Source organism: Niveispirillum irakense DSM 11586 (assembly GCF_000429645.1).
Lineage (GTDB): Bacteria > Pseudomonadota > Alphaproteobacteria > Azospirillales > Azospirillaceae > Niveispirillum > Niveispirillum irakense.
Genome location: NZ_AUCG01000016.1, coordinates 1 through 55,488, shown reverse-complemented (window position 1 = coordinate 55,488; position 55,488 = coordinate 1). Strand labels below are relative to the sequence as shown.

Annotated in this window: 57 protein-coding genes and 2 tRNA genes (1 of these 59 only partly in view); 20 read left to right on the top strand and 39 right to left on the bottom strand. The window is 63.3% G+C overall.

Annotated features, from left to right (window positions below):
• On the top strand, window positions 1–4,524 hold the 3' portion of the coding sequence (gene gltB, locus G473_RS0103700) for a glutamate synthase large subunit (RefSeq protein WP_029011991.1). It extends 18 nt beyond the left edge of the window; the window shows 4,524 of its 4,542 coding nt (coding positions 19–4,542); the start codon falls outside the window, past its left edge; its stop codon occupies window positions 4,522–4,524.
• A 102-nt stretch (window positions 4,525–4,626) separates the two neighbouring features.
• Here the strand turns inward: gltB and G473_RS30190 are convergent, their stop codons facing one another.
• Both G473_RS30190 and G473_RS30185 read right to left on the bottom strand, forming a co-directional pair.
• Entirely contained in the window at window positions 4,627–5,313 is a 687-nt protein-coding gene (locus tag G473_RS30190) for a hypothetical protein (protein ID WP_154667244.1), read from the bottom strand.
• A 4-nt stretch (window positions 5,314–5,317) separates the two neighbouring features.
• On the bottom strand, window positions 5,318–5,761 hold the full coding sequence (locus G473_RS30185; protein ID WP_154667243.1) for a hypothetical protein: 444 nt from the start codon (window positions 5,759–5,761) through the stop codon (window positions 5,318–5,320).
• A gap of 253 nt (window positions 5,762–6,014) precedes the next feature.
• On the opposite strand from G473_RS30185, the gene G473_RS0103690 reads away from it, so the two are divergent.
• Complete coding sequence (locus G473_RS0103690) at window positions 6,015–6,326, top strand: hypothetical protein (protein WP_029011989.1); 312 nt, start codon at window positions 6,015–6,017, stop codon at window positions 6,324–6,326.
• A 144-nt stretch (window positions 6,327–6,470) separates the two neighbouring features.
• On the opposite strand, the gene ptsN is transcribed toward G473_RS0103690, so the two are convergent.
• The 16 genes from ptsN to G473_RS0103615 all read right to left on the bottom strand — a co-directional run bounded on the left by ptsN (window position 6,471) and on the right by G473_RS0103615 (window position 17,528).
• Window positions 6,471–6,929, bottom strand: a complete 459-nt coding sequence (gene ptsN / locus G473_RS0103685) for a PTS IIA-like nitrogen regulatory protein PtsN (protein WP_029011988.1) — start codon at window positions 6,927–6,929, stop codon at window positions 6,471–6,473.
• Window positions 6,930–7,001: 72 nt separating this feature from the next.
• Window positions 7,002–7,622, bottom strand: a complete 621-nt coding sequence (gene hpf, locus G473_RS0103680; RefSeq protein ID WP_035705323.1) for a ribosome hibernation-promoting factor, HPF/YfiA family — start codon at window positions 7,620–7,622, stop codon at window positions 7,002–7,004.
• Between the two features lie 120 nt (window positions 7,623–7,742).
• The gene (gene rpoN, locus G473_RS0103675) at window positions 7,743–9,275 is read right to left on the bottom strand and encodes an RNA polymerase factor sigma-54 (RefSeq protein ID WP_029011986.1); all 1,533 of its coding nucleotides are present in this window, start codon (window positions 9,273–9,275) and stop codon (window positions 7,743–7,745) included.
• A gap of 157 nt (window positions 9,276–9,432) precedes the next feature.
• On the bottom strand, window positions 9,433–10,107 hold the full coding sequence (locus G473_RS0103670) for an NrsF family protein (RefSeq protein WP_029011985.1): 675 nt from the start codon (window positions 10,105–10,107) through the stop codon (window positions 9,433–9,435).
• On the bottom strand, window positions 10,097–10,651 hold the full coding sequence (locus G473_RS0103665; protein WP_051329850.1) for a sigma-70 family RNA polymerase sigma factor: 555 nt from the start codon (window positions 10,649–10,651) through the stop codon (window positions 10,097–10,099). The genes G473_RS0103670 and G473_RS0103665 overlap by 11 nt, the downstream gene beginning before the upstream one ends.
• Window positions 10,652–10,670: 19 nt before the next feature.
• A complete protein-coding gene (locus G473_RS30180; RefSeq protein ID WP_035705322.1) occupies window positions 10,671–10,940 on the bottom strand; it encodes a hypothetical protein in 270 nt (89 codons plus the stop codon).
• A gap of 12 nt (window positions 10,941–10,952) precedes the next feature.
• Entirely contained in the window at window positions 10,953–11,453 is a 501-nt protein-coding gene (locus tag G473_RS28950) for a DoxX family protein (protein ID WP_051329849.1), read from the bottom strand.
• A 9-nt stretch (window positions 11,454–11,462) separates the two neighbouring features.
• Window positions 11,463–12,227, bottom strand: a complete 765-nt coding sequence (locus G473_RS0103655; protein WP_029011983.1) for an HvfC/BufC N-terminal domain-containing protein — start codon at window positions 12,225–12,227, stop codon at window positions 11,463–11,465.
• Entirely contained in the window at window positions 12,206–13,096 is an 891-nt protein-coding gene (gene bufB / locus G473_RS24925; protein WP_051329848.1) for an MNIO family bufferin maturase, read from the bottom strand. The genes G473_RS0103655 and bufB overlap by 22 nt, the downstream gene beginning before the upstream one ends.
• A gap of 11 nt (window positions 13,097–13,107) precedes the next feature.
• On the bottom strand, window positions 13,108–13,407 hold the full coding sequence (locus G473_RS0103645) for a BufA1 family periplasmic bufferin-type metallophore (RefSeq protein WP_029011982.1): 300 nt from the start codon (window positions 13,405–13,407) through the stop codon (window positions 13,108–13,110).
• A 290-nt stretch (window positions 13,408–13,697) separates the two neighbouring features.
• On the bottom strand, window positions 13,698–14,495 hold the full coding sequence (gene lptB / locus G473_RS0103640; protein ID WP_029011981.1) for an LPS export ABC transporter ATP-binding protein: 798 nt from the start codon (window positions 14,493–14,495) through the stop codon (window positions 13,698–13,700).
• Complete coding sequence (locus G473_RS24920; RefSeq protein ID WP_051329847.1) at window positions 14,492–15,475, bottom strand: LptA/OstA family protein; 984 nt, start codon at window positions 15,473–15,475, stop codon at window positions 14,492–14,494. Before G473_RS24920 ends, lptB begins: the two co-directional genes overlap by 4 nt.
• Window positions 15,472–16,155 carry an LPS export ABC transporter periplasmic protein LptC gene (lptC, locus tag G473_RS0103630; protein ID WP_154667242.1) on the bottom strand — a complete coding sequence of 228 codons (684 nt, stop codon included), beginning with the start codon at window positions 16,153–16,155 and terminating at the stop codon, window positions 15,472–15,474. The genes G473_RS24920 and lptC overlap by 4 nt, the downstream gene beginning before the upstream one ends.
• A gap of 202 nt (window positions 16,156–16,357) precedes the next feature.
• Entirely contained in the window at window positions 16,358–16,969 is a 612-nt protein-coding gene (locus G473_RS0103625) for a ribonuclease D (RefSeq protein WP_029011979.1), read from the bottom strand.
• Window positions 16,970–17,159: 190 nt separating this feature from the next.
• Window positions 17,160–17,244 (bottom strand) — tRNA-Leu (locus tag G473_RS0103620).
• Between the two features lie 199 nt (window positions 17,245–17,443).
• Window positions 17,444–17,528: transfer RNA gene (locus tag G473_RS0103615), tRNA-Leu, on the bottom strand.
• A 274-nt stretch (window positions 17,529–17,802) separates the two neighbouring features.
• Here G473_RS0103615 and G473_RS0103610 point away from each other — a divergent pair.
• The 5 genes from G473_RS0103610 (at window position 17,803) to G473_RS0103590 (ending at window position 22,293) form a co-directional block, all read left to right on the top strand.
• Window positions 17,803–18,768: a complex I NDUFA9 subunit family protein gene (locus tag G473_RS0103610; protein WP_029011978.1), complete on the top strand. Its 966-nt coding sequence runs from the start codon at window positions 17,803–17,805 to the stop codon at window positions 18,766–18,768.
• A gap of 155 nt (window positions 18,769–18,923) precedes the next feature.
• The gene (locus tag G473_RS0103605; protein WP_029011977.1) at window positions 18,924–19,364 is read left to right on the top strand and encodes a hypothetical protein; all 441 of its coding nucleotides are present in this window, start codon (window positions 18,924–18,926) and stop codon (window positions 19,362–19,364) included.
• Window positions 19,365–19,472: 108 nt separating this feature from the next.
• Window positions 19,473–20,192 (top strand): Bax inhibitor-1/YccA family protein, encoded by a 720-nt coding sequence (locus tag G473_RS0103600; RefSeq protein ID WP_029011976.1) that lies wholly within the window; start codon window positions 19,473–19,475, stop codon window positions 20,190–20,192.
• A gap of 118 nt (window positions 20,193–20,310) precedes the next feature.
• A complete protein-coding gene (locus G473_RS0103595) occupies window positions 20,311–20,616 on the top strand; it encodes a hypothetical protein (RefSeq protein ID WP_029011975.1) in 306 nt (101 codons plus the stop codon).
• Between the two features lie 48 nt (window positions 20,617–20,664).
• Window positions 20,665–22,293 (top strand): glycosyltransferase family protein, encoded by a 1,629-nt coding sequence (locus G473_RS0103590; protein WP_029011974.1) that lies wholly within the window; start codon window positions 20,665–20,667, stop codon window positions 22,291–22,293.
• Here the strand turns inward: G473_RS0103590 and G473_RS0103585 are convergent.
• From G473_RS0103585 to G473_RS0103555, 7 genes are all read right to left on the bottom strand, one after another.
• Window positions 22,277–22,582: a hypothetical protein gene (locus G473_RS0103585; RefSeq protein WP_154667241.1), complete on the bottom strand. Its 306-nt coding sequence runs from the start codon at window positions 22,580–22,582 to the stop codon at window positions 22,277–22,279. The two genes, G473_RS0103590 and G473_RS0103585, sit on opposite strands and share 17 nt — an antisense overlap.
• Window positions 22,579–23,535: a metal ABC transporter permease gene (locus G473_RS0103580; RefSeq protein WP_035705321.1), complete on the bottom strand. Its 957-nt coding sequence runs from the start codon at window positions 23,533–23,535 to the stop codon at window positions 22,579–22,581. The genes G473_RS0103585 and G473_RS0103580 overlap by 4 nt, the downstream gene beginning before the upstream one ends.
• Complete coding sequence (locus tag G473_RS24915) at window positions 23,535–24,461, bottom strand: metal ABC transporter permease (RefSeq protein ID WP_035705320.1); 927 nt, start codon at window positions 24,459–24,461, stop codon at window positions 23,535–23,537. Before G473_RS24915 ends, G473_RS0103580 begins: the two co-directional genes overlap by 1 nt.
• Window positions 24,458–25,243 (bottom strand): metal ABC transporter ATP-binding protein, encoded by a 786-nt coding sequence (locus G473_RS0103570; protein ID WP_051329845.1) that lies wholly within the window; start codon window positions 25,241–25,243, stop codon window positions 24,458–24,460. The genes G473_RS24915 and G473_RS0103570 overlap by 4 nt, the downstream gene beginning before the upstream one ends.
• Window positions 25,244–25,260: 17 nt before the next feature.
• Window positions 25,261–26,244 carry a metal ABC transporter solute-binding protein, Zn/Mn family gene (locus tag G473_RS0103565; RefSeq protein ID WP_029011970.1) on the bottom strand — a complete coding sequence of 328 codons (984 nt, stop codon included), beginning with the start codon at window positions 26,242–26,244 and terminating at the stop codon, window positions 25,261–25,263.
• Window positions 26,245–26,436: 192 nt separating this feature from the next.
• Window positions 26,437–27,078, bottom strand: a complete 642-nt coding sequence (locus G473_RS0103560; RefSeq protein ID WP_029011969.1) for an HAD-IB family hydrolase — start codon at window positions 27,076–27,078, stop codon at window positions 26,437–26,439.
• 25 nt (window positions 27,079–27,103) lie between these two features.
• Window positions 27,104–27,604, bottom strand: a complete 501-nt coding sequence (locus G473_RS0103555) for a hypothetical protein (protein ID WP_029011968.1) — start codon at window positions 27,602–27,604, stop codon at window positions 27,104–27,106.
• 14 nt (window positions 27,605–27,618) lie between these two features.
• Here G473_RS0103555 and G473_RS0103550 point away from each other — a divergent pair, with 14 nt between their 5' ends.
• Window positions 27,619–28,560 (top strand): nucleoside hydrolase, encoded by a 942-nt coding sequence (locus G473_RS0103550; protein ID WP_035705318.1) that lies wholly within the window; start codon window positions 27,619–27,621, stop codon window positions 28,558–28,560.
• Between the two features lie 42 nt (window positions 28,561–28,602).
• Here the strand turns inward: G473_RS0103550 and G473_RS24910 are convergent, their stop codons facing one another.
• The 3 genes from G473_RS24910 to G473_RS0103535 all read right to left on the bottom strand — a co-directional run bounded on the left by G473_RS24910 (window position 28,603) and on the right by G473_RS0103535 (window position 33,836).
• A complete protein-coding gene (locus G473_RS24910) occupies window positions 28,603–29,691 on the bottom strand; it encodes a patatin-like phospholipase family protein (RefSeq protein WP_084437612.1) in 1,089 nt (362 codons plus the stop codon).
• Window positions 29,692–29,747: 56 nt separating this feature from the next.
• Window positions 29,748–30,530, bottom strand: a complete 783-nt coding sequence (locus G473_RS0103540) for a 3-hydroxybutyrate dehydrogenase (RefSeq protein WP_029011966.1) — start codon at window positions 30,528–30,530, stop codon at window positions 29,748–29,750.
• Window positions 30,531–30,629: 99 nt separating this feature from the next.
• Entirely contained in the window at window positions 30,630–33,836 is a 3,207-nt protein-coding gene (locus tag G473_RS0103535) for an AsmA family protein (protein ID WP_029011965.1), read from the bottom strand.
• Between the two features lie 78 nt (window positions 33,837–33,914).
• Here G473_RS0103535 and G473_RS29775 point away from each other — a divergent pair, with 78 nt between their 5' ends.
• A complete protein-coding gene (locus G473_RS29775; protein ID WP_084437611.1) occupies window positions 33,915–34,091 on the top strand; it encodes a DUF4169 family protein in 177 nt (58 codons plus the stop codon).
• 15 nt (window positions 34,092–34,106) lie between these two features.
• Here the strand turns inward: G473_RS29775 and G473_RS0103525 are convergent, their stop codons facing one another.
• Complete coding sequence (locus tag G473_RS0103525) at window positions 34,107–36,716, bottom strand: glycosyltransferase (protein WP_029011964.1); 2,610 nt, start codon at window positions 36,714–36,716, stop codon at window positions 34,107–34,109.
• A 191-nt stretch (window positions 36,717–36,907) separates the two neighbouring features.
• Here G473_RS0103525 and G473_RS0103520 point away from each other — a divergent pair, with 191 nt between their 5' ends.
• Entirely contained in the window at window positions 36,908–37,318 is a 411-nt protein-coding gene (locus G473_RS0103520; protein WP_029011963.1) for an HIT domain-containing protein, read from the top strand.
• Window positions 37,319–37,398: 80 nt separating this feature from the next.
• Window positions 37,399–38,238: an endonuclease/exonuclease/phosphatase family protein gene (locus G473_RS24905; protein ID WP_035705316.1), complete on the top strand. Its 840-nt coding sequence runs from the start codon at window positions 37,399–37,401 to the stop codon at window positions 38,236–38,238.
• Here G473_RS24905 and G473_RS0103510 read toward each other — a convergent pair whose 3' ends face one another.
• Together G473_RS0103510 and G473_RS0103505 are read right to left on the bottom strand one after the other, a co-directional pair.
• On the bottom strand, window positions 38,239–38,769 hold the full coding sequence (locus G473_RS0103510; protein WP_035705313.1) for a lipocalin family protein: 531 nt from the start codon (window positions 38,767–38,769) through the stop codon (window positions 38,239–38,241).
• 114 nt (window positions 38,770–38,883) lie between these two features.
• Window positions 38,884–39,126, bottom strand: a complete 243-nt coding sequence (locus G473_RS0103505) for a type II toxin-antitoxin system Phd/YefM family antitoxin (protein ID WP_029011961.1) — start codon at window positions 39,124–39,126, stop codon at window positions 38,884–38,886.
• Window positions 39,127–39,226: 100 nt separating this feature from the next.
• Between G473_RS0103505 and G473_RS0103500 the strand changes: the two genes are divergently transcribed.
• Both G473_RS0103500 and G473_RS0103495 read left to right on the top strand, forming a co-directional pair.
• Window positions 39,227–41,716: a ligase-associated DNA damage response DEXH box helicase gene (locus tag G473_RS0103500; RefSeq protein ID WP_029011960.1), complete on the top strand. Its 2,490-nt coding sequence runs from the start codon at window positions 39,227–39,229 to the stop codon at window positions 41,714–41,716.
• 152 nt (window positions 41,717–41,868) lie between these two features.
• Complete coding sequence (locus G473_RS0103495; protein WP_029011959.1) at window positions 41,869–42,255, top strand: hypothetical protein; 387 nt, start codon at window positions 41,869–41,871, stop codon at window positions 42,253–42,255.
• An 81-nt stretch (window positions 42,256–42,336) separates the two neighbouring features.
• Here G473_RS0103495 and G473_RS0103490 read toward each other — a convergent pair whose 3' ends face one another.
• A complete protein-coding gene (locus G473_RS0103490; RefSeq protein WP_035705311.1) occupies window positions 42,337–42,999 on the bottom strand; it encodes a transglycosylase SLT domain-containing protein in 663 nt (220 codons plus the stop codon).
• Window positions 43,000–43,337: 338 nt separating this feature from the next.
• Here G473_RS0103490 and G473_RS28945 point away from each other — a divergent pair, with 338 nt between their 5' ends.
• A complete protein-coding gene (locus G473_RS28945) occupies window positions 43,338–44,648 on the top strand; it encodes a methyltransferase domain-containing protein (protein ID WP_051329844.1) in 1,311 nt (436 codons plus the stop codon).
• Window positions 44,649–44,651: 3 nt separating this feature from the next.
• Here G473_RS28945 and G473_RS0103480 read toward each other — a convergent pair whose 3' ends face one another.
• Genes G473_RS0103480 through G473_RS0103470 form a run of 3 tightly spaced genes read right to left on the bottom strand, consistent with a single transcriptional unit; the run spans window position 44,652 to window position 46,614 of the window.
• Window positions 44,652–45,356 carry an LrgB family protein gene (locus G473_RS0103480; RefSeq protein ID WP_029011957.1) on the bottom strand — a complete coding sequence of 235 codons (705 nt, stop codon included), beginning with the start codon at window positions 45,354–45,356 and terminating at the stop codon, window positions 44,652–44,654.
• Window positions 45,353–45,727 (bottom strand): CidA/LrgA family protein, encoded by a 375-nt coding sequence (locus G473_RS0103475; protein ID WP_029011956.1) that lies wholly within the window; start codon window positions 45,725–45,727, stop codon window positions 45,353–45,355. Before G473_RS0103475 ends, G473_RS0103480 begins: the two co-directional genes overlap by 4 nt.
• A gap of 8 nt (window positions 45,728–45,735) precedes the next feature.
• Entirely contained in the window at window positions 45,736–46,614 is an 879-nt protein-coding gene (locus tag G473_RS0103470) for a dienelactone hydrolase family protein (RefSeq protein ID WP_084437608.1), read from the bottom strand.
• A gap of 205 nt (window positions 46,615–46,819) precedes the next feature.
• On the opposite strand from G473_RS0103470, the gene G473_RS0103465 reads away from it, so the two are divergent.
• Window positions 46,820–47,125: a hypothetical protein gene (locus tag G473_RS0103465; RefSeq protein ID WP_029011954.1), complete on the top strand. Its 306-nt coding sequence runs from the start codon at window positions 46,820–46,822 to the stop codon at window positions 47,123–47,125.
• A gap of 14 nt (window positions 47,126–47,139) precedes the next feature.
• On the opposite strand, the gene G473_RS0103460 is transcribed toward G473_RS0103465, so the two are convergent.
• Window positions 47,140–47,349 carry a hypothetical protein gene (locus G473_RS0103460; protein ID WP_029011953.1) on the bottom strand — a complete coding sequence of 70 codons (210 nt, stop codon included), beginning with the start codon at window positions 47,347–47,349 and terminating at the stop codon, window positions 47,140–47,142.
• Window positions 47,342–48,031: a lipoyl(octanoyl) transferase LipB gene (gene lipB / locus G473_RS24895; RefSeq protein WP_210163233.1), complete on the bottom strand. Its 690-nt coding sequence runs from the start codon at window positions 48,029–48,031 to the stop codon at window positions 47,342–47,344. Before lipB ends, G473_RS0103460 begins: the two co-directional genes overlap by 8 nt.
• A gap of 186 nt (window positions 48,032–48,217) precedes the next feature.
• Between lipB and cimA the strand changes: the two genes are divergently transcribed.
• Both cimA and G473_RS0103445 read left to right on the top strand, forming a co-directional pair.
• Window positions 48,218–49,846, top strand: coding sequence for a citramalate synthase (gene cimA / locus G473_RS0103450; protein ID WP_029011952.1), 1,629 nt, complete (start codon window positions 48,218–48,220; stop codon window positions 49,844–49,846).
• Between the two features lie 47 nt (window positions 49,847–49,893).
• Complete coding sequence (locus G473_RS0103445; RefSeq protein ID WP_035705305.1) at window positions 49,894–50,700, top strand: RNA methyltransferase; 807 nt, start codon at window positions 49,894–49,896, stop codon at window positions 50,698–50,700.
• A 9-nt stretch (window positions 50,701–50,709) separates the two neighbouring features.
• On the opposite strand, the gene G473_RS0103440 is transcribed toward G473_RS0103445, so the two are convergent.
• Window positions 50,710–51,831 carry a hypothetical protein gene (locus G473_RS0103440; protein WP_029011950.1) on the bottom strand — a complete coding sequence of 374 codons (1,122 nt, stop codon included), beginning with the start codon at window positions 51,829–51,831 and terminating at the stop codon, window positions 50,710–50,712.
• Window positions 51,832–52,286: 455 nt separating this feature from the next.
• Here G473_RS0103440 and G473_RS0103430 point away from each other — a divergent pair, with 455 nt between their 5' ends.
• The 3 genes from G473_RS0103430 to G473_RS0103420 all read left to right on the top strand — a co-directional run bounded on the left by G473_RS0103430 (window position 52,287) and on the right by G473_RS0103420 (window position 54,989).
• Entirely contained in the window at window positions 52,287–54,014 is a 1,728-nt protein-coding gene (locus G473_RS0103430; protein ID WP_051329843.1) for a monovalent cation:proton antiporter-2 (CPA2) family protein, read from the top strand.
• A gap of 114 nt (window positions 54,015–54,128) precedes the next feature.
• Window positions 54,129–54,470, top strand: coding sequence for a hypothetical protein (locus G473_RS0103425; RefSeq protein WP_029011947.1), 342 nt, complete (start codon window positions 54,129–54,131; stop codon window positions 54,468–54,470).
• Between the two features lie 93 nt (window positions 54,471–54,563).
• Entirely contained in the window at window positions 54,564–54,989 is a 426-nt protein-coding gene (locus tag G473_RS0103420) for a DUF1489 family protein (protein ID WP_029011946.1), read from the top strand.
• A gap of 172 nt (window positions 54,990–55,161) precedes the next feature.
• Here the strand turns inward: G473_RS0103420 and G473_RS30840 are convergent.
• Window positions 55,162–55,488: hypothetical protein (locus tag G473_RS30840; RefSeq protein WP_210163221.1), on the bottom strand; the 327-nt coding region annotated here is incomplete at its 5' end.

Below are 55,488 nucleotides of genomic sequence, written 5' to 3'. Positions count from 1 at the left end.
AATCGCGGTGAGATTTTCGCGGCCGAATACGCGGCCAACAAGGCCCTGCTGGACAGCACTGCCTTTGTCGATACCGAACAGCATGATGCCTGCGGCGTCGGCTTTGTGGCGGCCATTGATGGCAAGCCCCGGCGCGAGGTGGTGGAAAAGGCCGTGGAGGCGCTGCGCGCCCTGTGGCACCGCGGCGCCGTGGATGCCGATGGCAAGACCGGCGACGGCGCCGGCATTCATGTGCAGTTGCCCCAGGCCTTCTTCCGCGAAGTTGTGGTGCGCACCGGCCATCCGGAGCCCAAGGGCCTGATCGCCGTTGGTCAGGTTTTCCTGCCGCGCACCGACCTGTCGGCGCAGGAACGCTGTCGCGCCATTGTTGAGACGGAAGTGCTCAACTGGGGTTACACGATCTATGGCTGGCGCCAGGTGCCGATCGACATTTCGATCATCGGCGAGAAGGCCAATGCCACAAGGCCCGAGATTGAGCAGATCATGATCGGCAACCCCAAGCAGGTGCCGGATGAAAAGTTCGAGCGGGATCTCTATGTCATCCGCCGCCGGATCGAGAAGGCGGTGGCCGGTGAGCAGATCGGCGGCTTCTATATCTGCACCCTGTCCGCCCGCTCCATCATCTATAAGGGCATGTTCCTGGCCGAGCAGTTGACGGCCTTTTATCCCGACCTGCTGGACGAGCGGTTCGAGAGCAATTTCGCCGTCTACCATCAGCGCTATTCGACCAACACCTTCCCGACCTGGCAGTTGGCCCAGCCGTTCCGCACGCTCGCCCATAATGGTGAGATCAACACGCTGCGCGGTAACGTGAACTGGATGAAGGCCCATGAAACCCGCATGGATCATGAGCTTTTCGGCGCCAATGTCGAAGATTTGAAGCCCGTCATCCCCGTCGGCTCGTCTGATTCGGGCGCGCTGGACGCGGTGTTCGAGCTGATGATGATGGCCGGCCGTTCCGCCCCCATGGTGAAGACCATGCTGGTGCCGGAAGCCTGGTCGAACAAGGAAGTGATGCCGCAGGCGCATCGCGACCTCTATTCCTATTCCAATGCGGTGATGGAGCCGTGGGACGGCCCGGCGGCGCTGGCCATCTATGACGGCCGCTGGGTTGTGGGCGGTGTGGACCGTAACGGCCTGCGCCCGCTGCGCTATGTCATCACGGGTGATGGGCTGATCATCGGCGGCTCGGAAGCCGGCATGGTCAAGATCAACGAACAGGCCGTGGTGGAAAAGGGCCGCCTGGGGCCCGGCCAGATGATTGCGGTCGACCTGAAGGAAGGCAAGCTGTTCCATGATCGGGAGATCAAGGACAATCTGGCCGCCAATCGCCCCTATACTAATTGGATCGGCAATATCACCGTTCTGGACGATCTGGTGAAGAAGGCCCCGGTGGAGCCGGCGGAACTGTCCAAGGAAGAGCTGCGCCGCCGCCAGCTTGCCTATGGCATCACCATGGAGGATCTGGAACTTATCCTTCAGCCCATGGTGGAGGATGCCAAGGAAGCCGTCGGCTCGATGGGCGATGACAGCCCCATTGCCGTGCTGTCCGACAAGTATCGCGGCCTGCACCATTATTTCCGCCAGAACTTCGCTCAGGTCACCAACCCGCCCATCGACAGCCTGCGCGAAACCCGCGTCATGTCGCTGAAGACCCGGCTGGGCAATCTGGGCAATATCCTGGATGAAGATGCGTCCCAGTGCCGTCTTCTGCAGCTTGAAAGCCCTGTGCTGACGACGGCCGAATTCCGCGCCATGCGCAATTACATGGGCGACACGGCGGCGGAGATCGACTGCACCTTCGACCTGGCCGGCGGTGAGAACGCGCTGCGCGATGGTCTGCGTCGTATCCGCCAGGAGGCGGAAGACGCGGTGCGCGGTGGCGCCACCCATGTCATCCTGACGGACGAGGCGATGAGCGCCACCCGTGCGCCCATGCCGATGATCCTGGCCACGGGTGCGGTCCATACCCACCTGATCCGCCAGCAGCTCCGCACCTTTACCAGCCTGAATGTCCGGTCGGGCGAATGCCTGGACGTGCATTATTTCGCGGTGCTGATCGGTGTCGGCGCCACGACGGTCAATGCCTATATCGCCCAGGAAGCCATCGCTGACCGCCACCGCCGTGGCCTGTTCGGGCAGATGAGCCTGGAAGAGTGCCTGAAGCGCTATAAGAAGGCGATCAATGACGGTCTGTTGAAGGTGATGTCCAAGATGGGCATCTCCATCATCAGCTCCTATCGCGGTGGCCTGAATTTCGAAGCCATCGGCCTTTCGCGTTCCCTGGCGGCGGAATATTTCCCGGGCTTGCCGTCGCGCATCTCCGGCCTGGGGCTGCTGGGCGTACAGGAGGAAGTGCTGGGCCAGCACAAAATGGCCTATGATGAAGATGTGGTGGCCCTGCCGGTCGGCGGCTTCTACCGCTTCCGCAAGGGCGGCGACCGCCATGCCTGGGAAGGTGGCCTGATCCACCTGATGCAGACGGCGGTGGGCACGGACAGCTATTCCACCTTCAAGAAATATTCCGAAGCGCTGAATAAGCGCCCGCCGATCAACCTGCGCGACCTGCTGGATTTCCGTGCCGCCGGCAAGGCCGTGCCGGTGGACGAGGTGGAGAGCATCACCAGCTTGCGCAAGCGTTTCATCACGCCGGGCATGTCGCTGGGGGCGCTTTCGCCCGAAGCCCATGGCACGCTGAACGTGGCGATGAACCGGATCGGCGCCCGTTCGGTCAGCGGTGAGGGCGGCGAGGACCCGGCGCGCTTCAAGCCGGACGCCAATGGCGATAACTGGAACAGCGCCATCAAGCAGGTGGCGTCGGGCCGGTTCGGCGTGACGGCGGAATATCTGAACCAGTGCCGCGAGATCGAGATCAAGGTGGCCCAGGGCGCCAAGCCCGGCGAAGGCGGGCAGTTGCCCGGCTTCAAGGTCACCGAACTGATCGCCAAGCTGCGCCATTCCACGCCGGGCGTGATGCTGATCAGCCCGCCGCCGCACCATGACATTTATTCCATCGAGGATCTGGCCCAGCTCATCTATGACCTGAAGCAGATCAACCCGATCGCCAAGGTCTGCGTGAAGCTGGTGTCGCGGTCCGGCATCGGTACCATCGCCGCCGGTGTGGCCAAGGCCGGTGCGGATATCATCCTGGTTGCCGGCCATAATGGCGGCACGGGTGCCTCGCCCCAGACCTCGGTCAAGTATGCCGGCGTGCCGTGGGAAATGGGCCTGTCGGAAGTGCAGCAGGTGCTGACGCTGAACCGTCTGCGCCACCGCGTCACCCTGCGCACCGATGGCGGTCTGAAGACCGGTCGCGACATCGTGATCGCCGCCATGCTGGGGGCAGAGGAGTTCGGCATCGGTACGGCGGCCCTGGTCGCCATGGGCTGCATCATGGTCCGCCAGTGCCATTCCAACACCTGCCCCGTCGGCGTCTGCGTGCAGGATGAGGAACTGCGCAAGAAGTTCACCGGCACGCCGGAAAAGGTGGTGAACCTGTTCAGCTTCATCGCTGAAGAGGTGCGCGAGATCCTGTCCAGCCTGGGCTTCCGGGAGCTGCGCGAGGTGATCGGCCGGTCGGACCTGCTGCATCAGGTCAGCCGTGGTGCCGCCCATCTGGACGATCTGGACCTCAACCCGCTGCTGGCCGTGGCCGACCCCGGCGAATATGCCCGTTACTGCACGCTGGAAGGCCGTAACGAGGTGCCGGACACGCTGGACGCCCAGATGATCAAGGACGCCCGCGCCTTGTTCGAGGATGGCGAGAAGACCCAGATGCAGTATCACGCCCAGAACACGCACCGCGCCATCGGCACGGCTTTGTCGGGCATGATCACCCGCAAGTTCGGCATGAAGGGGCTCCAGCCCGGCCATGCCACGGTGCGGCTGCGTGGTTCCGCCGGGCAGAGCTTAGGCGCCTTCGCGGTGCAGGGTCTGAAGCTGGAAGTGTTCGGCGATGCCAACGATTATGTCGGCAAGGGCCTGTCGGGCGGCACCATCGTGGTCCGTCCGCTGACCGCCAGCCCGCTGAAGACCAACGAGAACACCATTATCGGAAATACGGTGCTGTACGGCGCCACGTCCGGCAAGCTGTTCGCCGCCGGTCAGGCCGGTGAGCGGTTCGCGGTGCGCAATTCCGGCGCCACCGTGGTGGTGGAAGGCTGCGGCTCCAACGGCTGTGAATATATGACGGGCGGTTTGGCCGCCATTCTGGGGCCGGTGGGCGATAATTTCGGTGCCGGTATGACCGGGGGCATGGCCTATGTCTATGACGAGGACAACCGCTTCTCGCTCTATGTGAACCCGGAGAGCGTGATTTATCAGCGTCTGGAAGTTCCCCATTACGAGGAACAGCTCAAGGCGCTGATCCAGGAGCATGTCGATGAGACGGGCAGCCGTTGGGCGGCCCAGCTTCTCAACGATTGGGAACTGGTGCGGGGCAAATTCTGGCAGGTTGTGCCGAAGGAGATGCTGCACCGGTTGCCGGTGCCGGTAACGGCGCCGGAGCGGCTCAGCGCCGAATAAGCTGAGTTTAGCGAGGAAGGGAAGGGGGCGCACCGCCAAGGTGCCGCCCCCTTTTCCGTTCTGGTCCGGCATTCGCTGAGCCGGAAGAACGGAAAGCTTGAACTATTGGCTATTTCTGGCAGCAACGACGCGGCGGGCCACTTCTGCCATTTTAAGGTTCCAGGACAGAGCGTCTGGCTGTGGGTCACTGATCGCTTGAACAAGGACTTCCTGCTTATCATTCGTCCATCCAAACGTCGCCTTAAGCCCGCCCTTCGGGTGGGTAAAATATCGGGCAATCGCTCGGCCTGGGCCGAGGTCTATATTTGTTGCTTCGGCGGGGATGAAGGTAAACACCCGTTGAGTTTTAGTTTGAGGATAATCATTCTCCTGAATATCGAGTATGTAGTTCTCGCATTCCATTACAGTACGATAGCCACTCATCTTGCCATTATCCCGCCGCATGATGCCCGATACGTCAGCAATGACAATGGTGCACCCCATTTCGGTCGCTAGAATAGGGCCAATAGGGTCGATGCTGGTTTCTTTTTTTGGGTCTAATTTGCGTTCAGATAAAATATGATCCTCTTGTGTTTTACTGCCTTGCAATGAAGTGATATGACCAGTAGGGGGTTTGAAATTTGATTCAGCTGGTTTGGAGGGGTCGCCAAATTTCTTGCTGTCTTCTATCATTTTTTCTCTAGACGATTCCTGAAATTTTTTTATTGATGGTGGCATTTTGTCATCTGCATAGACGGCTGAGGTTGAGAAAAATTGAAATAAAGCGACGATAATTATGGTTTTCTTCATGGCGTTACCACTCCTCAAGATTGCAATCTGTTGCAGTTGTTGCTTTGCATGGGCCAGAAAAAGATTGACCGGAGTTAGTCCAATCGGAATCGCAATACTGTTCAAGATACTCTTCTTGTTCCTTATTCATAGGGTCGGCAAAGTGCTCAGCTTCTACAAACCATCCATCATCTCCACAAAGAAAGCACCCAGCATGTAGCCTCCATGTTTGTTCATATCCTTCCATGAAGGAGCGTTTCAATTGCAATTCCGAGTTATCTTGATTTGATATTATGGCTAAATTGAACTGATAATCCTTGCTAATTATACTAGTGCCCGCCCAGGATATTGATTCGTTTACACCGACACAATTTGCTCGAGAGAACATTGTTAGGTCAACGACCCCGGCAAATCCTGCTTTGCTAACCAAAACAGCCGCTAATGGGATGATAAATTTGAAGATTTTCATTGGTTCCTCATCGCCATCGGTTGATGATAGTGATTCTTATTATTAATTTTTGGACTTTTCAAGAGAATTTTTTGGGGAAATTTAAACCATAAAATACTAAAAATTTAATTTCTATTTCTTAAGTATTTATAGTGGAAGCAGTCTGAGAATATTTCCTGATGTATGGTTTGTATTTATTTGTTTGTGAGATTGATTTATTTTAAATGTTGTAATTTTGAAATTACTCAATCTATGACATAGGTGGAGGTGATCCATGCTGATGCGCACCGCACTTCGCGTTCGTTGGGCTTTGATCGGGGTGCTGGTGGGGCCCGGCCCCATGGTGGCGCTGGCGCGGCAGGGGGGCGACATGCCGGGCGCGTCCGGTGTTCTGGTCTACGCTTTTATCGGCGCCCTGGTGGGGGCCCTGGCCTTTGGCACCATCGGCCATATGCAGGCACAAAACGTGGCACCCGATGCCCGGATGCCGCCTCTGTCAACCGCGCGCAAGGTGGTGCTGGTCATTTGCGGCCTGGTCTTGGTCGCCAGTATTGCCAGCATCTTCATCGGCCTTGCGCTGATGTGATCCCAGCCCGGTGCAGGCGACAAGGCGCAGGGGAACACGAAACCCACCTTGATCGGTTCCGACCATGGCGGATCGCCTTAAACGAAAACCGGCGCCCTGTTGCCAGGGCGCCGGTTTGTCACGACCAGATGGTTTCAGTCCGGATCAGGCCGCACTGACCTGTTCGGTCTGGGCCAGCAGTGCGTAAAGGGCATCGCCCGATTCCGCGCCGCGCAGCTTGTCACACAGCACCTGATCCCGCAGCAGGCGCGACACCCGCGCCAGCGCTTTCAGGTGATCGGCCCCGGCCCCTTCCGGGGCCAGCAGCAGGCAGATCAGATCCACCGGCTGTTCGTCGATCGCCTCGAAATCGACCGGCTTTTCCAGCCGGGCGAAGATGGCCATCACGCCGGGCAGGCCCGGCAGCTTGCCATGCGGGATACCGATGCCGCGGCCCACGCCCGTGGTGCCCAGGCGTTCCCGCTCCACCAGCACATCGAAAATGGCACGCTCATGCTGATCGGTCAGCTCGGCGGCCTTCTTCGCCAGTTCCTGCAAGGCCTGCTTTTTGGAGCTGGCCTTCAGGCTCGGGAGGATCGCCTCCGGCTTCAGAAGATCATTCATTGCAGCCGGGGACGTCTGTTGCGAGGAGGAGGAGAGAGAACGTAGGGAAACGGACATAGGTAATAAATCGCCTCATTGCTTCACGGTTCCGGTCGTGCCAGCGGGGTCGACCCAGCCGACATTGCCGTCCGGACGGCGGTAGATCATGTTCAGACCGCCATGTGCGCGATTACGGAACATCAAAGCGGGCAAATCTGCAAGGTCCATCCGCATCACGGCCTCGCTCACGGTCAGCATCTCGATCGCCGTTTCCATCTCGGCCACGATCATCGCGTGATGGCCATTGACTTCCGGCGCCGCGTCGGATTCATCCCCCTGGCCCTCGGCCTCCTCGCCGTCGGCTTCCAGGATATATTTGCGCGCCGTCGTAACCGGCAGCTCCGCCAGGGTCTTGCGCTCGTGATGGTCCTTCAATCGGCGCTTGTAGCGCCGCAGCCGCTTGGCGACCTTTTCCGCCGCCTCATCGAAGGCGGGATAGGGCTCGTTCGCTTCCGCGGTGGATTGCAGAAGGATGCCACGCCCGGCATGGACCTGAATATCCGCCTTGTAGCGATTGGCATCCTTGGAAAGGATGACGGTTGCCTCCACAGGGTTGCCGAAATATTTGCCGACCTGAGTAGCGAGCTGTTCTTTCACATGGGTCCGCAGGGCGTCGCCCACATCCAGTTGCTTGCCTTTGACGGTGACTTGCATATTCGACCTGTTCTTTATCAGGCGCGCTTTTGACCGTTAGCGAGGAACCGCCACCCGGGTCCGGCATCCAGTCCGGGAGAATCCCCCGGGCGGGTCTTCCTCGTACGGTCAGCGCAGGGACTACAACCCAAGGGCCTTCTCCCGACGGCGCTGGACTGAAGATGGGATCTTCATACCCTCACGATACTTGGCGACGGTCCGTCGCGCAATATCGATCCCCTCACTCCGAAGAATCTCGACGATTTTATCATCCGAAAGGGTGTCGTCGGCCTTCTCGGCATCGATCAGAGCCTTGATGCGGAAGCGCACCGCCTCTGCGGAATGCGCAGCCTGCCCATCGGCCCCCTGGATGGCGGAGGTGAAGAAATATTTCAGCTCGAACACGCCGCGCGGGCTGGAGAGGAACTTGTTCGTGGTGACGCGGCTGACCGTGCTTTCATGCATGCCGATGGCTTCCGCGATATCGCGCAGAATCAGCGGCTTCATGAATTGCAGCCCGTGCAGGAAGAAGGCGTCCTGCTGGCGCACGATCTCCGTTGCCACTTTCAGGATGGTGGTGGCCCGCTGATGCAGGCTTTTGACCAGCCAGCTCGCCGACTGGAACTGTTCGGCGATATATTCCTTTTCCTGCTTGTTGCGCGCACCCGACAGGACTCGGGAATGGTAGCGCTGGTTCACAAGCACACGGGGCAGCGTGTCGGTGTTCAGTTCCACGATCCAGCCGCCGCTGGGGGCGGCGCGCATCAGGATGTCCGGCACCACGGTCTGCACCGGCTCAAAATCGAAGGCCAGGGCCGGCTTGGGGTTCAGGGCCTTGATCTCCGACACCATGTCGGACAGATCCTCCGCGTCGCAGCCGCACACTTTCAGCAATTGCTGAAGGTTGCGCGCGGCCAGCAAAGGCAGATTGTCCAGCAGAGCCTGCATGCAGGGGTCCAGCCGGTTTTTCTCCCGCAACTGGATGGCCAGGCATTCCGACAGGCTGCGGGCGAAAACCCCGGCAGGGTCGCAGCGTTGCAGCCGGGCCAGGACCGTTTCAACCCGCGCCAGATCGCACCCCAGCGTCAGGGCAACCTCTTCCAGATTGACGGTCAGATAGCCGGTCTCATCCAGGTGATCCATCAGGGCATAGGCGACCATGCGGTCCAGCGGGTCGGGCAGATCCATCTTGATCTGCTCGTCCAGATGGTCTCGCAGCTTGGGCCGCTCGGTCAGCGTCGCTTCGAGGCTGCTCTCTTCATCCTCGAATCCGCCACTGCGGGACGACCAGTCGCCAAACTGCTCCCCCGACCCCAGCCCGGCTCCGTCCAGGTCGGCGGCAGAACTGTTGGTATAGACATTCTCGAAATCGGTATCGAGCGGGGCATCGTCACTGCTGCCCATCCGGTCACTGGATGCCAGCTCGACCGTATCGGCGACGCGCCCCTCAACAGGGGCGGGGGCTGCTTCCTCCCGGTCAACGCCATTGGGGGCGGCATCGCTCCATCCCTCGCCATCGTCGCGTTCCAGCAGCGGGTTCTGCTCCAGTTCCCGCTCCACGAAATCCGATAACTCAAGATTGGAAAGCTGCAGCAGCTTGATGGCCTGCTGTAGCTGCGGCGTCATCACCAGCGATTGGGACTGACGGATATCGAGCCGTTGCTGGAGCGCCATTTTCCCTGAAAACACCGATGCTGAAGGAAGGAGCCCAGCCTACGCCTTTCGCAGGGGTAGACCAAGCCAGCCGATATAACACGGCAACAGTACGAAGCTCGGCTCCATATCGCAACAATTACGGCAGATCGGGTAACATTATTACAGATACTGTGGCTTATTCGCCCTGGAGATTACGAGGGATGCGTCCATTCCGCCACCGGAACAAGGCTCGCCCCAGTGGTGCCATCACGGCGGCAGCGGCCAGAATCGTCAGAATCTGGATCAGCAGCAGCAAGGGCGCGTCCAGATCGTCATGGATCAATCTTTCGCCAAAAATCCCCATCGCGGTGCTGGCAATGGCCAGGGTCACCATGGTGCGCAGCGGCGCCAGGGGCGCGGCGCGGCGGATATCGGCGTAAAGCCCCAGGCTGCTGCCAATCGCGATGATCGGGAAACAATAAGGGCAGAACAGTTCCCAATCCGACGCCATCGCCTCTGGCGGCCCGGCCATGCCGGACAGGTCGATCTGGATGGCAAGGGTCCAGCCGGCCAGCATGCACAGCCAAAGCCGCCAGGGCCATCGACCATTTCCCGGTATGCCCAGCGATTGGGCGCACAGGGCCGCCGTCAGGGCGGTGCCGAGGGTCAGTCCCTGCTGTAACAACCAAAGCGGATCGCCTGCCATCGCCAGCAGGTCGGGTCGGATGCCATGGAAAACCGACACGCCAAGGATCAGAGCTATGGACAGGGCCAGCCAAACCACCAGACGCAAGGGCAGGGTGGGCAGGCGTCGTACCGGTTTTGCCTCACGGCTCAACCGCTCGATCAGAAGGCTGGTTTCATCCATCATGCGTATCCTTTCCTAACATCATTTGCCGCATGCCGGCGATGCCGCGATGCACAGCCACCTTCAAGGCACCAATGCCAACCCCGCTGCGGGCCGATGCTTCCTGCAGGCTTAGTTGTTGTAATTTGACCAGTTCCACGGCTTGGCGCTGCCCGGCGGGTAGCCGGGCCAGCAACGGCGCCAGATCCGGGGGCTCCTCGACTGGCGGCTGTGGCACGCTGTCGGCCAGGGTGTCATCATAATCGGCCTCCACGGCCAGCCGGCGATAGCGTCGGCGCAACAGATCGGCCAGCCGGTTGCGGGCGATGGCATAAATCCACGGCATGACCGGCCGGCCCGGCTGATAGGTTGCCCGCGCCTGATGCAGGCTCAGCAAACTATCCTGAACGAAATCCTCCAGATCAGCCGTCCGGCCGGCGAGCTTCGCCCGGCCATATTGGCGCAGCAAGGGGGCCACCGCCGCCAGAAAGGCGGCATAGGCAGTGCCATCTCCCTGTTGGCTTGCGGCTAGCAACGCGGCCAGCACGGCATCCTGCGCTTCCCCCATCGGGATTTCGGCCCGCTCGTCAGTTTGTGGCCGGTGCGGGCCGGCGGCTATGCTTATCCAGGAACTCCTTGAATTTCTTGGCATCCAGGAAATAAAGATCCATGCACTCGTCGAACTTGTCCTTGTCCTGGATCGACCGGCACAGGGTTTCCGCTTCTTCGTTCTGCTGCTGCTTTTCCGCCTTTTCCCTTGCGGTGAGCGTTGAACTACTGCTGCTTTGTGCCGCCACCGTTCCCGTTGGAATGGTGGCAAACAGGGATAAGGAAACAAGCAAGGTCAGGCGCTTCATGGGCATTCTCCGTTATGGAAGGGTGCCGGCGGGTGATGAGAAAAGCCGGCGCCGTGCTGCATCCAGGGAAAGCAGGCCGGGACCGAGAATTGTCAGGACCAGAGCCGCAGCTATCCATGGAACCTGTTCGCCGGCAAGGGCGATGCCATTCTCCAACCCTTGCGGGGTGCGGCCAATGACCAGGAACAGGGCGGCGGCCATGACACCCAGGCCAGCGGCGGCGGCGCGCCCACCCAACCCCGCGATCAGCGCCAGCCCCAGCACGATCTCCGCCCCCGTGGTCAGGGGGGCGGAGATCGTGGCTGGCAGGAAGGGGACGGGATGGATTTCGGTGAAGAGATAGGCCTGGGAATCCCAACTGTTCAACCGGTGCAGGCCGGCGCGCAGGAAGGGCAGGGCCAGCCAGACGCGACCGGCCAGCAGGGCGAGCGCCGTGACGAGGCGGGGCAGGGGGCGCAGGCCCAGTGTCGGACCAGGATCAATGAGAAAATGGAAAAGCCGGTGCATGTGCATGGGGTAACCTCATGACCCTGGCGGCGGAACCGCGACGATTCCGCGTGTCAGCAGCAGGGCGAGCAGAAGGGACAGATCGAAGGGAGGGCTGCCGGCGGTCATCGTCATTGCCGTCAGCAGGGAGTGACCGGCGGTAAGCGCCATGACCAGCGCCCGCTCCCCCGGCAGAAGCAGGGTGCTGGTGACCAGAAGATCCGGTCCACGCCAGACCAGGAGGCTGTTGGCCGCATCGGGATCGGCATGGGCTGTATGGTGCAGGTCGGTACGCATTTCCTGCCATTGCCGGAATATATCGGCAGTGCCGGACAAAATCCGGGCGGATGGCACAAGGGTCAGGCACAACCCCGCCATATCCTCCGGTGCTTCCGGCCGCAGGATATCCGGTCCCGCCGGTATCATATCGGCTGCAAAATAAGCCTCATGCGCGGCCCAATCGGCAGTAGCCATCAAGGCCAGTTCCGGCCCCAGACTATTGGCGAAACCATGGCCATAGCCGGATAGAACCGGATGGTCAGGCGGGGATGCCAGCAGGTACCGGCGTGCGGCTGTGGCAAAGGCTGTTTCTCCCATCCGGGTACGGGTGGCGGGATAAGCCTCCGCCAACAGGTTGGACAGGGCCGTCGTTACGGTGGCGGTATGGATATAGAGGGCTTTGGCAGGGGGCAGGCATGTCGGTCGCAATGCCGGCAGGGTGTCGGCAAAGCCGGTGGGATCCCCCAAGCTTGCCGCCTGTAACCGCCCCAGCAGGGTTGTCAGCGTGACGGGGGCAGACATATCGTCTCCTCCCGTTCGCTAAAGGCTGCCAGCAACCGGTCGGCATGCGCGGCTTCTTCCAGCAACACGGGTAGGGGGGGCAAGGCCGTATCCCATTCCACCAGGGTCGGTCTGGCACCACATTGGTCCAACGCGGCTTGGTAGAGCGACCAGACCGCGGGGTCGACCCGGGAACCATGGTCGTCGATCAGCATCGTCATACCATCCACGTCCAGCCTTGCATGGCCGGCAAGGTGATATTGCCCGACGGCATCCGCCGGCAGGCGGCGCAGCACATCATGCGGGTCGCGCTGCCGGTTATGGCTGCTGACATGCAGGTTATTGGCATCCAGCAGCAGCCCGCAGCCGGTCCGCGCCACCAGTGCCGTGAGGAAATCGGCCTCATCCATCTCGTCATCGACGAAGGCGAGGTAGAGGGAGGGGTTTTCCACCAGCAACCGCCGCCCCAGCATGTCCTGCGCCCGGTCGACATTGGCGGCGACGATGGTCAGGCTTTCGCTGTTCAGCGGCAATGGCAACAGGTCGGGCACATGCAGGCCCCCCGTGCCGGACCAGGCCAGATGGTCGGAGACAAGGCAGGGCTGGAACCGGTCGTAAAGCCGGCGCAGGCGGGCCAGATGGGCGGGGTCTGCCCCATCGGCGGCACCCAGCGACAGGGCCACGGAATGGAAGGAGACCGGATAATCCTGGCGGAGCCTTTCCAACTGCGCCAGGCGCGGGCCGCCGGCACATAGATAATTTTCCGCATGCACCTCCAGCCACCCGACCGGCTGCCGTCCGGCCAGGAAGGCCGCGACATGCGCATGTCGCAAACCGATTCCGGCGATGGCGGGCAGGGTGGGCAGGGGATCGGGTGGCCGGTGGTGCATCGGACCGGCCCTTACTTCATCTTCTTGGGATTGGTGCCCTCGAAAGCGGTCAGGCTGCCACCGTCGGCCAGACAGGCTTCCTTGGTCATGGCCTTGAAATCCTGGCCGCTGTAATCGACCTTGGACTGGGTGGCGCAGGAATGGCCGGCGGCCTTGTTGGCACAATCATTCTCGCCAGCCTTGGCAACGCCGTAGCAATGCACCTTCTCGCCTTCGGCCGCCTGGGCCGGGGCCGTCATGGCGGCCAGCGACAGGGCACCGGCCACGGCGGCGCCCAGGGACAACAGCGCGAAACTGGCTTGGGACTTCATGATGGAGACCTTTCGGGGAAAATGCGCGAATGCCGGAGATCGGCGGGTTGGGGCACCGGATCAGCGCCCCATATCCCTCTATTCGCGGCATCCCCGGAAAGGTTACGCCGGCTTCAAAATTATTTTTGGCTTGTACCAGTCAGCCAAGGGTTTGCCCCTTGGCTGACTGGAGGCTGGCGACCGCCAGCCCCGTCCTCGTGCGCCGTGAAGCCAAGTTGCCGGATGGCAGCGCCCGGCGTTGAGGGAATTGGAAATCTTCCTTGATCGGTCAGGATCAAGAAAGCTTGATATTAAAGGCTGAACCGCTCCCCCAGATAGACGCGACGCACATCCTTGTGGGCGACAATCTCCGACGGCGCGCCTTCCATCAGCACCACGCCATCATGCAGGATATAGGCGCGGTCCACGATATCCAGGGTTTCGCGGACATTATGGTCGGTGATCAGCACGCCGATGCTGCGTTCGCGCAGATGGCTGACCAACTCCCGGATTTCGTTCACGGCGATCGGGTCCACGCCGGCGAATGGTTCATCCAGCAGGATGAAATTGGGTTGGCTGGCCAAGGCGCGGGCGATCTCCGCACGGCGGCGCTCACCACCTGACAGGGCAATGGCGGGGGTGCGGCGCAGATGGGTGATGGAGAATTCGGCCAGAAGCTCATCCAGCTTCTGTTCGCGCACATCGCGGTCCGGCTCCACCACCTCCAGCACGGCGCGGATATTATTTTCCACCGACAGGCCGCGGAAGATGCTGGCTTCCTGCGGCAGATAGCCGATGCCCAGGCGGGCGCGGCGATACATGGGCAGGTCAGTCACTTCCAGCCCATCCAGGGTGATGCTGCCATAATCGGGCAGGATCAGGCCGGTGATGATGTAAAAGCAGGTGGTCTTGCCGGCGCCGTTCGGGCCCAGCAGGCCAACCGCCTCCCCCCGTTTCACCGACAGGCTGATATCGCGCAGCACCGGCCGGCCTTTATAGGACTTGCCCAGGTTGCTGGCCACCAGACCGGCATTGTCGGCCACCAGCCGGGGGCCGGTGCCCGTGGACGGGTCAGCGGCGGGCGTGGTGGGCTTGGTCGGACGGCTCATGGTTTGCTCCCTTGGCCAGACGGCTGCGGCTGGGCGGGCTGTTGCGGCGCACCGCCCTGACCCTGCTCGTTGGGGATGAACAGGCCCCGGACCCGGCCATTCTGGCCGGCCGGTCCGGTTGTCGCCCCCCCTTGCACGGGCGAAGCCGCCGGAACCCGCGACAGCATGCGGCTGACGCCGGACTTCAGATCCACCTCGGCGGCGGGACCATTCAACTGATTCTGGCCGCGCGTGACCTTCACATTGCCGGTCAGCAGCGCCAGTTCAGAATCCAGATCATAGGTGCCCTTGTCGCCGCGGGCCACTTCCTGCGGGGTCGTGATGACCACGGCGCCGGTGGCATCCACGCGGCTGAGCGCCATCTTGTCACTGCCCTCTTTCCCGTCCGGGGAAAGCAGGGCGACCAGACGGTCAGCGCGCACGCGGTTATTCTCCCGGATGGCGATAGCATTGCCGCGCGCCACGGCGAGGTTCTGCTCGCGCCAATATTCCAGGCTGTCGGTGGCGGTTACAGTGTCCTGTTCGGTCACCAGCCGCAGCCCTTCGCCCGTCAGCACGGCGACCGACCGGTCCAGGTCATAAATGCCGCGCGTGCCATAGGCGGTCTGGCTGGCGCTGCGCATCTCCACATTACCTTCCGCCAGCAGGCGGAAAATCTCGTTCGTGCCCTGCGCATTCTTGCGGAAATAGGCGGCCAGCGTGTCAGCCTTCAGCGTCAGGTCGCCCTGGGTGGCGGTAGCCCCGCCGCGCGCAATGGCGACATTCTGCTGTTCGTGGAACTCGAACCCGCCTTCGGCTACTACATCAATGGGCTTCTCCCCGCTCATATGCAGGGACGCATCATCGGCCTGCACACTGGTTGTGCCGTCCTGGGCCCAGCCCAAGGGCACCGCCAGCGACAAGGCGGCAAGCGACAGGCCAAGGGCGGCCAGCGTGGCAGACCGGCGCAAGCGCGGGGAGAGGGGAGAGGGGCGGGTCATGGGGCAGCCCCTTCCGGACGGTTCTGGTCCCCGCCGCGGGCCGCAAGCGCCCGCAACCGCGCTTTGCCGGTGAAGATCAGCACGTCCCCATCCTCCACAATACGGAAGCCGCCAGCTTCAATTGTGCCCAGCGGTCCTTGTCCCTCAATCGGCTTGTTGCCCCAGGCAATGCCCTTATCCACATCCAGCAAGGCTTCGCCGGTGCGGAATTCATAGCCCTCGCCATGGAACATCGACACTTTGCCCTTCAGGGTCAGTACATTCTTTTCCTGGTCATAACGGCCGGTTTCAGCCGCCATGGACAGCCAGTCGCCGCCTTTGAGCGTTATATCGGCTTCCGGAGCGTCCAAATCCACCTCTGCCCCGGTATTGCCCAATTGCATCACGCGGTTGGCGCGGATTTCGAACGGGCGCTCTGTCGTATCGGTTCCCAGATACCGGGCTTTGGTCATTTCCAGGTCGCCCTGGTCCGGGCCGGCCCCTTTGCCGTCCGACCCTCCGCCGCCGCCGACCAGCGGCCATATCACGATCAGCAGCAGCACCAGCCCCGCCACCACGGGCAGCGCAACGCGCGCCGTGCGCACCAGCCGCGTATGGGCATAGGGATCACGCCGGCGCCCATCGGGCGCGCCGGCGGTCGCTGCGCGTCGGCTGTCGTCGCTGTCGGAGGGAGGGATCATGCGGGCGGGAGGCTCAATAAAAAGGGCGGCGGGCAGAGGGATGGTAACGAATTTCGGGGCGGTCAGGGTCCCGACCTTGATCGACAATGATAGAGGAGATGCCAGGATTTGGCGGCATTTCTATGACGCAACGCACAGTGACCGCAGAAAACGGCGGCAGGAACCGCCGCCGTCTCCACCTGTCGGCATTATGCCGTCTATATTAATGCGTGAAGATGTCCGGTTCATCCCAGCCCAGCAGGTCCAGTTGGCCGCGGGTCGGGAGGAAGGAGAAGCAGGCTTCCGCCAACTCGCGCCGGCCTTCACGGTCCAGCAGCAGGTCCAGCTTGGCCTTGATCTCGTGCAGATACAGCACGTCGGAGGCAGCATATTTCAACTGTTCGGCATTCAACTCGTCTGCGCCCCAGTCGCTGGATTGCTGCTGCTTGGACAGTTCCACGCCCGTCAGTTCCTTGCACAGATCCTTCAACCCGTGCCGGTCGGTGGAGGTGCGGACCAGCTTGGAGGCGATCTTGGTGCAGAAAATCGGCTGGCAGACGATGCCCAGCGCATGGCGCAGGACGGCCACGTCGAAACGGGCGAAATGGAACAGCTTCAGGGTGTTGGGATCGGACAGAAGCCGCGCCAGATTGGGGGCGCTGGTCTGGCCCCGGCGGATCTGCACCATATGGGCGGTGCCGTCGCCGCTGGAAAGCTGAACCAGGCACAGCCGGTCACGCATGGGGTTCAGGCCCATCGTCTCCGTATCCACGGCGACCACGGGGCCCAGATCCAGCCCATCGGGCAAATCACCAACATGAAGAAAATTCGACATCGCGCTGCCATCCTGCATCGGTTGCGGCCGCCCGCCGGCAGCACCGCGCTTTATCCCGCGAGGGTACGGGACGCCACAAGCAGTGATGCCGCAAGGGTCGGATGCGATAAGGGGTTCGGTGATCTGTGGCACAAGGCCAAAAACACTTCAGGCCGCTGGAATAACCAGCGGCCTGAAGTGTTTTTGGAAATGGTGCCCAGAAGAAGACTCGAACTTCCACACCTTGCGGTACAGGTACCTGAAACCTGCGCGTCTACCAATTCCGCCATCTGGGCGTTCACGCTGCGGCGTTGCCGTCGCTTCGTGGAGGCGGTGTATAAAGGCCCGCCGACGGGCCGTCAACACCTGTTTTTCATTTTTGCTGAAATTTGTCACCAACCGGGTCGGCTTGTGAAAATCGAGCAAAAACAGGGGCCTAGAAACACTTCAGGCCGCTGGAAGAACCAGCGGCCTGAAGTGTACATCAATTCGGAATGGTGCCCAGAAGAAGACTCGAACTTCCACACCTTGCGGTACAGGTACCTGAAACCTGCGCGTCTACCAATTCCGCCATCTGGGCGTCCACGCTGCGGCGTTGCCGTCGCTTCGTGGAGCGGGCTTATAGGAGGGGCGCGACAGGCTGTCAACGATGTTTTTCATTTTTTTTGTGACAAGGCGAAAAAGGACGGTTCCAGCCAATAGCTTCGCCGCGATTGCTGCCCCTATGCTGCTGCGGCACCGGGCTGCATCTCGCGGTGCTTCACCGGGCCATCCCTATGGGCTATATAGCGACATTCCTTGTTCCGGCACCGGCCGGTCCTTCCAGTCTTGCTGTCATTCGTGGAGAAAGTGCGATGGTCAATCGGTATCGCAACGCCGTGATATTCGGTGGCTCGGGCTTTATCGGCCGCTATATCGTCCGGCGCCTTGCCAAGACCGGTTGCCAGGTTGTCGTGCCGTCCCGCCATCCGGGGCAGGCGACATATCTGCGCTCCGCCGGGGCCGTCGGGCAGATCGTGCCGATCGCGGTGGATATCCATGATGATCAGTCGGTGGCCAATGCTGTTGCCGGCGCCGATCTGGTGATCAACCTGATCGGCATCCTGGCGCAGAGCGGGCGTAACAGCTTTGAGGCCGTTCAGCATCAGGCCGCCGCCCGCATCGCCCGCGCCGCCAAGGCCGCCGGTGTGCGTCGCTTTGTGCAGATGTCGGCCCTGGGGGCTGATGCATCTTCCCGCTCTGCCTATGCCACCAGCAAGGCCCAGGGGGAGCAGGCGGTGCTGTCAGCCTTCCCCAGCGCCACCATTTTCCGCCCCTCCATCGTTTTCGGGCCGGAGGATGGTTTCTTCAACCGCTTCGCCGCCATGTCGCAGACGGCCCCCTTCCTGCCCCTGATTGGGGGCGGGAATACCCGGATGCAGCCGGTCTATGTCGGCGATGTGGCTGATGCCATCGTTGCGGCGGTTGAAACCGAGGGGACGGAAGGCAAGATCTACGAACTGGCCGGTCCCCGGACCTACACATTCAAGGAACTGATCGACCTGACGCTGGCCCAGGTGGGCCGGCCGAAGAAATGCACCCTGTCGCTGGGCTTCGGCATGGCCAGCTTGCTGGGTGGCATCCTTCAGAACCTGCCGGGCCAGATGCTGACCGCCGATCAGGTGGAACTGTTGAAGACCGACAATGTCGTCAGCGGTGCCAAGCCGGGCCTGACCGACCTGGGCGTTCAGCCCACGGCCGTGGAAGTGATCCTGCCCACATATCTGGACAAGTACCGCATCGGTGGCCGGTTTACGCAACCGGTAAGCCCGGCTTCCTGATTGCCCGTCGCTGGATGCGTACTGGTTGATTACCCGCTGGGGAATAACCCCAGCGGGTAATGACTGTGTCTGCGGGTCGACTTATGCGCCGTCGACAGGGGAGTGCAGGCCGTTACCATGCCCGTCCTTTGGTTGAGCGGAGGCATGGGCAGACGATGGTCATGCGTGAAGATGGTCTGCGTAAATTTCTGGTCGCGACGCTGCTTGTGTCGCCGCTTTTGCTGTCCGGTTGTAGCAACCGGGCCAGTTCCGGCCAGATGGCGGCCCCGGTGGGGGATACCTCGTTCAAAGCCGCCGCCACCCAATATTCCATAGAGGTCGCGAAGTCGCGCTATGTGCAGCGCAAATGCCCCGAATTGGTGATGAGCTTCGATGGCCTGATGGCTGAACTCCGATCTTATCCGGTCCTGGCCCGGTCCGGGGGGAAGATGGGAGAGGATACTGTTGATCAAGCGCAGGTCCTGGCCGCGATCAACCAGTTCGAGGCGGAAAACAGCTTGCGAGGGCAAGGCCAGATGGAAATCTGTGCCTTCGGCAAACAGCAGATGCAGGCTGGAACCCGGACCGGAAAACTGCTCGATTTCCGCAAGGAATAGGAAATCGGTGGTGATCTGGCCTCACCGGATGATTAGCCATTGATCCGGGGCAGGTGCTTCCCAATATAGTGACCTGTATGTCCAACATCCCGTGTCGAGGACACTTCAATGGTCAACGGACCCTATAATCCGTATGCGTCGGCAGGACGCGCGATGGACCAGGCGCAGTTTGACGCTGGTCTGCGCGCGCATATGCTGCGCGTCTATAATTACATGTGCTTGGCGTTGGCAATCACGGGTGTGACCGCTTTTGTGGGATCCCAGATTCCGGCCCTGGTACAGTTGATCCACGGTACGCCGCTCAAATGGGTGGTGATGCTGGCCCCGCTGGCTTTCATCTTCTTCGGCTTCAAGCCGGACCGGATGTCGGCCAGCGCGTTGCGCACCAGCCTGATGGTGTTCAGCGTCCTGATGGGCCTGTCGATGATGAGCGTGTTTCTGGTGTTTACCGGCAGCAGCATCGCGCGCGTCTTCTTCATCACCGCCGCCATGTTTGCGGCGACCAGCCTGTATGGCTACACCACCAAGGCTGACCTGTCGAAGATGGGCAGCTTCATGGTGATGGGCCTGATCGGCATCGTCATCGCCAGCCTGGTGAATATCTTCATCGGCTCGTCGGCACTGCAGTTCGCCATCTCCATCATCGGTGTGATCGTCTTCACCGGTCTGACCGCGTGGGATACCCAGGCGATCAAGGAAGGCTATGCCTCTTCCTATGGTGATGAGGCGAATGGCCGGATGGCCGTGATGGGCGCGCTGTCGCTGTACCTCAACTTCATCAACCTGTTCCAGATGCTGTTGTCCCTGATGGGCCAGCGCGACGAATAAGGATTGTGCCGGTAAGTACCGGTATCGAGGAAGTTGACCGAGCCGCCCGGAACAGACCCCTGTTCCGGGCGGTTTCGTTTCCGGGCCCTGTGAGGCCCGGTTGATGAGCGGAGACATCTTGTCCGATAGAGACAACCAGCGCCTTGATCGCTGTTTTGAACGGCTGGAACGGGATCTGCCCCGCTTCATGGCCAAGTCTTTGCGCTGGCTGCGCAAGCCAGGTTCGCGCTGGGTGCGGATTCCGGCCGGTATCCTGTTGATTGCGGGTGGTTTTCTCTGGTTCCTGCCGGTTCTGGGCTTCTGGATGCTGCCGCTGGGCATTGCCTTGCTGGCTTTCGAGATACCGCCGATCCAGAGGCCGGTGTGCCGGCTGATCATCTGGGGGGAACGTAAATGGCGGCGGCATAAGAATCGACCCCGGTAAGGGCGCTTCCGTGACAGGCCCCGATTGCCCCCTTATGATCGCGTCCGAATGATGACGGGGGAAGCGATGGGTGGGGCGCCCGATCTTGACCAGAGCCTGCGGGGGCAGGCCGGGCTGCTAGGGGACCTGCTGGCACCCGGATGTGGCCGGTTGCTGGAGAGCCAGGATTTATGGCGCCGGGCCGATGGCTTGATGGAATCCCTGCTGACATTGATCCAGCGGGGAGGCGACCCGGCCCCTGTGGCGACGATGCTGGAGCAATTGCCCTCGTCGCATAATCGTTGCGATATCGTAATGATCTTCCTTTTGCGTGCCACCTTGCTGAAGGATGGGGCGGCACCCACCCAGGCCCTGCAAACCGTGCTGGCCGACCGGGAGGAGGGCGGCGGGGCGTTCAGTCTGGCGCAAGCCGATTATATCCTGCGTGCCGTCCTGTTCGGCCTGTGGATCAACCGCCTTCATGTCCGTGACAAGGCGGCCCATGACCGGGTGGAGCGGGCCTTGTGGGCGGCGATCCTGGATGGCTACCAGCCAGCCCTGGCTGGGCGGCTGCCGGTGGCCCCGGCGCAAAGGCAGCGTGATCTTGTGGTGGTGCTGACGGGCCAGTTCATGCGCGGCATGCACCAGCCCAGCCTGGATACGATGGATTTTGTCTCCAAGCTGGTGCTGCGCCTGGGGCGGCGCGTGCTGCTGGTCAATACGGCGGATGGCCCGGTTACCCCTCAGGTCCCTTTCCTGGGCGGCTTTGTCAGTGGCGCGGACGAGGGGTTGGCCGGGGCTAATCAATTGGTGATCGACAAGCTGCCGGTGCCCTTCCTGCACCTGCCGGCGGGATTTACCGATCCGGCGATGGCGGCGGCGACGGTGGATCACCTGCTGGCCCAGCGGCCGGATCTGGTTCTGTCCTTCGGTACGATGAGCCCGGTGGCCGATCTTTGCCGGGGGCTGCTGGAGGTGGTGGCCATCCCCTATGGCAGCTATCTGCCCTTGGCCACGCCCACATATCTGGCTTTACCCCGCCCCTTGACGCCGGGCGATGGCCCCGCGCTGGAAGCGGGCGGGCTGACGCCGGGCCGGGTGATCCCGATCAATTACACCTATGCCCCGCCAGCGGCGGGGGCGGCCAGGGATCGGGCGGCGCTGGGCGTGCCGGTCGATGCCATCCTGACCGTGATTGTCGGCCTGCGGCTGACACAGGAGGTGACGCCTGATTTCGTCGCCGCCCTGGATAGGGCCGTCGCGCAGGAACCGCGCCTGTTCTTCCTGTTCGTCGGGCCGCTGGAAACCTATGCCACCCTGATAGCGTCCTATCCGGCCCTGGCCACCCACTCCCGCGCCCATGGGTATGAGACGGATGTGATCGGGCTCTTGATGCTGGCCGATCTGTATCTGAACCCGCCGCGTGGCGGTGGGGGTACGTCCGCGGCTTACGCCCTGCATTGTGGGGTGCCGGCCTATGGGTTGGGCTGGGGTGATGTCGCCACCGTGATCGGGCCGGATTTCCATCTGGCCGATTATGGTGATTTCGCCGCCTGTGCCACCCGGTTGGCCGATGATGCGGCGTGGCGGCAGGACCGGCAGGCCAAGGCAAAAGCGCGATTCGCGGAAATCTCCTCCCGTCAGACAATGCTGCGCCAGATTCTGGACGGGGTGAAACGAATCAGGGCCGCTGGATAAGGATGGGCGTCTGGTCGGGCCAGCAGCGGGCACATTCCACCAGCGCTTCTGCCCGTTCCGATGCCAGGGCCGGATTGCCCGGCATATAGACAGCACGCCCCCGGCTGCCGGTATTCAGTTCCAGCACCAGGGCGCGGCCCGGTCCGCCGGGCGGGTCCAGAATGACGAAGCTGGCGCCGCCATCGGCCAGTTGCCGGGCCGTGGCGGCCATGGCCGGATCAATCCCGGCCAGCACATAGGCAATGCGGGCCGGCACCATCCGTACCGCCGCCGGCTTTTCCTCTGTCACACCAAGACCCCATCCACCGTGCCTAGCCGCTTCCTGCGGGCCAGCACCCCGTAGCGGGGCGCGAACAGGATGGCAAGGGCCAGGATCAGACCGGCCAGGGTGGCGATCATGCCAGCGGCACTGACCGACTGGTCGTAACCCAGCAGATGCGGGCCAAAGGCGCCCAGCAGATAGCCGCCGATCCCCGTGGCCGCCCCTACCAGCAGCGACAGGCCCAACTGTGCCGGTACCCGGTCACAAAGAAGCCGGGCCGTGGCCGCCGGGCAGATCAGCATGGCGATGACCAGGATGGACCCCACCGCCTCAAACGCCGCGATGGCGGCCAGGGCGGCCATTGCGGCGATGCCATGCTGCACCATCCAGCTTTTCAGCCCCAGCGTATCGGCCAGGGCGGGGTCGAAACTGACCAGGGTCAACTCCTTCAGGAAGACCAGCACCAGCGTCAGGCATAGGGCGAAGACGGCGGCAAGCTGCACCACCTGCCGCGGCATGTCGGCCCAGACGGCGGGATCGGCCAGGCTGGCCCAGCCTTGCGGCGCAAACCACAGGATACCTTCCAACTGGCCATACAGCACGCAGTCAGCATCCAGATCGACCTGCCGCGCGGCCCCCTGCTCAATCATCACCACGCCCAGCGCGAACATGGCGGTGAAGATCACGCCCATGGCCGCGCCTGCCTCCACCCGGCCCAGCCGGCGGACCAGTTCAATCAGGATGGCGGCGATGATGGCGGCGGTCAGCGCGCCGGCCATCATGGGAAAGGTGTCGCGCGTGCCGGCGACCAGGAAGCCGGCGACAATGCCGGGCAGTACGGCATGGGTGATGGCATCGCCCATCAGGCTCTGCCGCCGCAGCACCAGGAAATTCCCGACCAGCGCACAGGAAAGGCAGGCCAGCGTGGCCGCCAGCAGGGCGGGCAGGTCGATGGACAGGAAGGTCTGGCTATCCGGCATCAGGCGGCCCCCCGCCCGGCGATCAAATCCTCCCGCAGCCGGTTGCGGCGCAGGGACCGGGCCAACAACCCGCGCCCCGGTGCCAGCAGCAGGCTAAATGTGAACAGGGCCGACGCCACCAGCACGATGACGGCCCCGGCGGGAATATCATGGAAGCGCGCGGATAAAAGCGCGCCCACCCCACCGGAAACGCCGCCGATCAGCGCCGCCACGGCCAGCATCACCGGCAGCCGGTCGGTCCAGAACCGGGCGGCGGCGGCGGGCGTGATCAACAGGGCGATGATCAGTACCAGCCCAACCGTCTGCAACCCGACCACCGTCACCAGCGTGACCAGCGCCATCAAGGCCAGATCGAACCGCCCCGCCGGCCAGCCGGCAGCCCGCGCGAATCCGGGATCGAAGGAAAGCAGCGTGAATTCCTTATAAAGCAAGGTGACGGCCAGGGCCGCCAGCAGTGCCAGCCCGCCCAGGCTGGCGGCTTCGCCCGCGTGCATCGCCGCCGTCTGGCCCAGGATGAAACCTTTCAGCCCGGCAGCATTGGCCCCCGGCATCTCCTGCACCACAGACAGCAGCACCACACCCAGCCCGAAAAAGACCGACAGCACCGCGCCGATGGCCACATCTTCCGTTAACCGGGTCCAGCGGCTGATCGCCTGGACGCACAATACGGACAGGACGCCACTGGCCGCCGCCCCCAGCAGCAACAGGGGCAGGGACCGGCCTTCCAGCCCCAGGGCCGTGGCGGCCATGAAGGCGATGACAATGCCGGGCAGGGTGGCATGGCTCAACGCATCGGACAGCAAGGCCCGGCGCCGCAGCACCATGAAGCAGCCGACCATGCCGGCGGCCACCCCCAGCGCCGTGGCCCCGGCCAGGACGATCAAGGTGTTATGGCCCAGCCCGGCCAGGGACAGGGCTTCCATCATGGTGCCAGCAGCGACAGGCCGGCGGCGCGCTGGCCATAGGTCAGGCGCAGATTGGCATCGGTCAGCGTGCCGGCCACCGGGCCTGCCGCCACCACCCCGCCATTCAGCATCAGCACATGGTCGAAGGTGGCGGCTACGGTCTGCAAATCATGATGAACGCAGATGACCGTACGCCCTTCGGCATCCAGGTCGCGCAGCACGGCCAGGATGGTCTGTTCCGTGGCGGCATCCACGCCGGCCAGCGGTTCATCCATGAAATAAATCCGCGCTTCCTGCGCCAGCGCGCGGGCCAGGAACACGCGCTGCTGCTGCCCGCCGGAAAGCTGGCCGATCTGCCGCTTTGCCAGATCGGCCAAACCCACCCGGTCCAGCGCTTCCATGGCGGCGCGGCGATGGGCGCCGGTGATGCGGCGACCCCAGCCGATCAGGCCATAGCGGCCCATGGTCACCACATCCAGGGCGCTGACCGGGAAATCCCAATCCACGCTTTCCCGCTGCGGGACATAACCGATCAGGGCCCGCTGCCGGGACAGGGGGCGGCCAAACACCTCCACCGTCCCGGTCAAGGGTGGCACCAGCCCCAATACGGCTTTCAGGAAGGTGGATTTGCCGGCGCCATTGGGGCCGATCACGGCCACCAGCCCGCCCGCCGGCGCGGTCCAGTCCACATCGCGCAGCACCAGCCGGCGGTGATAGGCGACCGACAGGCCGGCGACGGTCAGCGGGCTGACACCGGCATCGGCGGGGGGAATGAAGTTCCGGCTTTTCAGGCGTTGCAGCATCGCGGACCCTTCCCCCATCACCGCGCGGCCAGCCGGCCCTGAAAGCCGCCAGCCGGGGGCGCGCCACCCAGGGCACGCGCCATGATGGTCACATTATGGTCGATCATGCCGGGATAGGTGCCCTCATAGGTGCCCGCCGGCCCCATCGCATCGGAATAGAGCGCGCCACCGATTTTGACCGTATGGCCCCGGGCTGCCGCACCCTGAACCAGCGCCTGGATATTGCGGTCGGAGACGGAGGTCTCCACGAATACGGCCGGGATGCGCCGTTCCACCAGCAGCGCCACCATGGATTCGATCCGCTTCAACCCAGCTTCCGATTCCGTGCTGATGCCCTGGATGCCCATCACCTCCAGGCCGTAAGCGCGACCGAAATAGGAGAAGGCGTCATGGGCCGTCACCAGCACGCGGGAGCTTGCCGGGACCGACGCCATCGCGGTGCGGGCATATTCATCCAGCCGCCGCCACAGGGAAAGCGTCTGCGCCGTGCGGGCGGCGAAATGGTCGGCTTGATCGGGGTAGAGGGTTGATAACCTGTCCCGCACCCCTTCCAGCGCCAGCGACCAAAGCGCCACATCCATCCAGACATGCGGGTCTGGGTGGCTGCCTTCCCCTTCCTGGCCGATCAGCCGGGCAGGGGGGATGGCGCTGGCCGCGGCATGGACGGGCTTGCCGCCCTGGGCCACCCTTTCCAGCACCTCTGTCATTTTCCCTTCCAGGAACAGCCCGCTGGAAAAGACGGCCTCGGCCCGCATAAGCGCCACCGTATCAGCGCGGGTCAGCTTGTAGCTGTGCGGGTCGATCCCTTCGCCCATCAGGCTGGAAATATCGGCCCCATCCCCGGCGACACCGCGCAACAGTTCCGCCACCTGCCCCGTGGTGGCCAGCAGGGCCGGGCGCTTGCCCTGGGCAGCGGCAGGCAGGGTAGCCAGCAGCGGACATGCCATGGCGAGGCCCAGCAGAGATCGGCGCGTCGGCAAGGGGCGGTCCGGCTTCGTCACAGGGGAGGTTCCAACCAGTTTGGAATGATTCAAAATTATCCAGAGAGCATATAAGCGTGCCGCCGGGGGCAACAAGGGCGGGATTATAACAGTTTGACGGCAAACCCGCTCCGTCTTCGTATATGGATTATACCAATCTCCCTCATGCACCGGGCTGGCGGTCCCAGTCTCCAGTCCGCAATGGGTTTGGCATTACCCGGCTTGCTGCTGTTTTTTATCGCTTCCCCGCCGCGATACGGTCGGCACGATGGTCGGGTGGTGCATCATGGCCAGGAAGGGCAGGTCGGATGGCCGGTTGCCATAGCCATAGGTAGCGCTGAAGGGCCCCTGGCCGGACAGGTAATCCTGCACGCGGCGGGCCTTTTCATCCCGCACGCAATTGCCGCCATGGCACATGCGGCCTGTCAGCAGCCCGTCCACCACTTCCATCTCCGTTGCCATCAGATGGTTGACCGGCAACCCTTCCAGCAGGGATGGCATGTAAAGCGCCAGCGCCCCGGTGGCGACGACGACATGGTGCCCCTGGTCAGCGTGGCGCAACAGCGTGTCGCGGATCGGGTTGTGCCAGCGGACCCAGCTTCCCATCTCTGCCGCCACAGCGCGGGCCTTTTCCTCCGGCACGCCTTTCAGGGTGCGGGCCAGCAGTCCTTCCTTCACCTGGGTGCGCACATCGCCACCCTTGCCGCGCCCGGCCCGCATCAGGGCGGCGCGGACGGAGCGCACCAGCGCATAGCGGGCGCGGCGTTTGCCGGCCACCCGTTCCAGGAAGGGCAGCAGGCTGTCACCGGCGATCAGCGTGCCGTCAAAATCGAAAATGGCGATAGCCTGGCTCATGTCTGTCCGGTCAAGCAAAGGGCGGTCATAAGGGCAGGCGCCGGCGGATGGCAGCACCCACCCACGCCCCGAAGATAACGCACAGGGGCGACCACCAGACCGATTCCGGAGTCTGGAAAATTTCACCCATGATGCCGCTGAAGGCAAAAAGCGTCAGCACGCCAAGAAAGACGCTGCTGGCGGTGGCCTCCGGGGTGGAGAGTTTCAGGCGCAGCCGCTTCAGCGTTACCCGCAACCCGGCATGGGCCAGGAAGGCGGCCAGCGCCGACAGGACAAAGGGAATCAGGGCCCCCTCCACCAGATCGGGCACGCCATCGCCCATGGTGGCGGCCAGAAGCGCGCCCGTCTTCAGCATCAGCAGCCAAAGCAGCGCATAGAAGATGGCATAGATCAGCACGCCATTGGCGAAATGGCTGAACATGCGCTGGAACAGGATGGCCTCCCCCTCATCGACTTTGCGCGCATCAAAGCCGGTTGGCGCTTTTCTCTCAACCCCTTTCCGGGTAATGCAGCAGCCTGACCGCATGCGAGGAGAAAATCATGGCGCGCGAAAAGATCATCATCGATACCGATCCCGGCCAGGACGACGCCGTTGCCATGCTGCTGGCCTTCGCCAGCCCGGAAGAGATCGAGGTGCTGGGCGTCACGGCGGTGGCCGGCAACGCCCCCTTGCATCTGACCGAACTGAATGCCCGCAAGATCTGCGAAGTGGCGGGCATGCCCGATATCAAGGTCTATGCCGGCTGCGACCGCCCGCTGTTCCTGGACCTGCACACCGCCCCGGAAGTGCATGGGGAAACCGGCCTGGATGGCCCCGACCTGCCGATGCCGACCATGAAGCTGCAAGAACAGCATGCCGTCGATTTCATCATCGACACGCTGCGCAGCCACGAGGCGGGGACCGTGACCCTGTGCCCCGTGGGGCCCTTGACCAATATTGCCACGGCCCTGGTGCGCGCACCGGATATTGCGCCCCGTATCAAGCAGATCGTGCTGATGGGTGGTGCGCAGACCGAAGGCGGCAATAGCAGCCCGGTGGCGGAGTTCAACATTTTCGTCGATCCGCATGCCGCCGATATTGTCATGCGCTGCGGTGCCCCCATCGTCATGTTCCCGCTGGACGTGACGCATCAGGTGCTGACCTCCCAGCGCCAGATGGAACGGGTGAAGGCGATCCCCGGCGCGGTTGGCCGCGTCACCTATCAGATGCTGGATTTCTACCGTCGCTATGACGAGGCGAAATACGGCACCGATGGCGGCCCGCTGCATGATCCCTGCGTCATCGCCTGGCTGCTGAAGCCGGACCTGTTTCAAGGCAAGCTGTGCAATGTGGCGGTGGAGACGGCCAGCCCGCTCACCATCGGCCAGACGGTTGTGGACAAGTTCGCCAAGACGGGCCGGCCACTGAACGCGCTATATATGATGAAGGCCGATTCGGACGGCTTCTTCGACCTGCTGGTGGAACGTCTGGCCCGTCTCTGACAGGCCCCTGTCAGCGGGAGCGGGGGGCATCGCCCCCCAGGCTCACACGAAGAACGGGCCGGTGGCGAAGCTGCTTTTCTGGCCGATGGCGGCGTGATGGGCGTCCAGCCAGCCTTCCGCCGCCGCGCGGCCCAGGTCGCGCAATTCACTGAGAAAGCCCCAGTCCCCATTCAGCTTGGAGGAGACACCCAGCGCCCCCATGCTGGCGTCGCTTTCAATCATGTGCAGATGGATCGGGCGCAGGCCGGCATCGGGGTTGATCCGCCCATCGTCCAGCAGCCGGTTCACCAGCTCAATCGACCGCAATTCCCGGTAAAAGGTGGAATTGAAGCTGATCTCGTTGATCCGGTCGATGATGGCGGTGGGCGTGCGGGGCAGGTCCGGGCGATGCATGGGCGTGACCTGCACCACCAGCACATCCGGGCTGGTGCATTGCTTGATCAGCGGGTCCAGCACCGGGTTGCCCATATAGCCGCCATCCCAGTAATGCTCCCCCTCGATCCGCACGGCCTGGAACAGCATGGGCAGGCAGGCCGAGGCCAGCAGGCAATCAACCGATAACTCATTGCCGCTGAACACGCGAAGCTGGCCGCGGTTGACATTGGTGGCGCTGACGAACAGGCGGACATCTTGTGCCCGGCGCAGCAGGTCGAAATCCACCAGCCCATCCAGCACATCGCGCAGCGGGTTCACCCCCATCGGGTTGAACTGATAGGGCGACAGCATGCGCACCATCATGTCCATCCCGGCATAGACGGGGTGGCTGTCCAGATTGGGGCCGGTGCTGAACGGCATCAGCCAGGACGGGGCCAGCGGCCCCAGCCCGTGTGACTTGGCCACCCGCCGCCATAGCCGTTCCAGCAATTCCCGCGCCTTGTCCGGCCCACCGGTCAGCAGGCCCTGGGCCAGCAGCGCCCCGTTCATCGCGCCGGCGGATGTGCCGCTGATCCCTTCCACATCCAGGCGCCCATCTTCCAGCAGCCGGTCCAGGACGCCCCAGGTGAAGGCACCATGGGCACCGCCGCCCTGCAGGGCCAGATTGATCCGGCTTTTGCCGGGCTTTTCCTCGGCCTGATTGGTAACAGGGGCAGCGCGCCGGCCCGGTGTGTGGGCGGTGGGGGGCTTGGTCATGCGAACCTTGAATGAAAAGTGTAAATCAGCACCGATAAAGGATGGTGACGGCGCTTTTACTGCGCCGTCCATCCCCCATCGACACTGAGCGAGGCACCACGGATATTGGCAGCGGCGTCGCCACACAGGAAGACGGCGAGATCGCCCAATTGCTCCGGCGTGGTGAACTGCTTGGAGGGTTGCTTTTCCGACAGAAGACGGACTTGGGCCTCCTGCACCGAGATATTTTCCCGCGCGGCCAGCGCGTCGATCTGCTTTTGCACCAGCGGTGTCAGCACCCAGCCGGGGCAGATGGCGTTGCAGGTGATGTTGGTTTCCGCATTCTCCAGCGCCACCACCTTGGTCAGGCCGACCACGCCATGCTTGGCGGCGACATAGGCCGCCTTCTGGGCGCTGGCCACCAGCCCATGGGCCGACGCGATATTGATGATACGGCCCCAGTTGCGCGCCTTCATATGTGGCAGCACGGCCTGGCTGCCATAGAACACCGCTGACAGGTTGATGGCGATGATGGTTTCCCACCGTTCAGCCGGGAAATCCTCCACCCTGGCCGTGTGCTGGATGCCGGCATTATTGACCAGGATATCCGCCCCGCCCAGGCCGGCAGATGCGGCGGCCACCATATCGGCGATCTGATCCGGCTTGCTCATATCCGCGGCGGAATAAAGGGCGCGCACGCCATAATCGGTTTCCACAGCGCGGCGCACAGCCTCAATCTCTGCCGCATCACCGAACCCGTTCAGCATGATGTCGGCCCCGGCGGCCGCTAGCTTGCGGGCAATGCCAAGCCCGATTCCGCTGGTGGAACCGGTGACGATGGCGGTTTTCCCCTTCAACAACATGGTCTGAGGCTCCCGAATTCGAAAGGTGGCTGAACGATTAGTAATGCGGAAATGGTGTCTTCCAGCCCGTGCCATGTCGCAGACCGGCCATGTGCATCAGCCTCCCTGCTGCTTCAGCCGGTCCAGGATGGAACCAACCGGATCGTTGCGCGGGGGTGCCGGGACCGCTTTCGCGGCGGGTTTGGGGGCTGGGGCTGCAGGTTTTGCGGCAGGGGCGGCCTTTTTCTCTGCCGCCGCCAGTCGGGCGGCTTCGCGTTTCTTGTGCCACGCTTCCACCGCGCCCAGGTCCAGATTGCGCGACGCGGCCCCATCCGGCCCCTTCACGGCCAGGGCCATGGCGGGCGGTTTGCCGGGGACGGCGGGGGTGAGTGACAGGTTCAGATCAACGGTGCGGCTGCGCAGGTTCCAGGCCCCGGCACCGCTTAAGGTGCCGCCCGGTGCGGCCATGTCGATAGCGGACAGGGCGGCTACCTGATCGGCCAGATTGAAATCAAAGCCCAGGGTGGTGAAGGGCGTGCGCCCGCCTTTCAGCGTCAGGGTCCGCAAGGCGGGTATCGCGCCGGTTCCTCCCTCACCCAGCCTTGCGCCCAGGGCGGACAGGTCGATCCCCACCAACGCGCCCGCGCGGAAGCTGGCCTTGCCCTGGCCGTTCAAGGCGGACCAGAGCTGGCGGGGGTTTCGCCCCTCCCCATTGCCGGTGAAGCGGATATCGAAGCGCCCGCCATCAACCCCGATTCCGGTGGCGGCGGGGGCGGCCTCTGCGGGCAGGGCGGCATCGGCCAGTGTCAGGGTCAGGTTGCCGGTCAGGGGGGCTTCGCCACCCTCCGGCCCGGCTTCCATCTGCGCCAGACCGGCGGCAATAACGGCCTTGCCGCCCTGCCATTCGGCCGTCCCCTCTTCCAGCCGCACCAGCCCGGCACCGATCCGGAAAGGCAGGCGGGCTTTGGTGATCTCTTCGCCCGCCAGGGTCAGCCGGTCGGCAGCCAGGGTCACCTGTCCGTTCAGGCGGCGGGTCCAATCCAGGCCGATATCGCCATCCTCCCGCGTCAGGCCGGGCAGCAGCCGGTCCAGGTCCAGGGCGCCGAAGGTCAATTCCCCTGCCAGTTGGGCAAGGCCAGGGGCCTTGGCCGCAGCTTCCACGGCGGGGGGAACGGGCTGTCCGTCCGGGGCGGGTGGGGAGGGCGGTGGGGTCAGACGCACGGTGCCGGTAAGGGCATGGCCGGCGAAACTGCCCTGCAAGGCCGTCAGCACATAGGTGTCGTCTTCCGCGGTCAGTTCCCCATACAGGTCCGTTGCTCCCCAGGGGGCGGGGGGGAACTGGACCGAGGGGGCCGTCAACCGCCACAGATCCGCCGTTTCCGGCAGGGTGGCCCGCATTTTCAGGGCTGGGCGGGGGCTGCCGGCCGGGTCCAGCAGATCGCCGCCAATATGCAGGGTGCCGCCCAGCAGCCCGGTGCGGATATCCAGGGCGGCCTTGCTGTCATCCCCCACGATCCGGGCGTCCAGCGTAACGGCGCCGATCCGGTCGGCCAGGGTGGAACTGCCAATGTCCAGCGCACGGAATAAAGGCCCCAGGGTCGGGGCCGATCCGGTCAGCGTCAGGTGGGAACCGGGTTGCCCGCTGCCGGCATAATGGCCGGTTCCCCGCAGGGCGATGCCGGACAGAGACTGAATATCGGCATTGTGCAGGGTGACGGCCCCGTTATTGGCGGCACTGTCCAGCACCACCCCATCGGCCTGCAACCCGGCCAGGGTCAGATGGCCAGCCTCCAGCGTCAGGTTGATATCCGCCTCACGCAGCCATGGCGCCAGCCGCTCCCCCCAGCCGGGCGTGCCGGGCTGGCGATAGGCATCCAGATCCAGCCGGTCCAGGGTCAGGCGTAGTCCGAGGCCAGGGCGATCACGCCGCGTCAGCGTGACGGCCCCGGTGAAACGGGTCGTGTCCAATGTGCCGGTAAGATCGGTCAGGGCCATATCCTGCGGTTTGCCGGCCAGCGTGCCGGTCAATTTCGCCTGCCGCAGCCGCTCCACCGGCACGCTGGTAACATCCAGCCCGGCCCAGGCCAGCGTGTCGCGAAGCGATGTGGCGGCGAGGTCTACCTTGCCCTCCAGGCGCGGGGCATCGCCGTCCAGGCTGGCGCTGCCGGTCAGGGACACCGCCATGTCGCCGGGCAGGGTGGCGGCCAGGGTTTCCAGCGTCAAAGCGGGGGCCTGCCAGCGGCCCAGCAGGCGGACATCGCGCATCTGGTCGCCGCGCCAGCGCATCTCATCCGCCAGCAGATCGATATCCATCGCTGCCGCCGGGCGCCAATCCGCGATCGGGGGGGCATTGGCCAGAAGGGCATCTAGGTCGAACCGGGTGAAGGACAGGACCAAAGCGCCGGTGCCATCCGCCGTCAGGGACAGGCTGGCGCTGCCGGTCGCCTGGCTGTCACCCCATTGCAGATCGATGCCATCCATGCCGATGCTGGTGGCATCCAGGTTCAGCCGCCCGGTCAGGCGCAGGGCGCGGCCCAGTTCCGGCGTGTCTACAGGGGGCTGCCCCAGCAGGGGGCGCATCAAACCCAGCAGGGGGGTGGAATCGACGGCCTGGATGTTCAGGTCGCCTTCCAGGCGCCTTCCTTCCTTTGCGCTGGGTGCGACCACCCCGGCAAAACGGACTTCCCCCTTGCCGTTCGGTACGGACAGGCTGGCCCGCAGGGGCAGGGAACCGCTGGCCGCCCTGCGGGCGGCTGTCAGGTTCAGGCGCAACGGGGTGCCGCCCAGGCTGGCATCCCCCGTCAGTTCGAACGGGCCGGACGGGCCGCCGGCGGTGATCTCCGCGCCAATCGCCTCCAGCCGGACGGTCGGCTGGTCCGGGCGTTCCCAGCTCAACCGGCTGTCGGCCAGATGCAGGCTTTCCACCTGCACCGATTGGCCCAGCGCGTCCAGCACGATGGGCCAATGGCGATTGCCGGCGGCGTCTTCCACCACCCGCAGGTCGGCATTGTCCAGACGCAGGCTTTCCAACTGGATGGATTGCGACAGCAGCGGCAGGGGGCGCACCTGCATGGCGACGCTGCCGATGCTGGCCAGCGTCTCCCCATCTTCCACCAGCCGCACATCGGCGGCGGTCAGGGTGGGCACAGGCAGCAGGGTCAGGGCCAGATCGCCATCAATCACGACCTGCCGGCCGGTCAGCCCGGCCAGCATCTCGGCCACCTGATCGCGAAACTGGTTCCATGGCACCAGGGACGGCGCCAGCAGAAGCCCGCCACCCGCCACGATCACCAGCAGCGCCACCAGCACCAGCAGTTTGCGCACCCGTCCAATCCCCTTGCCATCGTGAACCCGCTGGGCGTTAACCTATCGCGGGAATGAGCGCCAGGGATAGGGGATGAAATGGGCGAAATCGTGAATCTCAACCGTGCGCGCAAGGCGAAGGCCAAGGCAGAACGGGAAGTTCAGGCAGCGGAGAACCGCGTGAAGTTCGGCCGCACCAAGGAAGAAAAAAAGAAAAGCCGGGCCGAGGAACAAGCCGCGGCCCGGCATCTGGATGGTCACAAGCTGGAGGAGTGATCAGCGGGAAGGGGATTATTCCGCCGCCGGTGCCGGCTCCGGCCCCTCCTGCTTGGGCATGGGCAGGCCGTTGATGGTGGCAACGGCCAAGGCAGCGATATAGGGCAGGGACTGCACCACCAGCATCGCCGACCAGATATAGGCGTCGCGATTATCTCCCCCTTCCCGCCAGCCGACCAGGAAGGCGGTGATCCACAGCGCCACCATCAGCACCACCTCTTCCCGCGCATGCAGGAAGCCCTGGATCAGCGCCGGCTGATCCTCGCATTTCGGCGTGCGGACGAAGGGGCGGCCCTGGGTGAACAGGCCGGTCCAGACAGCGCGGCCCACTGTGTGGGTCAGCGCCATGCCGGCCACGGCGGCATTCACCTTGTCGATGAAGCTGCATTTCACCCGCGCCGCATAAAGCCACAAGCCGCAGGCCACCTTGAAGAAGAACACGCCCAGCGTGGGCATGATGAAGACGGTGGGCGGAAATTCAAAATATTGCGGGGCCAGCAACAGGCCCAGTGACCAGAAGATACCGCCGATAACGAATCCCATATGGGCGGCATCAGCGAACCAGGGCAGCCAGCCGGTAACGAAATGGTATTTCTGGCCAAAGGTCAGTTTCTTGCCCGACGGCAGGAATTCCCGCCAATGCCGCTTGATGATCTGCACCGCGCCATAGGCCCAGCGGAAGCGTTGGGTCTTGTAGCCGGCGAAGCTGTCCGGCACCAGGCCCTTGCCGAAACTGTCGGGCATATAGACCGATTCCAGACCCTCCTCAAACAGGCGCAGGCCCAATTCGGCATCCTCACAGATGCACCATTCGGCCCACCAGCCCACTTCCTTCAGGATGGAGGTGCGGATCAGCGTCATGGTGCCATGCTGGATGATGGCGTTCCGCTCGTTCCGCTGCACCATGCCGATATGGAAAAAGCCCTGATATTCCCAGTTGATCATCCGGTGGAACGGATGGATGTGCCATTCCCGGTAATCCTGCGGGCTCTGCACAAAGGCGACCTTGGGATTTTCGAAATAGGGCGTGGTGGCGGACAACCAGTCTGGCGTCACCTGATAATCGCTGTCGATCACGCCCACCACTTCGGCGTCCGGCGCGGTCACGGCGAGGCCGAAATTCAAGGCACCGGCCTTGTAGCCCGGCCATTTCGCCAGATGGAAGAAGCGGAAATTCGGCCCCAGCTTGGCGCAATGCGCCTCCAGCGGCTTCCAGACTTCCTCGTCCTTGGTGTTGTTGTCGATCACCAGGACTTCAAAATTCGGATAATTCATCCGGGCGAGCGCGTTGAGCGTCTCGATCACCATATGCGCCGGCTCATTATAGCAGGGCACATGGATGGACACTTTGGGGTAATAGCCGCTGGTATTGACCTTAACGGGCGTGAATTTCCGCTTCCAGCGGTCGGTCCACACCACCTCCGTCAGTTCCAGCCCGTCGATCAGCACCACGATCAGCAGCAGGATCTGGGCAAAGATCAGCACCAGGAACGCGATGAAGGACATGGTGTTCATGCCCGTGGTCATCGCCTCCGTCGCGGTCCAGACAAGGCCCGATGCGATACCTTGGATCAGCGCGCCATAGAAGAGCTGGCCCGCCGGTTTCAGATCGTCGCGCTGCAGCACGAACCAGACCATGGGCAGGAAGGCGAGTGCTGTGGCAATGGCGCATAGCACCGGCCAGCCCGGCACCTCGAACACCCGGCCTTCCATGGGGAATTTCATCTGGCGATGGGTGTCCCAGATGCCCCAGTTGGCCTCCGCCGCGCCGCCGATCTCCCGCTTCCAGGGCTGATCGAACCCTTCCATGATGTAATAGTCCCAGCGGTTTTCACCGGCCAGGTTCAGGAAATTGCGGATGAACTGGGCCTGATTGATCAGGCTGGCCTGGGCGCCGCCACGATAGGGGCCATCGGACGGCCAGCCGGCTTCACCGATCAGGATGTGCTTATCGGGATATTTGGCGCGAATCTCGTCATAACCGCGACGGACCTGATCCATCGCCTGCTCGATCGGCACCTTTTCCCAATAAGGCAGCAGGTGGATGGTGATGTAATCCACCGACTCTGCCAACTCGGGATATTTGATCCAGACATAGGGCGGCTCGGCAGTGGAAACCGGCACGTCGAGCTGCTTTTTGACGCGCTGGACATAATCGATCAGGGCGCCGACCTCCAGATCGCCGCGATACATCACCTCGTTGCCGACCATCACCCGCTTTACATTGGGATTGGCGCGGGTCAGGCGGACAAGGGAATTGATTTCCTGCTCATTCTTGCCCAGATCGCCGGAAATCCAGGCGCCGGCGGTCACATCCAGATCATGCTTGGCCGCCAGTTCGGGGATGATCTCCAGCCCGTCGGTGGCGGTATAGGTGCGGATGGAGCGGACATAGGGGGCAACCACTTCCAGGTCGCGCTCAATATCGGCGCGGGACGGGTGCCGCCCGTCCTGGGGATTCTGGTTTTCCTGATAGGGGCTGAAGGCGACGCCGGCAATGGTGCCAGACCAGAGCTTTTCCGGCGTGATCGGCCGGTTCGACAAGGCCCAGGCGCCGATATTGCCCAGCACCAGCAGGGCCAGCACGATCCAGGCTGAACCGCGCATCATCAGGATTTTGCCCATCTTTTCCACTTGCCCCTGGAAACGGCCGTTATTGCACTGCAACGCCACGGCCCTATGTGGCAGCCGTTTCTGTTATTTTTGTGAAATGTGCAATGGCTATCGCGGATCATGACCTTCACGATAGCGCATTGGTGCGCCGCTGGTACAGTATCCCTCGGATTTTGTGACCGGAAGAATGAGAGTTTCTGCGGATGTCGTCTTTCTCGCTGCATGAACGGCTGGCGGCCGATACGGTTCCGGTCACCGATCTGGCGCTGTGCCGAGTGCTCTTGATGCGCAACCGGCTTTTCCCTTGGCTGATCCTGGTGCCGCGCCGGGCCGGAGCGGTGGAGATTCACCGGCTGAATGATGCCGACCAGCAGCAACTGGCGCGGGAGACGGCGGCCGCGGCGCAGGTACTGGAACATCTGTGCCGACCGGACAAGATCAATACCGGCGCGCTGGGCAATCTGGTGCCGCAGCTTCACATCCATGTTATCGCACGGCGGCGGGACGATCCGGCATGGCCCGGTCCGGTCTGGGGCAGCGGCCATGCGGCGGATTATGCCGACGGGGACGATGCCGCCTTCGCGGCCCAAATCCGGGCAGCGCTTGGGAATTAATTTTTGATGACAGGATAGACACTCCTGATCCCTGGCCCTTAGCCACCAAGCCCATCTCCCCGTAATGGCTTGGTTTGGTTATGAAACGCTGTTTGATTGGCATGGCCACGGCCTTGGTGGTGTCGCTGGCGCCGATGGCCGTCCTGGCTGCCACCCCGGTGCGGGTCATGAGCTATAATATCCGCTACGACAATCCCGATGACCGGCCCAACTGGGGTGATCGCCAGGGGACGCTGCTGGCGCAAATCCGCTTTACCGCCCCGGATATTCTGGGCGTGCAGGAAGCCTTGCCGCATATGCTGGCCGATCTGACCAGGGGGTTGCCGCTCTACGGTCATTATGGCAAGGGCCGTAATGATGGGGTTCAGGGCGAAAGCACGGCCATCTTCTACAGCCGGTCCCGGTTTGAACCGGTGAGCGCTGAAACCCAATGGTGTTCCCCCACCCCTGACCGGCCCAGCAAGGCAGAAGGGGCGGGGGAACCGCGAATCATCACAAGGCTTGTGCTGAAGGATAGGGACGACGGCGCGCTTTATGATGTGCGCAACGTCCATTTCGATAATGTCAGTGACCGGGCGCGCATTGATTGCGCCCGGCAGGTGGCATCCATCCCGGCTGCGGTGGGTGCCCACATCATTGTGCTGGGTGACCTTAATAGCGGCCTGTCGGGCGGTGCCTATCGCCTGTTGGCGCAAGGGTCGGGGCTGCGCGATGCCCGGACCATCAGCCCGGTCCTGTTCGGGCCGGAAGGCACCTTCAATGATTTCGACATCCATCAGACAGGGCCGGCGCTGGACCATATTTTCGTGGATGCCGACCTGGGGGTGGCGCGGTTCGCCACCCTGACGGACAGCATCAACGGGCAGGTCATTTCCGACCATTACCCGCTGGTCGCGGATGTGATCCCAGCGGGGCAGTGATCAGCCCGGCTGCACTGTCTTTTGCAGCTTGGCTGTATCAAAGCCCAGCGCCTGGGCGCGGGCGACGATATCGGCATAGGTCGCCGCCTCCAGTGTTGGGGTACGGGACAGAATCCAGAGATATTTCCGGTCCGGGGAGCCGACGAGGCTCCAGCGATAATCAGGATCCAGCGCCAATATCCAGTAATTGCCCTCAATCAACGGAAAGAAGCTGACCAGCAGGCGGGAGCCGTTCGGCTGATCCGGGTCCAGCCGGGCGGTGGCTTCGGCCACCTTCTCTTTGCCGCTGGGCGACCCGATATGGCAGCTATTGACGACATTCACCTTGCCATCATCGCGCAGGCTATATTCCGCCGTGGTCGCGGTGCAGCCTTCCTGGAAGGAAGCGGGGAACGAGGCGATCTCAAACCACTTACCCTGATAACGCTGGATATCCACGCTGGCGACCGTGGGCGGCGCATCGTCTGGCACCTTGTTGCAGCCGGTCAAGGCCAGCAGGGGAAGGGCGAGAAGGATAAGGCGTTTCAACATGGGCAGCCGCTTTCGGGTTGAGTGCCCCATAAAAGCTGGCGCGCGGTTCACGCTTGGCAAGGGGCTAGCCCGGTAAGTCTATCGTCAGAAAGCACATTTACGCTGGTCCCTTCGTCACCCGCCATTGAACATGGTGTCGATTTCTTCTTGGCTGCCCATGTCATCGAAATCGTCCGGGATCAGGTATCGTCCCGCCAAAGTCCCCAGCCGCCGCGGAGGCTTTTCCGTCGCGGTAACCGGCACCACTTTAACAAGAGGCTTGCCAGCCTTGGCGATGATGAATCCTTCTCCACTCGCTGCTTCTTCAATCAGGCGGGAAAGGTTGGTTTTCGCTTCGTGGATAGTCACAACACGCATGGTCACCTCCCTGCCGGATTAAGTCTGGTTAGTTTGCTCTCGGCTATGCCAAGCGGCAATCCCCCTTCCTGTTCGCCCTCCGTATCGCCAAGATGTACCCATGGATGCGCTTGAGCCTGCTGATCATTTGATCCCCCCCGCCATTGCCGGCTGGTTCCGGTCCCAGGGATGGGCACCGCGCGACCATCAGTTGGCGATGGCGCGGGCGGCGGCGGAGGGGCAGCATGCGCTGTTGATCGCACCCACCGGGGCGGGCAAGACGCTGGCAGGCTTTCTGCCGACCCTGATCGACCTGTCGGAACGCCCGCGTGAGGGGCTGCACACGCTCTATATCTCGCCACTGAAGGCGCTGGCGGTGGATATCCAGCGCAATCTGGAAACGCCGATTGCCAGCCTGCGCCTCCCCATCCGGGCAGAGACCCGCACCGGCGACACGCCGGAGGCCAAGCGCGCCCGCCAGCGGTCCAAACCACCGCATATCCTGATGACGACGGTGGAGAGCCTGGCCCTGATGCTCTCCTACCCCGAAGCGGCGGATATTTTCCGCCCGCTGCGCCGGATCGTGATTGATGAACTGCATGCGCTGGCTGGCAGCAAGCGGGGCGACCTGCTGGCGCTGGGCCTGGCGCGGCTGTCCGGTCTGGCGCCCGGTGCCTTGCGCGCGGGACTGTCAGCCACCGTGGCCGATCCGGATGCGCTGGTGGCCTATCTCTCCCCCACCGGCCGGCTGCATGATGATGAGGGGGAGTTGGCGCCCGTGCGCACCGTGCTGGGCCGGGCCGGCGCGCGGCCCACGGTGGAGATATTGGCGACCAAGGAATATCTGCCCTGGGCCGGCCATATGGCGCTGCATGCGCTGCCGGAAGTGTATCAGCGCATCCGTGGCCATGGCACCACGCTGGTCTTCGTCAATACCCGCGCCCAGGCTGAACTGGCCTTTCAGGAACTCTGGCGGCTGAACAGTGAGAACCTGCCCATCGCCCTGCACCATGGCAGTCTGGCGGTGGAACAGCGCCGCAAGGTGGAAGCGGCCATGGCCGCGGGCAAGCTGCGTGCCGTGGTCGCCACCTCCTCCCTGGATCTGGGGATCGACTGGGCCGGGATTGATCTGGTGGTGCAGGTGGGGGCACCTAAGGGCGTTTCGCGCCTGCTGCAACGTATCGGCCGCGCCAACCATCGGCTGGATGAACCCTCCAAGGCGCTGCTGGTGCCCGGTAACCGGTTTGAGGTGCTGGAATGCGAAGCGGCGGTGGAGGCCATTGCCGACGGCACCCTGGATGGCGACCCGATGCGACCGGGTGCGCTGGATGTGCTGGCCCAGCACATCACCGGCACCGCCTGTTCAGCCCCCTTCAGCGCCGATGCGCTCTATGGGGAGGTGGTGCGGGCATCGCCCTATGCCGACCTGTCACGCGATGAATTTGACGATGTATTCGATTTCGTCGCCAGCGGCGGTTACGCGCTGGGCGCCTATGATCGCTTCAAGCGGCTGACGCAGGATGGTGACGGGCTGTGGCGCGCCGCCAACCCGCAGGTGACGCGGCAATATCGCCTGAATGTCGGCACCATCGTGGAAGAGATCATGCTGAATGTCCGGCTGAACCGGGGCGCGGTGCTGGGCCGGGTGGAGGAATATTTCGTCAATGGGCTGGTGCCGGGGGACAGTTTCGTTTTTGCCGGCCAGTTGTTGAAATTTGTCGGCCTGCGGGAGACAGAGGTGATTGTCGCCAAGGGCGGGGAAGGGACACCGAAAGTCCCCGCCTATGCCGGCGGACGGCTGCCGCTTTCCACCCATCTGGCCGAAAGGGTGCGCGGGCTGCTGGAAAACCCGCGCCACTGGGACCGGCTGCCGGATACGGTGCAGGAATGGCTGCGGCTGCAGCAATATCGCTCCACCCTGCCGGACCGGTCGGGCCTGCTGGTGGAGACGTTTCCGCGGGCTGGCAAGGAGTTCCTGGTCGCCTATTGCTTTGAAGGGCGCAACGCCCACCAGACGTTGGGCATGTTGCTGACACGGCGGATGGAGCGGGCGGGGCTGCAGCCGCTGGGCTTTGTGGCGACGGATTATGTGCTGGCCGTCTGGGCGCTGAAGCCGGCCATCGACTTGGATTTCCTGTTCGATCAGGACATGATGGGTGACGATCTGGAAGCCTGGATGGAGGAATCCTCCATGCTGAAACGGCTGTTCCGCAACGTTGCCATCATTGCCGGCTTGATCGAACGGCGCCATCCAGGGCTGGAGAAGACGGGGCGGCAGGTCACTTTCAGTGCCGACCTGATTTATGATGTTCTACGCAAACACGAACCGGGCCATGTGCTGCTGCGCGCCACCCGTGCCGATGCGGCGGCGGGCCTGACCGATGTGCGCCGTCTGTCCGACATGCTGGGCCGGGTGAAGGGCCGCATCCAGCATCGACGACTGGATCGTATTTCCCCCCTGGCCGTGCCGGTGCTGCTGGAGATCGGGCGGGAGCAGGTTTATGGCAGCGCCCTGGATGCGCTGCTGGATGAGGCGGCCAGCGACATGCTGACGGAAGCGGTGCCGGAACTGCTGGCCCCGCCGGACCAGCGCCAGGGACGGTTGTTGTAGTGGGCACATTCACCCGCTGCGTCCAGCGCGCGCCTGTTGTGCAGAACCGATAGGATGACCTGTGGGGCCGATCACAGGCAAAAGAGCGGCTTCATTGCATTGTCCCGTCAGACAGGGGCCGCGTTGACCCCCAGGATTTGACGAGAACTCCCATGATGACCAAGCCGCTTCTCATGCTCGCCATTGCGGGCACGCTGTTGGCTTTGCCGGTGCAGGCGTCCAGCCCCGCCGCCCTGTTAAATAACCGACTGGTTGAGGCCTGCGCCTCCCAGCCGGTGGCGCCTTCCCTTGCTGGTCTTGCCGCTGACGCCGCGAAGCAGGCTGTTGATCGTTACGCTGACGCCGTGAACGATTATCAAGCCTGTCTTTATGAGACGGTGCGGGAGAACCGGAAGAGCATGACGCAGTCCGAGCAGGCTTTGTTTGCGGCCCGTTTGAGCAAAGCCAGCTACGAGCTGCAGGCGCTCCGGCTGGAGCATGCGCAGAACCTGCGCGCCGGTGGTGTCCGGCCCGACCAGGTGGCTGAAATCGTCCGATAAAATCGTCGGAAAGTTACAGAATCAGAAAGGGCGGGAAGATGATTTCCCGCCCTTTGCATTTGTCCGTGTCAGAGGCTGATATCAGCCGACCGGCGTATTCTCGTGCTTTTCAAAAGCGCGGCGGGTACGCGGCGCGACGTTGGGCATATCAACAGAGTCGCAACCGGGCGTGCCGATCAGGGCGGCGCTGCTATCGGCACCCAGGCTCACCAGTTGCTGGCGGACCTTGCACTGATAGGCGGCAGCCTTCTGGCCGGAGGCGCCATTATAGCGAACCACGGCGCCGGCCCAGCTACCCACCTCGCGGCGGAGCTGCACCAGATAGCGGGCGGCGTAGCGCACATTCTCTTCCGGGTTGACGATCTTCTCAACCGGGCGGAAGGCCTGCTTGTGATGGGTCAGTGAGAGCTGCATGCAGCCGGCATAGACAGAACCGCGCAGGTTGCCCTTATTGTCGCGCAGATAACGGGCGGCTTCCGCCTCGCTCTGGGGAACAACAGCACGGCCCCGGACATTCATGATGTAGGGGTTGGGTGAACCGCCACCACCGCTTTCCACCAGGGAGACGGCGAGCAGCATACCGCTGGGGATATTGTTTTCCTTCTCTGCCGCCAGGATATGGTCGGTGCAACCGGCATGGGCCGGGACCGCGATCAGGCTGAGCAGGAAGGCAAGACCGGAAAGACGCAGGAAGCGGGACTCGGATTTAGGGCGAAAGGCAACGCGGTCTTGGCGCATCGTCATGTCTTTCATTCCCCGTCCCCGGTCCTTGGTCGCGTCAACCTTTGCAGGTTCCGCTGTGATGTCCGCTTGTGCGCGGACGAAACAATCAGGCCACCGTTACGAAATGCGGTGACCGCTCCCTAAAGCGAATTACCTGCACCATGCGCAGGCCGCATATCAATCACAGAACCGACGCATTGGGTCAACAAGGAATCGTGGCCGCTGGTGCGACAAAGACACATTATTTGGCCGTAACCGCGTTTTCTCACGGGCTGCCCTGGCGTTGGCGCCCCTGCTGGCCGTTGAGACGGCATGATATAGCCGGCGCCATTCAACCCATCCTGCCAACGACGGCCCCCATGTCCGACTTTCTCGCCCGCGCCCTGGAACTGCTGGATCAGGGGGACGGCGACGCGGCGCTGGCAGTTTTGTATGGCGGACTTGGCGACCCGGATATGGATCCGGTTCTGCGGGGCGAGGCATCCGGCCTGCTGGCGGACCTGATGGCGGAACGCGGGGATGCCCTGGCCGCCGCCAGCCATTATGCCCAGGCGCTGCTGGCCGATCCCGACCGGCGGTCCTGGCGGCGCGGCCATGTCAATGCGCTGATGCAACTGGCTGACCGGGAGGCGGCGCGTGCCGCCTGCGAAACGCTGCTGGCCTTGCGCCCCGATGACGCGACCGGCCACCGCCACATGGCCTTCCTGACGCTGGAAGCCGGTGACCGGACGCAGGCGCTGGACCATGCGCGGGAGGTGCTGTTTCTGGCACCGCGTGACCTGGGCCTGCTGGCAGCCATCGCCGATGTCCTGGTCCGTGCCGATGAACCGCTGATGGCGGTGGAAGCGCTGGAGACGGCGCTGCGCAAGGCTCACCCTGCCGATCCTGATCTGGCGCCAGCCGCCGTCGCCCAGGCTCGCGCCTGGATCGCGCTGGGCGAGCCGAAAAAGGCCGAAAAATCCCTGCTGCTGGCGCTGGACAGTGATCCGGATGATCGCACGGGGGCCGGCGCGCTGCTGGAAGGTTTGAGCGCCGGTGCCGATAGCCAGACCTTGCCACCGGCCTTCGTACGGGCCCTGTTTGACACCTATGCCGACCGGTTCGACCGCGAACTGGTGGGCAAGCTGCGCTACGACGCGCCATCGGCCCTGCGGGCGCTGCTGGATGCGCAGAAGATTGGCCCCGGCCTGGATGTGGTGGATGCGGGCTGCGGCACCGGGCTGGCTGGGGTCGTACTGCGTGATCTGGCGGCAACGCTGGCCGGATTTGACCTCTCCCCCCGCATGGTGGAGCGGGCGCGGGCGCGCGGTCTTTATGATGATTTGTGGGTGGGGGAATTTGTGGCCGGCCTATCCACCCGCCCCGAAGGGTGCGATCTGCTGGTGGCGGCCGATGTGCTGGTCTATCTGGGCGACCTGGGCCCCGTCATGCAGGCGGCGTCCCTGGCGCTGCGGCCGGGCGGCTGGTTCGCCTTCACCTGCGAGGCGGCGGATGATCCTGATGGGTTTCTGCTGCATGAAGGTCGGCGTTTTGCCCATGGCGGCGGTCATATCCGCGCCAGCGCGGCGGCGGCGGGGTTGCAGGTCCAGGTGCTGCGCCCCCATTCCAGCCGCCATGACCGGGGCAGCCCCGTGCCGGGCTGGATCTGCCTTTGTCACAAACCGGCCTGATCTTTACCGCAGGAACAGGATCGCCGCGGAAATCAGTGCCGAGGTCAGCAGGGCGGACAGGGCCATGGCCAGCCCGCCATAGGTACCGGCCTTCTGGTCCAGTTGGAAGGCGGCGGCCGTCGCCACCCCATGGGAAGCCGCTCCCATCGCGGTACCCATGGCGCGCGGGTCGCGCACGCCCACCCGGCGCAGCACGACAGGCCCCACCACCGCCCCCAGCACGCCGGTGCCCAGCACCATGGCGGCGGTGAGGGACGGCACGCCCCCGATCTTTTCTGAAATGCCCATCGCCACCGGTGCCGTGACCGATTTCGGCGCCATGGAAGCGATGGTGACGGCGTCGGCCCCCAGCAGCCAGGCCAGCCCAACGGCACTTACCAGGGCGGTGAGGGCCCCCACCAGCACAGCGGCCAGCAGGGGCAGGGCCGTGGCCCGCACCTCGTGCCGGTGAACCCAGAGCGGTACGGCCAGCGCCACGGTGGCCGGCCCCAGCATGAAATGGACGAACTGGGCACCGGCAAAGAAGGTGGGATAGGGCGTGCCGGTGACCAGCAGCACCCCCATCAGCAGCAGGATGGCAAGACCCACCGGGTTAACCCAGGCGCGCCGTCCCGTCCTTTCATGCACCTGTACCGCGATGGTGAAGGCCAGCACCGTGGCCAGCAGCCAGAAAAGCGGGCTGGCGGCCAGATAGACCCAGAGATTCATGCCATCCCCCGCCGCTGGCGTCTTCCGTCCTGCCAGCGCAGGACCAGGGTGAAGGTCCAGCCGCTGGCCACCAGGGTCAGGATGGTGGACAGGATCACCGCCGTGCCGATGGCCACCCATTCCTGGGCGATGCGGTCCAGATGTTCGGTCAGCCCCACGCCGGCGGGCACGAACAGCAGCGACAGATGGCGCAGCAATCCATCGGAAAGCTGGCGCAAATCCTCCCCCGGCCCGCCGCGCGCACTGATATAAAGGAACAGCAGCACGGCCCCCAGGACCGGCCCGGGCAGCGGCAGTCCCGCCGCCCGGGCCGCCAGCTCACCGACGAGCTGGCATAGAAGGATCAGGGCGATGGCCCCTTGCAGCGGCATGATACCCCTCAGCCAACCCCATGGGTGCGGAACCATTCCAGGCAGCGCTTCCAGCCATCAGCCGCCATTTCCGGGCGATAGCTGGGGCGGTAATCGGCATGGAAGCCGTGCGGCCCGTCGGGATAAAGATGGATGTCGCTATCGGTCTTGCCGGCGGCCTTCAGGGCAGCGCGCATCCGCTCTACATCCGCGACGGGGATGCCGTTATCCTTTTCCCCATAAAGGCCAAGCACCGGCGCATTCAGCTTCTGCACCAGATTGACCGGGACCATGGGCTGAAGGTCGGTCGGCGCGGATGCCAGACGGCCATACCAGGCCACGCCCGCCTTCACCGCCGGGCTGTGCGCGGTATAGAGCCAGGTGATGCGCCCACCCCAGCAGAAGCCGGTAATGGCCAGCTTGTCCTTCGCCCCGCCGTCGGTGGCGGCCCAGGCAACCGTGGCGTCCAGGTCGGCCATGACCTGTTCATCCGGCACCTTGGCGACAATATCCTTCATCAGGTTTGCCATGTCGGGGACGGTCGCTGGGTTGCCTTGGCGGGCGAACAGTTCCGGCGCGATGGCCTGATAGCCTTCACGGGCGAACCGGCGGCAGACATCCTTGATATATTCGTGAACGCCGAAGATCTCCTGCACCACCAGCACGGTGGGGAAGGGGCCGCTTCCCGCCGGCTTGGCGCGATATGCTGGCATCTCCCCGTCACGGACCTTGATCTTCACCTCACCGGCCACCAGCCCGTCGGAGGGGGTGGTGATGGCCTCCGCTGATACTGGCAGCGTGGACAGGGCGAAGCCGGTCACCAGGCTGGTCACGGCGAAAGCCCGGCGGGACATGCCGCCCTGGTCGGTGGAAATCAGGCAATTCGCCTCGTCCTTGATCGGGTCCATACGGGGGCTTCCTCAATCAAGCCGCGCTGGGGCGGCGGTGGTCATGGAAATGGACGGATTCGTTCGGGATCAGGCCATCATCAACGCCGATACGCAAGCAAAACCAAGGCACCACCGGGCCCGATCGGGTGAGGGGGGCTTGCACCGGCCCCCGGTCGGGCGCATCTTTAACAGATACCCAAAGCGCCCGACCGGAGCCTTGCGCATGAGCGCCGACGCCAAGACCGAACTGCTGCGCCAGATCCGCACCATCCGCCAGCGGATCGACCCGGCGGTGCTGGCCCGTGCCGAACGGGCGGCCCAGACCGCGGAAGCCGCCCGCACCCTGCCGCCTGATCAGGTGCCTTATGATAAGGAGGCGGCGCGCGAAGCCGTCACCGCCTTCCTGCGCGGGCGCAATGATGGCGGCCAGTTTGCCCAGAAGCTGATGGAAAACCTGAAAAAGCCGGAAAGTGCCGCCCGCGCCTATGAAGGCGCCCCTGGTCGGCCCGGTGTCACCAAGCGGGTGTGAGTATTATCGGGGACTCAGCCCCGGCCTTCCAGAATATCCCGGATGCGGGACAGGTGGGCGCAGGCCCGTCCCAGCCCGATCAGCATCACCCCCAGCAGCAGCCCCACCAGGGCCGGCCCAAACCGGTCAGGCCCCGGGTCCAGCAGCATGAACATGGCGACCAGAATGGCCGCCCCGCCCACCGCATAGAGCACCAGGGCGGTGATGGACCGCCGCTTATCCATGCGTCGGCTCCGTCAAGGTGGGTGCTTCGCACGCCTGCCGCCCCGGTGCATCCGCGCTGAAAATCTCGGTAAAGGCGGCCTGCATCGCCATATCCACCTCATCCATGGTGACGATATGGCCCAGATCGGCCAGGGAGGTGACGCCAAATTCCCGGATGCCGCAGGGCACGATGCCGCCAAAATGGGTCAGGTCCGGCTCAATATTCAGCGAGACGCCATGGAAGCTGACGCCGCGCCGCACCCGCACGCCCAGTGCCCCGATCTTCGATTCCTGACCTGGCCGGCCATAAGGGGCCATATCCACCCAGACACCCACCCGGCCACAGCGCCGCTCCCCCTTCACGGCGAACTGGGCCAGCGTGCGGATCAGCCATTCTTCCAGCCGCCAGACGAAATCATGCAGGTCGCCACCGCGTGCGGTCAGATCCAGCATGACATAGCCAACCCGCTGGCCCGGCCCATGATAGGTATATTGCCCGCCGCGCCCGGCATCATAGACGGGGAACTGCGGTGTCAGCAGGTCGGCGGCTTTGGCGGAAGTGCCGGCGGTGTAAAGTGGCGGATGTTCCAGCAGCCACACCGTCTCCGGCGCGGTGCCGGCGCGGATATCGGCCACGCGCTGTTCCATGAAGCTCATGGCTTCGGGATATTCGACCGGCTGATCACTGATCCGCCATTCCAATATGCTGGTCACGCTCGTTCCCGTCCTGGGGGCGACGCCATGGCATCGTCCCGCTGCTGAAGCTCAAGGGGTGCCCCCTATCTAGGACAATCCGTCCCATCCACCAATGCCATGCGTGCATGGCCATTGATCCTGCGCCGCCGATAGGCCATGTTCGGCAACGTCATTGCTGTTTGGCCTTGTAATATGAACGAAACGAACCGCGTCTACCTTTACGATACTACGCTGCGGGATGGCGCCCAGACGTCGGGCGTGGATTTCACGGTGGCGGACAAGATCGCCATCGCCCAGGAACTGGACGCGCTGGGCATTGATTATGTTGAAGGTGGGTGGCCGGGCGCCAACCCGACCGACGATGCCTTCTTCGCCGAACCGCCGCGTCTGCGCGGGGCCATTTTCACTGCCTTTGGCATGACGCGCCGGCCCGGCCGCAGCGCATCCAACGATCCCGGCCTGTCCGCCCTGCTGGACAGCCCGGCCAAGGCGGTGTGCATCGTCGGTAAAAGCTGGGATTTCCATGTCGATGTGGCGCTGGCCATCCCGCGGGAGGAGAATCTGGCCCTGATCGCCGACAGTATCCGGGAGATCAAGGCGCGCGGGCGCGAACCCCTGTTCGATGCCGAACATTTCTTCGACGGGTACAAGGCCAATCCCGATTACGCGCTGTCTTGCGTAAAGGCCGCCTATGAGGCGGGGGCACGGTGGGTGGTGCTGTGCGACACCAATGGCGGCACCCTGCCGGATGAGGTGGAGCGTATCGTGGCCCATGTCGCCACGCTGATCCCCGGCAGCCATATCGGCATCCACACCCATAATGATACGGAAAATGCCGTATCCAACTCGCTGGCCGCCGTGCGGGCCGGCGCGCGGCTGATCCAGGGTACGCTGAACGGTCTCGGGGAACGGTGCGGCAATGCCAACCTCCTCTCCCTCATCCCCACCTTGTCGGTGAAGATGGGGTTTGATACCGGCGTCAGCCGGGAAGGGCTCGCCCGGCTGGTCCATATCAGCCGCATGCTGGATGAACGGCTGAACCGCACGCCCAACCGCCATGCCCCCTATGTCGGGGAAAGTGCTTTTGCCCATAAGGGCGGCCTGCATGTCTCGGCGGTGGAAAAAGACCCCAGTTCCTATGAGCATGTCGATCCTGCCCTGGTCGGCAATCGCCGCCATGTGCTGGTGTCCGATCAGGCGGGTCGTTCCAACATCCTGGCCCGGCTGCGGGAAGTGGGGGTGGAGGTTGACCCCCGCGACGACCGGGTGGGCCAGTTGGTCGATCTGGTCAAGCGACGGGAATTTGAAGGTTATGCCTTCGATGGGGCGGAGGCGAGCTTTGAACTGCTGGCCCGGCGGGCCTTGGGGGAAGTGCCGGATTATTTCCGCCTTGCCGCCTTCCGCGTGCTGGATGAACGGCGCTGGAGCGCCAATGGTGACCTGGAAACCCTGTCGGAAGCCACGACCAAGCTGGAAGTGCCCACGCCGGGCGGTAACCAGCCGATGATGACGGTGGCGGAAGGCAATGGCCCCGTCAACGCGCTGGACCAGGCGCTGCGCAAGGCGCTGATCCCGATTTACCCGGCGTTGGAGGGGATGCGGCTGGTTGATTACAAGGTGCGCATCCTGAACGCGCAGGACGGCACCAAGGCCGTGACCCGCGTGATGATCGAAACGGCGGACCGCGCGGGCAACCGCTGGGCCACGGTCGGCGTGTCGGCCAATGTCATCGATGCCAGCTTCAATGCCCTGTCAGACAGCATTACCTATTGCCTCTACCGGTCCGGTGCCGCTATCGACAGTCCGGAGGCGGCAGCCTGATCGGGGCGGTCGCTGCTTGCGGCCCTGATGGCAAGATAGATGGTGCGATGTCCAGCGGAACGAACAAGCGGCTTTTGTCCAAGAATCAGGCTGATGGCGAAGGCCCCGCCGTCATCCTGATCCAGCCGCAGATGGGTGAGAATATCGGCGCCTGTGCCCGCGCCATGCTGAATTGCGGGCTGACCGATCTGCGTCTGGTTAACCCGCGTGATGGCTGGCCGAACGAAAAGGCGGTCTCATCCTCCGCCGGCGCCACGCTGGTGCTGGACAATGTGAAACTGTTTGACAGTACCGAAGCGGCGATTGCCGACCTGCACAAGGTCTATTCCACCGCTGCCCGCGTGCGCGATCTTGTGAAGCCGGTGGTGACCGCGCGGGAAGCCGCGACGGAGATGCGCGCCCATTGGGATGCCGGCCGTCGCGTCGGCCTGATGTTCGGGCCGGAGCGGACGGGGCTGGTCAATGATGATATCACCCTGACCGATACCTTGATCTCCATCCCGCTCAATCCCGGCTTCTCCTCCCTCAATCTGGGCCAGGCCGTGCTGCTGGTCGCCTATGAATGGTGGATTGCCGGCCAGGATGTGGAGGAGCGTTATCTCCATACCGGGGCCAGCCGCCCGGCGACCAAGGCGGAGATGCACAATCTATTCGAGCATCTGGAAGGGGAGTTGGACCAGACCGGCTTCTACACCCATCCGGACAAGAAGCCCTCCATGGTCCGCAATGTGCGTAACATGTTCCAGCGCTGCGCGATGACGGAACAGGAGGTTCGCACCTTCCATGGTATCCTGGCGGCGCTGACCGGGCGTAAGCGCCAGCGCCGTGGACCGGACGAAAACCCGACCGATTAATCCCGTACCCTATGTCGGCTGGCTGGCAGGGGACGGGCCCTCGGGCGGGGTCTCATTGGGGGCTGCCATCACCGGGGTAAGGGCAGTCGCGGCAACAATGGGTGCCGGCGGATAGGTCTGGGGTGGCGGCTGCGTGCCGCCCTGCGTGGTGCCATCACCGGCAAAGCTCGCCCGCATCTTCACCAGTTTCTGCAACAGGTTGAACCAGAAGGGCGCGCCCATCTGCAGGGCGAATCCGGTGATCAGCCAGCCCAGGATCAGGGTAATCCAGCCCTTCTGCTGGCCAATCTGGTCAATATCCTGTGACCAGCCGATGGGCAGGGAGCCGACGGCTGTGAAGGCCTCCATCGCTGCTTCCGTGCGGCAACTGATGGCTTGGGCAATGGCGGTCGTCTCGCCCAGATCCTTTACCGGGCTGCATCCGGCGCCGGGCTCCGTACCCACGGCCATTTTTGTGGCCGCATCCAGGGTTACATGGCGGGCGATGTCGTCCTGCCACAGCACCTCGGCGATATGGATCGTGTTGGCATTGACGGTGGCGGCGACCACAATACCCAATACCAGTGTGATGGTCTGGATACGCTTCTTGTACCAGTTGCTGACCCGCTGCATCCCCGCATCATACCATTGCGCGATAGCGTCTTCCGCCGCCACTGTCCGCCGTTGGGCGTCGGCCAGGACCAGGGCCAAACTGTTTTTCAATTTGCTGTCAGGCAGCGATGCCACAAGCTGCTGCGCATCGGCAAAGGTGAAGCTGGGGTCGGTGGGGGGCTTGCTCAGGCGGCCAGCCTCCTGATTCACCTTATGCAGTACATCCAGCAGCGTCAGGGCAAAGATGCGCGGTGGAATATGACTGGCCGGGCTGGGGCCGCTGGTGGCGCCATTGATCATCGGATGCGCCATAAGCTGCTGCGCGACATGGTCGGGGGACCCCGCTGGCGCATTCCGGGCTGCCATGTCGCTGGCGGCGCCCTGCAACAGCCATCGCACCCCCTTGGCCAGCATGCCGGCGCGCAGCTTCAGGAAGCCCGCTACCGTTTCGGTCATTGCGGTGACCACGACGCTGAGCGCCAGATAGACCAGGATCAATCCCAGCCCGATATCGATGATGCGGAAAAAATCGCCGGACATTCCATCCCCCATCCACCCTGATAGCGAGGATAGAATGTCCAGGAATGCCCGTATAGATTGTTTTTCGCTTATTCTTTGGAATCGGTCTGCTGTTGTCGACTGCCTACCTGTCCCTTGCGCAGCGCGTGATCATTGGGGCGCGCCTTTTCCCATTCGATACCGCGGAGTGACTGGACGTCTCCCCCGGTATGGGGCTGCTGGTTTGAGGGATGGCGGGCTTGGCTTTCGCTTTCCTGCCGTGCGTGGCGCCATTCGCTTTCTGCCAGACGGGTTGCCCCTTCGGATGGCGTGCCATGGGAAGGGGGGACGGGATTTTGGCTCTGGTCCATGACTTCCTCCTGTGCCGTGAGGGCGGAGCCGCTTTTCATGCCTGTGGCTAAAGCTCTCCGCTCAACAAATGAACGCGCGACTGCTAGGGATGTTCCCGTAGGCAAGAGAATAAGGTGGTGCCGGTGATGGGCGGGGTTGAAATGGCGGCGGTTGGAGAACCGACTGAGGCAATATCGATTCTGGAAGAAGCACTTCTGTTCCTGGTTGTGGCCGTGGTCTGCATCCTGGTGCTGCATCGCCTGCGCGTCAGTCCGGTCTTGGGCTATCTGGCGGCGGGGTTGCTGCTGGGGCCGACCGGCGTCGGCCTGATCCGGGAGGCTGAGCCGGTTCAGGCTCTGGCTGAGCTGGGTATTGTCTTCCTGCTGTTTCTGATCGGGCTGGAATTATCGATCGACCGCTTGCGCGCTCTGCGCCGGTGGGTATTCGGTCTCGGCCTTGCCCAGTTTCTGCTGACTGGCGCCGTCATTGCGGGCTTGGCCCATTTTCTGGGGCTGACTTGGCCGGTGGCGGTGCTGCTGGGGGGCGGGTTGGCTCTGTCCTCCACCGCTGTGGTCGTGCAATTGCTGATCGAACGGGGGGAGGTCGCATCCCCGACGGGCCGCGTCACCTTCGCCGTCCTGCTGTTGCAGGATCTGGCTGTGGTGCCGCTGCTGCTCTATGCCTCGGTCCTCTCGGGGCCGGCCGATCAGTCCATCCCTCTGGCCCTGGGGCTGGCGCTGGCCAAGGCGGCTCTGGCCGTACTCCTCATCCTCGTGGTTGGGCGGCTGGTTCTGGCGCCGATATTGCGGCTGGTGGCCAGTACCCGGTCTACGGAACTGTTCACGGCGACGATGCTGCTGATCGTGCTGGGCACGGGTTGGGCCACCAGTCAGGGGGGCCTGTCCGCCGCCTTGGGGGCCTTCTTGGCTGGACTGGTCCTGGCTGGGACGGAATTCCGCCATCAGGCGGAAACGGACATGCAGCCCTTCAAAGGGCTGTTGCTGGGGCTGTTTTTCCTCTCTGTCGGCCTGGGGATTGATGCGCTCGCCATTGCCGACCGGTGGCAATTGATCCTGACCGGCACGGTGGTGCTGGTCGTCGTGAAATCGGTGATCGCAACTCTGCTGGCGCTGGCTTTTGGCGCTTCGCGCCCTGTGGCCATCCGGTCCGGTCTGTTGCTGGGGGAGGTGGGGGAATTCGCCTTCGTTATCATCGCCACGGCGACGGCAATGACCCTGCTGGATGGCCGTACCGCACAGGCCGTGGTGGCCATGGTCGGTCTTTCCATTGCGATCACGCCTTTCCTGCCTTTCCTGGCTGACCGTCTGATTGCCGTGCTGACCCCGGCGACAGCCCCCCTTGCCGAGGTGCGGCAGGGATCGGAGCCTCGGGTCATCATTGCCGGGTATGGCCGCGTCGGCCAGACTGTTGCCGCGCTGATGGCGCGCCAGCAGGTGCCTATGGTGGCGATTGATCTCAACCCGGCGCTCGTCCAGGAAAAGCGGCAAGAGGGGCTGTCCATCCATTTCGGAGATGCCGCCCGGCATGAGCTTTTGAAACAATTGGGGGCGGACACGGCACTGGCCGCGATCATAACGCTGGATGATCCCCATGCCGCCGCCCGAACCGTCGCTGCTTTCCGGGACCATTGGCCGAAATTGCCGCTCTTCGCCCGGGCGAGGGACAGGGAACATGCCGCCAATCTCCGCTCCATGGGTGTGACCAGCGTCATTCCCGAAACATTTGAAAGCAGCCTGACACTGGCGCGGGGGGCCTTGGAATCATTCGGCGTCCCCTCCTCGGCGCTGGATGAGTTGATCCAGCTTTACCGGGAGACGGATGACCATAAATCCGGGACCCGCGACGAAGGATGATATTCGTTTGAGTGGCAAAAAAAGATTAACCCCTTTCGGCGATAATGCGAAGGTGCAGCCCGGCTGCCAATCCCTTGGCCCCATAGCGGGTCGTGATCCCGAAGGAGCGGAATCTTGAGTCGATCCATTGAGGGCGTGTCTAACTGGATGCACATGTTCCGTTGGATCGTGAAGCTGATCCGCGATGAATATGGTATCGACGAGAAAAGCCTGACACGCACCGCAGTGCTGGAAACCGATTGTGGCCTCTCCATCGAACAAGTGGAGGAGGTGCTGGAAATCATTGCCGAGAGCTTCGATGTTCGCTTCCCCGCCGGCACACTGGACGAGGTGCTGAAGCTGGAAGAGCTTTGCATGCTGGCGGCGTGGCTGCGCGGCCTCTTCAAGAAGCCGGAATTCATCTCGGCTGACTTTGAGGGACGGTGCCGTGCCATGAACGCGCTTGCCGGGGCCTGACCGGCATTCCATATCAGCCGCTATCACCGGACCGGCAGGGAGAGTTTGCGCTCCTCCATGGTCCGTTCCTGTTGGAAAGCGGCTGTCTGCTTCATGACCATTCATCTTCTGCGTCTGGCCGTCGGGGCCGAAAATCTCCAATCCATGCGGGAATGGCGCCAGGATCATCAGATCCGCTGGCAGGATCAGTCTGTCGTGCCTACCTATACAAAGCGTGCGCCAACCCGCATGGCGGAACTGCTGGATGGCGGCTGCATCTATTGGGTGGTGAAGGGTTTCGTCCAATGTCGTCAGCGCTTCATCGGTTTTGATGAGGTGCAGGATGTCGATGGCACATCCTATTGCCGTATGCTGATGGCCCCCGAATTGATCGAAACCGTCTCCATGCCCAAGCGGCCGTTCCAGGGCTGGCGCTATCTAAAGCCGGAAGATGCCCCTGCCGACCTTGCGTCTGGCACCGGGGGTGATGCCTTGCCCGAACATCTGCTGGCGGAACTGCGCGCTTTGGGGCTGGCGTAGAAAAAGCAGGGACCCTTCAAAAAACCGCTTGCCCTTCTGTTTGTGTGCGCCTATACAGCGCCTCCCACGACGGCGGTGCTTGTTGGTTTCGCAGTTGTTGGGATTGGTGGTTCTGGGATTTCTCAGTATTGCCGAGGTTCTTTGAAGGGTTTGTCCCTTCGGACAAGTGGATTTAACTATTGCCCCTGTTAGGTTGCTGGTATCTGGATTTGGGTCTGGGTGTTGGTGACTTGGTGGGATGGTTGGCCGGGTTTTGGTTTGCTTTGGTTTGGCGGTTTGGTTGCTGCTGAATAAAAAAGCGGACGGATGAAAAAAACTGGTTGACTGGTTGGTTGGGGTTGGCTAGAAAGCGCTCCACCGACGCGGCGGCGACAAGCTGCCGGGCGATGGTTTCGCAGTCTCTGAGTTTGGCGGTTATGCGCTGGATGGGGATTGCAACGGCGAGATCCTCCTGCTTTTGTGGGTGCCGGTTTCGGTCTTCTGATGGAGATCGGGGCGA

Excerpts from the sequence above, each read along its gene's own strand:
- G473_RS0103690 (WP_029011989.1), top strand. The coding sequence starts at position 6,015 with ATGCTGATGCGCACCGCACTTCGCGTTCGTTGGGCTTTGATCGGGGTG.
- G473_RS28950 (WP_051329849.1), bottom strand. The coding sequence starts at position 11,453 with ATGCACATGCACCGGCTTTTCCATTTTCTCATTGATCCTGGTCCGACA.
- G473_RS28945 (WP_051329844.1), top strand. The coding sequence starts at position 43,338 with ATGTCCGACTTTCTCGCCCGCGCCCTGGAACTGCTGGATCAGGGGGAC.
- G473_RS0103440 (WP_029011950.1), bottom strand. The coding sequence starts at position 51,831 with ATGTCCGGCGATTTTTTCCGCATCATCGATATCGGGCTGGGATTGATC.
- G473_RS0103445 (WP_035705305.1), top strand. The coding sequence starts at position 49,894 with ATGTCCAGCGGAACGAACAAGCGGCTTTTGTCCAAGAATCAGGCTGAT.
- G473_RS0103490 (WP_035705311.1), bottom strand. The coding sequence starts at position 42,999 with ATGACGATGCGCCAAGACCGCGTTGCCTTTCGCCCTAAATCCGAGTCC.
- G473_RS0103555 (WP_029011968.1), bottom strand. The coding sequence starts at position 27,604 with ATGCGGTCAGGCTGCTGCATTACCCGGAAAGGGGTTGAGAGAAAAGCG.
- G473_RS24910 (WP_084437612.1), bottom strand. The coding sequence starts at position 29,691 with ATGACCAAGCCCCCCACCGCCCACACACCGGGCCGGCGCGCTGCCCCT.
- cimA (WP_029011952.1), top strand. The coding sequence starts at position 48,218 with ATGAACGAAACGAACCGCGTCTACCTTTACGATACTACGCTGCGGGAT.
- G473_RS0103600 (WP_029011976.1), top strand. The coding sequence starts at position 19,473 with ATGGTCAACGGACCCTATAATCCGTATGCGTCGGCAGGACGCGCGATG.
- G473_RS29775 (WP_084437611.1), top strand. The coding sequence starts at position 33,915 with ATGGGCGAAATCGTGAATCTCAACCGTGCGCGCAAGGCGAAGGCCAAG.
- G473_RS0103495 (WP_029011959.1), top strand. The coding sequence starts at position 41,869 with ATGATGACCAAGCCGCTTCTCATGCTCGCCATTGCGGGCACGCTGTTG.
- G473_RS0103610 (WP_029011978.1), top strand. The coding sequence starts at position 17,803 with ATGGTCAATCGGTATCGCAACGCCGTGATATTCGGTGGCTCGGGCTTT.
- G473_RS0103580 (WP_035705321.1), bottom strand. The coding sequence starts at position 23,535 with ATGCCGGATAGCCAGACCTTCCTGTCCATCGACCTGCCCGCCCTGCTG.
- G473_RS30185 (WP_154667243.1), bottom strand. The coding sequence starts at position 5,761 with ATGAAAATCTTCAAATTTATCATCCCATTAGCGGCTGTTTTGGTTAGC.
- G473_RS0103480 (WP_029011957.1), bottom strand. The coding sequence starts at position 45,356 with ATGAATCTCTGGGTCTATCTGGCCGCCAGCCCGCTTTTCTGGCTGCTG.
- bufB (WP_051329848.1), bottom strand. The coding sequence starts at position 13,096 with ATGCACCACCGGCCACCCGATCCCCTGCCCACCCTGCCCGCCATCGCC.
- ptsN (WP_029011988.1), bottom strand. The coding sequence starts at position 6,929 with ATGAATGATCTTCTGAAGCCGGAGGCGATCCTCCCGAGCCTGAAGGCC.
- G473_RS0103505 (WP_029011961.1), bottom strand. The coding sequence starts at position 39,126 with ATGCGTGTTGTGACTATCCACGAAGCGAAAACCAACCTTTCCCGCCTG.
- G473_RS0103570 (WP_051329845.1), bottom strand. The coding sequence starts at position 25,243 with ATGCTGCAACGCCTGAAAAGCCGGAACTTCATTCCCCCCGCCGATGCC.
- G473_RS0103525 (WP_029011964.1), bottom strand. The coding sequence starts at position 36,716 with ATGGGCAAAATCCTGATGATGCGCGGTTCAGCCTGGATCGTGCTGGCC.
- G473_RS0103550 (WP_035705318.1), top strand. The coding sequence starts at position 27,619 with ATGGCGCGCGAAAAGATCATCATCGATACCGATCCCGGCCAGGACGAC.
- G473_RS0103475 (WP_029011956.1), bottom strand. The coding sequence starts at position 45,727 with ATGCCGCTGCAAGGGGCCATCGCCCTGATCCTTCTATGCCAGCTCGTC.
- rpoN (WP_029011986.1), bottom strand. The coding sequence starts at position 9,275 with ATGGCGCTCCAGCAACGGCTCGATATCCGTCAGTCCCAATCGCTGGTG.
- lptC (WP_154667242.1), bottom strand. The coding sequence starts at position 16,155 with ATGATCCCTCCCTCCGACAGCGACGACAGCCGACGCGCAGCGACCGCC.
- G473_RS0103655 (WP_029011983.1), bottom strand. The coding sequence starts at position 12,227 with ATGTCTGCCCCCGTCACGCTGACAACCCTGCTGGGGCGGTTACAGGCG.
- G473_RS0103520 (WP_029011963.1), top strand. The coding sequence starts at position 36,908 with ATGTCGTCTTTCTCGCTGCATGAACGGCTGGCGGCCGATACGGTTCCG.
- G473_RS0103560 (WP_029011969.1), bottom strand. The coding sequence starts at position 27,078 with ATGAGCCAGGCTATCGCCATTTTCGATTTTGACGGCACGCTGATCGCC.
- G473_RS0103470 (WP_084437608.1), bottom strand. The coding sequence starts at position 46,614 with ATGGACCCGATCAAGGACGAGGCGAATTGCCTGATTTCCACCGACCAG.
- G473_RS0103605 (WP_029011977.1), top strand. The coding sequence starts at position 18,924 with ATGGTCATGCGTGAAGATGGTCTGCGTAAATTTCTGGTCGCGACGCTG.
- lptB (WP_029011981.1), bottom strand. The coding sequence starts at position 14,495 with ATGAGCCGTCCGACCAAGCCCACCACGCCCGCCGCTGACCCGTCCACG.
- G473_RS0103625 (WP_029011979.1), bottom strand. The coding sequence starts at position 16,969 with ATGTCGAATTTTCTTCATGTTGGTGATTTGCCCGATGGGCTGGATCTG.
- G473_RS30180 (WP_035705322.1), bottom strand. The coding sequence starts at position 10,940 with ATGAAGCGCCTGACCTTGCTTGTTTCCTTATCCCTGTTTGCCACCATT.
- G473_RS0103645 (WP_029011982.1), bottom strand. The coding sequence starts at position 13,407 with ATGAAGTCCCAAGCCAGTTTCGCGCTGTTGTCCCTGGGCGCCGCCGTG.
- G473_RS24920 (WP_051329847.1), bottom strand. The coding sequence starts at position 15,475 with ATGACCCGCCCCTCTCCCCTCTCCCCGCGCTTGCGCCGGTCTGCCACG.
- G473_RS0103500 (WP_029011960.1), top strand. The coding sequence starts at position 39,227 with ATGGATGCGCTTGAGCCTGCTGATCATTTGATCCCCCCCGCCATTGCC.
- hpf (WP_035705323.1), bottom strand. The coding sequence starts at position 7,622 with ATGCAAGTCACCGTCAAAGGCAAGCAACTGGATGTGGGCGACGCCCTG.
- G473_RS0103670 (WP_029011985.1), bottom strand. The coding sequence starts at position 10,107 with ATGATGGATGAAACCAGCCTTCTGATCGAGCGGTTGAGCCGTGAGGCA.
- G473_RS30190 (WP_154667244.1), bottom strand. The coding sequence starts at position 5,313 with ATGAAGAAAACCATAATTATCGTCGCTTTATTTCAATTTTTCTCAACC.
- G473_RS0103465 (WP_029011954.1), top strand. The coding sequence starts at position 46,820 with ATGAGCGCCGACGCCAAGACCGAACTGCTGCGCCAGATCCGCACCATC.
- G473_RS0103460 (WP_029011953.1), bottom strand. The coding sequence starts at position 47,349 with ATGGATAAGCGGCGGTCCATCACCGCCCTGGTGCTCTATGCGGTGGGC.
- G473_RS24915 (WP_035705320.1), bottom strand. The coding sequence starts at position 24,461 with ATGATGGAAGCCCTGTCCCTGGCCGGGCTGGGCCATAACACCTTGATC.
- G473_RS0103420 (WP_029011946.1), top strand. The coding sequence starts at position 54,564 with ATGACCATTCATCTTCTGCGTCTGGCCGTCGGGGCCGAAAATCTCCAA.
- G473_RS24905 (WP_035705316.1), top strand. The coding sequence starts at position 37,399 with ATGAAACGCTGTTTGATTGGCATGGCCACGGCCTTGGTGGTGTCGCTG.
- G473_RS0103590 (WP_029011974.1), top strand. The coding sequence starts at position 20,665 with ATGATGACGGGGGAAGCGATGGGTGGGGCGCCCGATCTTGACCAGAGC.
- G473_RS0103665 (WP_051329850.1), bottom strand. The coding sequence starts at position 10,651 with ATGGGGGAAGCGCAGGATGCCGTGCTGGCCGCGTTGCTAGCCGCAAGC.
- G473_RS0103510 (WP_035705313.1), bottom strand. The coding sequence starts at position 38,769 with ATGTTGAAACGCCTTATCCTTCTCGCCCTTCCCCTGCTGGCCTTGACC.
- G473_RS0103430 (WP_051329843.1), top strand. The coding sequence starts at position 52,287 with ATGGGCGGGGTTGAAATGGCGGCGGTTGGAGAACCGACTGAGGCAATA.